Origin of the sequence: Variovorax sp. CCNWLW186, assembly GCF_037203865.1 — a bacterium.
Lineage (GTDB): Bacteria > Pseudomonadota > Gammaproteobacteria > Burkholderiales > Burkholderiaceae_C > Variovorax.
On sequence record NZ_JBBCBO010000008.1, the window covers coordinates 168,277 to 224,461 of the forward strand.

The following is a 56,185-nucleotide window of genomic DNA, read 5'->3' on the forward strand; positions in this document are numbered from 1 at the left end:
CCGAACAAGCCAGCGTGCCGCACCACCTCATCGATATTCGCGACCCGGCCGAAAGCTACAGCGCGGCGGCTTTCGTGGCCGACGCGACACGGCTGATCAACGAGATCCGCGCGCGCGGCGCATTGCCGCTGCTGGTGGGCGGCACCATGCTGTACTTCAAGGCCCTGTTCGACGGCATCGACGCCATGCCCGCTGCCGATGCAGCGGTGCGCGCACGCATCGACGCCGAAGCCGCCGCGCTCGGCTGGCCCGCCATGCACGCGCGGCTTGCCCAGGTCGATCCCGTCACGGCCGCGCGCCTTGCGCCGCAAGACAGCCAGCGCATCCAGCGCGCGCTCGAAGTATGGGAAAGCAGCGGGCAGCCGTTGTCCAGCTTTCACGCGGGTGAAAACAAGGCGGCAAAAGGGCTGGCCGGCGGCGCGCTCTTTTCGCTCGAACCCGCCGACCGCGCCTGGCTGCATGCGCGCATTGCCGATCGCTTCGACGCCATGCTCGCCGCCGGCTTTCTCGACGAGGTCGAGGCGCTGCGCGCGCGCGGCGATCTGTCGACGGAGCTTCCTTCGATGCGCTGCGTGGGCTACCGGCAAGCATGGGAAATGCTCGATGCCTGCGGCGGCGAGAGGCCCGGCACCAAGGCCATGGCCGAGCTGCGCGAACGCGGCATTGCGGCCACGCGCCAGCTGGCCAAGCGGCAGATCACCTGGCTGCGCAGCATGCCCGCGCGCACCGTCATCGCCTGCGACGCGCCCGACGCGGTGCGCACCGCCGTTCAACGCATTGCAACCGCCGCATGACACTGCGCATTTCCAACCTTGCCAAGCACTACGGCGACGTGCCCGTCTTCGAGAACGTGACGCTCACTGTCGAGCCCGGCGAGTTCGTCGCCATCGTGGGCGAATCGGGCGTGGGCAAGTCGACGCTGCTCAACTGCATGGCCGGGCTCGACAGCTGGGACGCAGGCACCGTCACGCAGGGCGGCATCGACATCGGCGCCCTCGACGGCGAGGCCTGCGCGCTCTGGCGCCGCCGCCATGTCGGCTTCGTGTTCCAGGCCTTCCACGTGCTGCCGCACCTGGACGTGGCGCAGAACGTGTCGCTGCCGCTGATGCTGCTCGGCCAGCAGCGCGATGAAGGCCGTGTCGCGCACATGCTCGATGCGGTGGGCCTGCCCGGCATGGGCGCGCGGCTGCCGCAAACGCTTTCAGGCGGGCAGCTGCAGCGCGTGGCCATTGCGCGCGCACTGGTGCACCGCCCCGCCCTGCTGCTGGCCGACGAGCCCACGGGCAATCTCGATCCGACCACCGCGGCCAAGGTGATGGAGCTGCTCATCGGCCAGACGCGTGAACACGGTGCCTCGCTGGTGCTGGTCACGCACTCCGAAAGCGCCGCGGCCCGCGCAGACCGGCTGCTGCACCTGACCGCCGAAGGAATCCGCGCCTGAGCGAGCGAGCTAGGCGAGCAAGGCCGCGTAACGCGACAGGTCGACGTTGCCGCCGCTGATCACGACGCCGACGCGCTGCCCCGCGATGGCCTCGCGCGCCGCAATGGCGCCCGCGAAGGCAAGGCAACCCGTCGGCTCCACCACCATCTTCATGCGCTCCGCAAAGAAGCGCATCGCTTCGACGAGCTGGTCGTCCGTCACGGTGAAGATATCGTCCACGTCGCGCTTGATGATGCCGAACGTGCATTCGCCCAGGTGCTGCGTCTGCGCGCCGTCGGCGATGGTCTTGGGCGTTTCGATGTGCACGATCTTTCCCGCGCGGAACGACTGCTGGCCGTCGTTGCCCGCCTCGGGCTCCACACCGTAGACCTTGCAATCGGGTGACAGCGCGCGCGCCGACAACGCCGAGCCCGACAACAACCCGCCGCCGCCCAGGCACACGAACAAGTGGTCGAGCGGACCGGTTTCTTCGATCAACTCCTTTACCGCCGTGCCCTGCCCGGTGAGCACGTCGGGATGGTCGTAGGGCGGAATCATCGTCATGCCGCGTTCCTGCGCGAGCCGCCTGGTCAGCGCCTCGCGGTCTTCGGTGAAACGGTCGTACATCACCACCTCGGCGCCATAACCCTTCGTGGCCGCTACCTTGGCGGCGGGCGCGTCCTTGGGCATGACGATGACCGCGGGCATCGACAGCAGCCGCGCCGACAGCGCAATAGCCTGCGCATGGTTGCCCGAAGAAAACGCGATGACGCCGCCCTTGCGCTGCCTAGCGTCGAATTTCGAGAGCGCATTGAAGGCGCCGCGAAACTTGAACGCGCCCATGCGCTGGAAGTTCTCGCACTTGAAGAAGAACCGGGCACCCCAGCGCTCGTCGGCGGTGGTCGAGCGCAGCACGGGCGTGCAGTGGGCGTGGCCTTGGAGCCGCGCGGCCGCGGCAATGACGTCGTCGTAGGTGGGGAGTTGCATGCGCCAAGCTTAGCGGCGGCTTACGTTTTTTTGCAGGCCCGATGGGTAAAAACCCGGAATACACCGCGCCCGCAACTTTGTACTCTGTATACAGAGTTCAGAGAAAGACGATCCATGCCCGCCCACCTCGTCAGCATCGAAGCCGCGCCCGACCTTGTCGACCAGGTCTACCGCGCCCTGCTCGGCGCCATCAGCAGCGGCTCGCTCGCGCCCGGTGAACGCATCACGCAGGAAGACATCGCGCAGCGCCTCTCGGTGTCGCGCCAGCCGGTGCTGCAGGCGCTGCGCCTGCTCAAGAAAGATGGCTTCGTGCTCGATGCGCCGGGCCGCGGCGTGCTGGTGGCGCCGCTCGATGCCGAGTGGATGCGCAAGGTCTACCAGGTGCGCGGCGCGCTCGACGTGCTGGCCGCGCGGCTGGCGGCAGGCCAGCGTTTTTGCATCGACCCCAAGCTGATGGAGCGTGGCCGCCGCGCGGCGCGCGGGCGCAATGTCGAAGCCATGATCGACGCCGACATGGCTTTTCATGAAGCCATCTACGAGGCGTCCGGCAATCCGCTCATCGGCCAGAGCGCCGGCCAGCATTGGCGCCACCTGCGCCGCGCAATGGGCGCCGTGCTGCAGGCCGAGCCGCAGCGCGAATCGCTGTGGGACGAGCACCAAGACATTGCCGACGCCATTGCCGCAGGCAACGAGCAACGTGCCGCGCAGCTGAGCGAAGAGCACGTTGCGCAGGCGAGCGAAGCGTTGGGCCGGCGGCTCGCGCAGCAACTGGCGCGCACCGCATCGACCACCCATCACACCCCCCACCGCAAAGGAGACAAGGCATGAAGTTGAGCACCGAGCAACGCGCGCAGTTCGAGCGCGACGGCTACCTGTTCTTTCCCGGCCACTTTTCACCCGAAGAGACGAAGGTGCTGACCGATGCGGTGCCCGAGCTCTACAGCCGGCGCGAGGCCTTCAACGTACGCGAGAAGGGCTCTGACGCGGTGCGCACCAACTTTGCCGCGCACCTGATCAGCGAACCCTTCGCGCGGCTGGCGCGCCATCCGCGCATGGTGGAGCCGGTGATGGATCTGTTCGAAGAACAGGTCTACATGCACCAGTTCAAGATCAACGGCAAGATGGCTTTCGAGGGCGACGTGTGGCAATGGCACCAGGATTACGGCACCTGGCTCAACGACGACCTGATGCCCACCGAGCGCGCGATGAACGTCGCCATTTTTTTGGACGATGTGAACGAGCACAACGGCCCGCTGATGTTCATTCCGGGCAGCCACCGCAAGGGCGTGGTCGATGCGAAGCACGACCTCACGACCACCAGCTACCCGCTCTGGACGGTCGACAACGACCTGATCCGCCAGCTGGTGGACCGTGCCGGCGGCAAGCAGGGCGGCATCGTTTCGCCCAAGGGGCCCGCCGGTTCGATGATCCTGTTCCACAGCTGCCTCGTGCATGCATCGGGCAGCAACCTCTCGCCTTTCAACCGCGTGGCGGTGTACCTGAGCCTGTGCGCCGTCAGCAACCATATCCGGCGCCACAAGCGGCCCGAGTACATCGCGCACCGCGACTTCACGCCCATCGAGATGCTGCCCGACGATTGCCTGCTGAAGCCCTACCCGGTCGAGGTGCCGTGGAAGAACGGCCTGCCCGAAAGCGCGCTGCAGACTTCGCTCGAAACTCTCGACGCCGTGGAGGCCTGACCTCATGAGCCTCTACACCCGCCTGCAGCAGCGCGCCGCCGAAGGCCGCCCCATCCGCATCGGCCTGATCGGCGCCGGCAAGTTCGGCTCGATGTACCTCGCGCAGATTCCGCGCACGCCCGGCGTGCAGCTGGTGGCCATTGCCGACCTCTCGCCAGCGGCCGCACGCGTCAACCTCGAACGCGTCGGCTGGCAGGCCGAGCGCACCGCCGCGGGCTCGGTGCAGCAAGCGCTGAAGACCGGAAGCACCTGGATCACAGACGACTGGCAAGCGGTGACGCGCGAGCCTTCCATCGATATCGTGGTCGAGTGCACCGGCAACCCCGTGGCCGCGGTCGACCATTGCCTGGATGCCTTTGCACACGGCAAGCACGTGGTGAACGTGACCGTAGAGGCCGACGCCTTCTGTGGCCCGCTGCTCGCGCGCAAGGCGCAGCAGGCGGGTGTGATCTATTCGCTGGCCTTCGGCGACCAGCCCGCGCTCATCTGCGACCTGGTCGACTGGGCGCGCACCTGCGGCTTTCCGGTGGTTGCGGCCGGTCGCGGCCACAAGTGGCTGCTGCACTTCACCGAATCGACGCCGGAAACCGTGTGGGGCAACTACGGCCTCACGCCCGAACAGGCGCTGCGCGGCGGGCTCAACCCGAAGATGTTCAACAGCTTTCTCGACGGCTCCAAGCCTTCGATAGAAAGCTCGGCCGTGGCCAACGCCACCGGCCTCACCGTGCCTTCGGACGGCCTGCTCTACCCGCCCGCGAGCGTGGAAGACATTCCCTTCGTCACACGGCCGCAGAGCGAAGGCGGCGTGCTCGAGCGCAAGGGCATGGTCGAAGTCATCTCCTCGCTGGAGGCAAACGGGCGAAAGATTCCCTACGACATCCGCATGGGCGTTTGGGTCACGGTCGAGGCCGAGACCGATTACATCAAGAACTGCTTCGAGGAATACAACGCCCACACCGACCCGAGCGGCCGCTACTTCACGCTCTACAAGCGCTGGCACCTGATCGGCCTGGAAGTCGGCATGTCGGTGGCCAGCGTGGCCTTGCGCGGCGAGCCCACCGGCGTGGCCACCTGCTGGAACGCCGACGTGGTTGCCACCGCCAAGCGCGATCTCGCACCCGGCGAAATGCTCGACGGCGAAGGCGGCTACACCGTCTGGGGCAAGCTGCTGCCAGCCGAGCGCTCCATGCGGCTGGGCGGCCTGCCACTCGGGCTGGCGCACAGCGTCAAGCTGGTGCGCGCGGTGAAGAAAGGCCAGAGCCTGTGCTGGGCCGACGTGGCCATGGACACATCGACCCACGCCTACCAGCTGCGCGCCGAGCTGGAGGCCATGTTTGCGCCCACCGCACAAGCCAGGGCTGCCTAGCCGGTCCGCGGACTTCATCGGCGCGCGGCCCTTGGCTTTTGCCATTGCGCCGGCGCATTTTTAGGGAAAGAATTAATTGTTCGGCATGCCATACGCATGTCGAAATGGCGGGCTGCGAGCCGTCATTGTGGTGAGCAATCTTGCTCGGCGAGCTTGTCCTCGACGGAGAACACCATGCAATTCAGCTTCTGTGCAACTGGAACTCCGGGCGCACCGTGAACGAACCGGCGGCTCCCCGAGCCGCCGAGCGGGCGGCGCGTGAATCGTATGGGCGGCTGCTCGCGATTCTTTCAGCGCGCACGCACGACATTGCCGCATCGGAAAACGCACTCGCCCAAGCCTTTGCAAGGGCCCTCGAACGCTGGCCCGCCGACGGCATTCCCGAGCAGCCGGACGCATGGCTGCTGAGCGTGGCGCGGCACCGCAAGCTCGACGCCTGGCGCCACAGCCGCATCCAGGATGCGGCCACGCAGGCGCTGCTTCTGCTGGCCGGCGAGGTCGATGTGGGCACGGTGGACGGCGCCGCCGTGCCGGACGAGCGCTTGCGGCTGCTCTTCGTTTGCGCGCATCCGGCCATCGACGCCGCCGCCCGCGCGCCGCTCATGCTCCAGGTTGTGCTCGGGCTCGATGCCGCCCGCATGGCGGGGGCGTTTCTCACCTCGCCTTCCACGCTCGGCCAGCGGCTCGTGCGGGCCAAGGCGCGCATCCGCAGCGCGGGCGTTTCTTTCGAATATCCCGAAGCACGCGAACTGCCGCATCGCTTGCAGGACGTGCTCCAAGGCATTCATGCCGCTTACGGCAACGGCTGGGACGACGTGGATGGCGCGGACACCCTGCCCCGCGGCCTTGCCGCCGAAGCCATCGAGCTCGGCCGCATCCTGTGCGCACTGATGCCGGACGAAGCCGAGCCGCTGGGCCTGCTTGCGCTGATGCTGTTCTGCCAGAGCCGGGCCGGGGCGCGGCTCAATGACGCCGGAGCCTATGTGCCGCTCGAACAGCAGGACATGGCACGGTGGGACCCGGACCTGCTTGCGCAGGCCGAACAGTATCTGCGGCAAGCATCGAGCATGAACAGCCCCGGCGCGTGCCAATTGGAAGCCGCCATCCAGTCGGTCCATTGCGAGCGCCGCGTGGGCGCACCGGTGGCGCCCGAAGCAATGGTTGCGCTGTACGACGACCTGCTGGCGCTGCGCCCCAGCCTCGGCGCCCAGGTGAGCCGCGCCTGCGCCCTAGCGAAAGCACGTGGGCATGACATCGGCCTGCAGGCACTCGATGCCATTGCGGCCGATGAGGTGGCGAACTACCAGCCCTTCTGGGCGGCCCGCGGCCACCTGCTCGCGGCAGGCGGCGCCCGTGCCGCTGCGCGCCAGGCCTTCGATCGCGCGATCGGCCTGAGCGCGAGCGCGGCGGTGCGCGCGTATCTCAACGGGATGTCCGAGCGGCTCTGACTTTTCTGCGCGCCGGCCACAATGGCGGCATGCGTGCCTTGCTCACCACCTTCTCCTGGCAGGAACTGCGCCATCACCCCTGGCGCAATGCCGCAGCGGTATTGGCCGTGATGCTGGGCGTGGCGCTTGCGTTCTCTGTGCAGCTCATCAACGCCTCGGCCCTCGACGAGTTCTCCAGCGCCGTGAGGTCGGTCAACGGCCAGCCGGACCTCGAGGTACGCGCGGTTCAAGGCAGCTTCGACGAAGCGGTGTTCGCCCAGCTTGCCCGGCATCCGCAGGTGGCCTTGGCAAGCCCGGTGCTCGAGTTCCAGGGCTTCGCGCTGGCTGGCGAGCGGCAGGTGCCGATGCGCGTGATCGGTGTCGACGCGCTGGCATTGCCGGCCATTGCACCGGCGCTGATGCCGCAGCCCCGCAAGAATGCCGACCGCTTTGCGATGCTGGTGCCGGGCCATGTGTTTCTGAACGCCGCGGCGCGCAATGTGCTGGGCGTGCCCGCACAGGCCGAAGACCGTGCCGAGACGGTGCAGCTGCGCAGCGGCGGCGCCTCCTGGCAGCGGCTCGAGGTGGCGGGCCATGTGGCCGCCACCGGCACCGCGCTAGCGGTAATGGACATAGGGGCTACGCAAGACCTCTTCGACAAAGCGGGCCAACTCAGCCGCGTCGACCTCAGGCTTGCTCCGGGCACAGACGGCGCCGCGTTCATCGCATCGCTGAAGCAGGCTCCAGGCTGGCCCGCGGGCTTGCAGTTTGCCGAGCCCGGCGATGCGGCCGAACGCGTGAGCAATCTCTCGCGCGCCTATCGCGTCAACCTGACGGTGCTGGCGCTGGTGGCGCTTTTTACCGGTGCGTTCCTGGTGTTCTCGGTGCTGGCGCTCAGCGTGGCCAAGCGCGCGCAGCAATTCGCCCTGCTCGGCGTGCTGGGCCTGACGCCGCGCGAGCGGCTGCGGCTGGTGCTGGCCGAGTCGTTCGTGCTTGGCCTGATAGGAAGCGCTGCCGGCTTGGCATTGGGCACGGCGCTCGCGGCCTTTGCGCTGCGCGTGCTCGGCGGTGACCTGGGCGGCGGTTATTTCCAGGGCGTGGCACCCACGCTGCACTGGAGCACCGGCTCGGCCTTGCTGTACGGCGGGCTCGGCGTGCTTGCGGCGCTGGTGGGCGGCTGGTGGCCCGCGCGCGCGGCACAGGCGCTACCCGAGGCGCAAACGCTCAAGGGCCTGGGCGCCGCACCGGTGCAAAGCAGAAGCCATTGGCTGGCGCTCGGCCTCATTGCGGCAAGCGCAGCCCTGGCCAACATGCCCGCTGTGGGCGGCATTCCGGTGGCGGCATATCTTTCGGTGGGTTGTCTGCTGGTGGGCGGCATCACGGCGTTGCCCTGGCTGATTGCGCTGCTGTACGACCGCATTGCACCCGCGTTCGCGCAGCGCGTGCTGCCGATGCTGGCCATCGAGCGTGCAAGGCGCATGCGCGGCACCGCAGCCGTGGCGGTCAGCGGTGTGGTCGCCAGCCTGAGCCTTGCGGTCGCGCTCACGGTCATGGTCGCGAGCTTTCGCGATTCGGTGACGCGCTGGCTCGACGTGGTGCTGCCGGCCGATCTTTATCTTCGCGCCACGTCGAGTGGCCGCTCCGCCAATTCGGGCACCCAGAGCAGCAGCGACACCGCCACCTTTTCTCCAGCCTTCGTGCAGGCGCTGGCACAACTGCCTGGCGTCGAACGCACCGGCACGCTGCGCACCCGATCGTTGCAGCTGGACCCCGCGCAGCCCGCCGTCACGCTGATTGCGCGCAGCCTCGACGGCGGTGCCGCGCAGGCACTGCCGCTGGTGGGACCCGCGCTGGCGGTGCCCGCGGGGCAGATCGGCATCTACGTGAGCGAACCGATGGTGGAGCTCTATGGCGCGAAGCCGGGCGCCCTGTTTACGCCGCTGTCGAATGCGCTGGGCACCACCAGCGGTTCTGCGCCGCATGCGTTCTTCGTGGCAGGCGTCTGGCGGGACTACGCGCGTCAGTTCGGCGCCATCACCATGGACGCGCGCGATTTCGAACTGCTGACGGGCGAGCGCGAGGTGAGCGACGTGTCGCTGTGGCTTGCACCGGGCGCATCGGAGGGTGCGGTTGGGGCCGCCGTTCGCGAGTTGGCGGCGCGCAGGCCGAGCGGAATTGACGGCTCCGATTCGAGCATCGAGATTTCATCGGTCGGGCAGATCCGCGCGACCTCGCTGCGCATCTTCGACCGCAGCTTTGCGGTGACCTACTGGCTGCAGGCCGTGGCGATTGCGATCGGGCTCTTCGGCATTGCGGCGAGCTTCAGCGCGCAGGTGCTGGCAAGGCGCAAGGAGTTCGGACTGCTCGCGCACCTGGGGTTCACGCGCCGGCAGGTGCTGGCGGTGGTGGCGGGTGAAGGCGCGGCATGGACGGCGATTGGGGCCGTGGCGGGGCTCTTGCTGGGGTTGGCGGTGTCGGTGGTGCTGGTGAAAGTGGTGAATCCGCAGAGCTTTCACTGGACCATGGATTTGCTGGTGCCTTGGGGGAGGCTGGTGGTGCTGTGCGGCGCGGTGGTGATCGCCGGCACCGTCACCGCCTGGCTGGCGGGACGGGCCGCGGCGGGCAAGGACGTGGTGCTCGCGGTGAAGGAAGACTGGTAAGGCGTCTATCTACCGCGCCGGCGTCAGTTGAATGCGCTCCACCGTCTCTTTTTCCACGGCCCCACGGCTATAGACCAGCGGCACGTATTTGCCCTCAAGCCACAGCGGCGCAAGGTCCCGATAGTTCGGACTGTCCGGATTCCCCGATTGCCCCGGCGTGTTGATCACCCGCGACGCATCCCAGTTGCCCACGTCCAGCACCATCCGGAACGAAGCCCCCGATGTCAGCCTGTAGTCGCTGGCACGGTAGCTCGCAGCCATCGGCGTGAATGCGGAACCGGACATCGGCCAGTCGCCGACCTCCAGCTTCTTGCGCGTGGCCGCATCGACCACGCCGCCGAGCGGATGCCGGAATTCCGCACGATGCAGCGCGCCCCACTTCCAGGCCGCCATGTCGGGCCCGAGCTTGGCGGTGAGCTCCTGCATCGCCGGCGGCAAGGTCTGCAGCAGCAAGGCGTTGCGCTGCGCATCGCTGACCCAGCCGGAGGGGTTCTCGAGCAACAGCACCATGCGCGTGTTGTCGCCGGGCGCGGCGAGCGATGCACCGGCATCTCCGGCGCCGGCCTTGAGCACGGCGGCACGCAGGGTCTTGCTGCTCCAAACTTCGTACAACGCAGCGGCTGCGCTGTCGCGGTGCATGGTGCCGTCCCACCCCTGCAGCAGGCGCAGGCCGGCCGCTGTCTGCGCATCGTCGCTGCGCAAGCCGGCAAGCAGTTTCAGCAACCGCTGCGCGGGCGTCGCGACGATGTCGTTCTGCATGCGTTCCGAGTCCTCGATGGTGAAGCGCGAGCCCGCCGCCGCCTTCGCCGCGAACAACTCCTTGAGGCGGCGCGCACGAGCCGCATCGCTCCATTCGTAGCCGACGCCCTTCTTTGCAGCCGGATGATCGGGCGGAATATTGTTCTCGTTCGCGGTCACCACGTAGCCGCGCGCGGGGTTGAACTCCGAAGGCAGTTCGTCGCCGTTGCGAAAGCCCGACCACTCGTAGCGGCCGTCGCCCGGCACCGGCATCAGGCCGTCCCAGTTCGGCCGGATGGGCGTCAGGCCGCCTGGCATCCAGCCAACGTTGCCGTTGCGGTCGGCATAGACCTGGTTCTCGCCTGGGGCGCCCCAGCGGTTCATGGCCGCGCGGAACTGGTCCCAGTTCTGCGCGCGCATGTAGTCCATGGAACCGAAGTACGGTGCCATGCCGGGCTCGAGCCAGGCAGCCCGCAGCGCGAAGGCACGCTGCTTGCCGGGCTCGGACAGCAGCACCGGGCCATGGCGGGTGAAGGTGTTCACCACCTCGCGCGGCGCGCTCTCGCCGCGCACCGCAATGCGCTCGGTCACGCTCGTCATCGGCTCCCAACGGCCCTGGTAGCGGTACTCGTTCGGGTTCTGCGGGTTCAGCTGGTACATGTAGAAGCGCGTGAGGCCGAAGGCAATGGTGCCGTTGTGGCCGATCGAAAGGCCGGGCAGGAAGGGCTCGCCCGCGCCGATGGCGTCCATGCCCGGCGCGCTGAGATGCGTCATGTAGCGCAGGCTCGGCGCGCCATGGGCGCGGTGCGGGTCGTTCGCGAGGATGGGCCTTCCGGTGGATGTGAGCTGGGGCGCGATGACCCAGTTGTTGCTGCCATAGCCGGCCGTGGGGTCGCCTTGCATGGCCTGCTGCTCATCTTCTTCATCGGCCCTTGCAGCCACCGAAGCAGGCGCCGCACCCGCCAGCCGCGTGTTCTCCTTGGTGAAGCGCGGCGACTCGGTGGCGCGCAGGTAGGCGGCGCGCAACTCGGCTGCTGGAATGGCGCAGGGATCGAAGCCGGGCGGCACCTGTGGCGTGACCGGCGGATCGAGTTCGCGGCGCAGCCAGTCCGCCTTGATGCCTTCGCTGCCAGCGCAGAAGGCGCGGGCACGGTCCACCTCGGACGTGAAGTTGAGCGTGAGGCCGTGATGCCGGATTCGCACCACGTCTTCGGGCGACCACGCGGCCGGCTGGTAGCCCAGCAGCGCAAACTCGGTCGGCAGCAGCGCCGGCTGCGCGCGCACCTGGGCGACATAAGCGTTGACGCCCGCGGTAAAGGCCTCGGCCACGCGCTTGGCATCGGAGCCGTAGGCCAGCCATTCCCGGTACATGTCGCCGCGATAGAGCACGGCGCGTGCGGCACGGTCGCTCTCGACCCATGCGGGGCCGAAGTCCTTCGCCATTTCGCCGAGGCCGCGCTTGCGCCACAGGTCCATCTGCCAGAGCCGGTCGCGCGCGGCGATGAAGCCCTGCGCCACGAAGGCATCGTAGAGCGTGCCGGCATACAGGTGCGGCACGCCCCAGCGGTCGACCAGCACCTCGGCGGGTTTCTCGAGACCCGGCACCGCAAAGGACGATGGCGCGCGCGGTGGCGTCTGCACACCCGGCGGCCCCGATGCGCAGCCCGCGAGCACGAGGGCCGCGAGCGCTGTGGCGCCAATGGAATGCCTTTGACCTAACGAGCGCCGCGACGTCGGGCGCAGGTGTCTTGTTCTCATGCGTCTTGTCTCCTGCCGGGTGGAATTTGGCAGCGCACAGTATCCCGATTTGCGCGTTCGCTGGGTGCTGCGAGGGATGACTTGTAGACTTCCTCCTACATGCAGCAAACACCCTCCTCCATTTCATGCGGCGGCTGGCTCGGCAGTGCCATACGCCGCATCGAAGCCGACTACCAGCGCAGCGCCGACACGCACCTGATTCCGCTGCCGCTGCCCGCGCTTGCCGCAGCCGGCATCGACCTGTACCTGAAGGACGAGTCGACGCACCCTACAGGCAGCCTCAAGCACCGGCTCGCGCGTTCGCTTTTTCTCTATGCGCTGTGCAACGGATGGGTGCGCGAAGGCACGACCATCGTCGAGGCCTCGAGCGGCTCCACGGCGGTGAGCGAAGCCTACTTCGCGCGGCTTCTGGGCCTGCCCTTCATCGCGGTGATGCCGCGCAGCACCTCGCCCGAGAAGGTGGCGCAAATTGCCTTCTATGGCGCGCGCTGCCACTTCGTCGATCATGCGGCGCAGGTCTACGAAGAGGCGCGCGCGCTCGCCGAGCAGACCGGCGGCCACTACATGGACCAGTTCACGTATGCCGAACGCGCGACCGACTGGCGCGGCAACAACAACATCGCCGAGAGCATGTTCCAGCAGATGGCGCGCGAGCGGCATCCGGTGCCGGCATGGATCGTGGTGGGCGCGGGCACCGGCGGCACCAGCGCCACCATCGGGCGCTACGTGCGCTTTCGCTGCCACGACACGCAGGTGTGCGTGCCCGACCCCGAAGGTTCGGTGTTCTCGGCCTATCACCGCACGGGCGACGCAACGCTGACGGCGGCGGGCTCGCGCATCGAAGGCATCGGCCGGCCGCGGGTGGAGCCGAGCTTCGTCCGCACCTTGGTCGACCGCATGATCGAAGTGCCCAACCTCGACTCGGTGGCGGCCATGCATGCGCTTTCGGCACTGCTGGGGCGCAAGGTCGGGCCATCGACCGGCACCAACTTTGTCGGCATGCTGGCCATTGCACGCGAGATGCGCGCGGCCGGCCAGCAAGGCTCCATTCTTTCGCTGCTGTGCGATGCGGGCGAGCGCTACCTGCCGAGCTATCACGATGCGGCGTGGGTGCAGAGCGCCTTTGGCGACGTGGGCCCAGCACAGCAGCGCATCGACGCGCTGGTTGCACAGTGATGCCTGCGCCGGCCTTCTGCAAGCTCTCGCGCCGCAGCCTGCTGCTGACGGCGCTGGCCGCAGCGCCCGCAAGCTGGGCGCTGCCCGAGCGCACCCTGCAGTTTCCGCGCGACTTCGGCAGCCACCCCGACCTGCGCACCGAATGGTGGTACATCACGGGCCATGCAAGAACTTCGGCGGGACGCGAGTTCGGTTTTCAGGTGACGTTCTTTCGTTCGCGCGTCGATGCCGCGCAGGGCATGCGCTCGGCGTTCGCGGCCAAGAACCTCGTGTTTGCGCACGCCGCGGTTACCGACCTTGAAGGCCGTGTGCTGCTGCATGACCAGCGCATTGCGCGCGCGGGCTTCGGCGTTGCGTCGGCCAGCGAAGCCGACACCGACGTGCGCCTGCGCGACTGGTCCCTCGTGCGCAAGGACGGCAGCTATTCGGCCCGCGTGCCAGCGGGCGAATTCACGCTCGACCTGCGCTTTGCGCCCACGCAGCCGGTGCTGCTGCAAGGCAAGAGCGGGCTCTCGCGCAAAGGCCCCGAAGACGCGCAGGCAAGCTACTACTACAGCGAGCCGCAGCTCAAGGCGCAGGGCCGGCTCACGCTCAAGGGCCAGGCCTTCGATGTCGACGGAACGGCCTGGCTCGACCATGAATGGAGCGAGGCGCTGATGCATCCCGAGGCTGTGGGCTGGGACTGGATCGGCATGAACCTGGACGACGGCAGCGCCCTCACCGCCTTCCGCCTGCGGCGCCGCGACGGCAGCGCGCTGTGGGCCGGCGGTTCGTTTCGCTCGCGCGACGGTGCGCTGCGTGTCTTCAGCAACGACGAGGTGCGCTTCGATGGTGCCGATGCGTGGACCAGCCCACGCACGCAGGCAAAGTACCCCACCCGGTGGCGCGTGCAGACACCATCGGGAATCTTCGGAGTGCTCGCGCTTCTCGACGACCAGGAGCTCGACAGTCGCGGCTCCACCGGCGGGGTGTACTGGGAAGGCGTGAGCGACCTGCTCGATGCGCAAGGCCGCCGGGTCGGCCGGGGCTACCTGGAGATGACCGGCTACGCCGCACCGCTGCGGCTCTGAGGCCACGCAGCGCGCGTCTGTCATCAAGCCGTCATGCCGCGGCCCTGAACTCGGCCTCCGACATTGCACGATTGAACGTGCACCAAGGCTTGAATGAACAGAAGACTCCGGCTCATCGCGCTGCTGATGGTTGTAGCGGCTGCTGCGGGCGCCGCGTGGGTGTTCGCGGCCATGCGGCCCGTATCGCCGGCAACGAACGCACTGCTTGAAATTCGCTGGCACGGCAACGGCATCGTCCTCCAGGGCGCGGTGAGGGACGCGGCCACGCAGCACGTGCTGGTGGAAGGCGCGACCGCACGGCTCGGCGGAGAAGCCAACCAGGTGGTGGACTGGCTCGACATCGCGCCCGCGGCGCTGCCCGTGGCCGATGCCGCGTCGCTCGCCAGCCTCATCCGCCTTGGGCAAGAGGGCTGGCACCTGCAGCGGCACGCCACCGATGCATGGCTGGCCGTGCAGTCGCCGAATGACGGTCGCAGCGCGCAAGCAAAGCAACTGCTGCAACGCGCCTTCGGCCCTGAGGTAACCATCCGCCTCATTCCGCTCTCTTGAGCATGCGATGTGCGGTGCGTTGCGACAGCGGTCATGGTGACGTCATCTGCCTTGTCCAGCATGCGCTGCATTCCATCAAAAAGAGGAGAGGCTCATGCCTGCATCGCTGAAACATCTCGCCATGGCGGGGGTTGTCCTGGCCACGTTGTCCGCCTGCGGCGGAAGCAACGACTCGAACGGCTTCATTCCGTTTCTCCCGCCGCCGGCACCGGCCCCCGCTCCTCCGGCACCGCCGCCTGCTCCGGCGACGCCCGGCAGCGTGGAGGTGAAGCTCATCGCCTTCAACGACCTGCACGGCAACCTCGAGCCACCCCGGCTTTCCATCACCGCCCCGGCCAACGGCGGCGGCACGGTGCCGGTGCCGGCGGGCGGCGCCGCGTATATGGCTTCGGCCATTGCGTCGCTCAAGGCCAAGAACGAAAACAACGCCGTGGTTTCTGCCGGCGACATGATCGGCGCCTCGCCGCTGGTGTCGGCGCTGTTCCTCGACGAGCCGACCATCGAAGCCGTGAACGCGATGAAGATCGACTTCAACGCGGTCGGCAACCATGAGTTCGACAAGGGCCAGACCGAACTCCTGCGCATGAAGAACGGCGGCTGCGCCAAGAACACGCCGCTGGAGCCGTGCCGGGTCAACAAGGCCTTTCCGGGTGCCAACTTCGGGTTCCTGGCCGCCAACACCGTGAAGAACGACGGCAACACGCTCTTCCCCGCCACGGGCATGAAGACCTTCACCAAGGACGGTGCCACGGTAAAGGTGGCGTTCATCGGCATGACGCTCAAGGGCACGCCGAGCATCGTGACGCCGGCCGGCGTTGCGGGCCTGAGCTTCAAGGACGAGGCGGACACCGCCAACGCGCTGATTCCGCAGCTGAAAGCCGAGGGCGCCGACGCCATCGTCGTCGTGGTGCACGAAGGCGCCACGACCACCGTCGGCTACAACGACAAGAGCTGCGCGGGGCTGAGCGGCGACATCCTGCCAATTCTCAACAAGCTCGATGCGGCCGTCGACGTGGTGATCTCGGGCCACACGCACCGCTCGTACATCTGCGACTACAGCAAGACCAACCCGGCCAAGCCCTTCCTGCTGACGAGCGCCGGCCAGTACGGCACCTTGCTGACCGACATCAACCTGACGATCGACACGCGCACGCGCAAGGTCACGGCCAAGTCGGCCGACAACGTGATCGTCCAGGGCGAGGCCTACACCAGCGGTGCCAACACGGTGGCCGTGACCGACCAGTACCCGGTGTTCGGCAAGAACCAGGAAGTGGCCGCGCTCATCAGCCAGTACCTTTCCGTTGCGGCGCCGCTGGTGCAGCGGGTGGTGGGCACCCTCTCGGCCCCGGCCACGCGCACGCAGACGGCATCGCGCGAAAGCGTGCTGGGTAACCTGATTGCCGATGCACAGCTCGATGCCACCAGCCCCAGCAACAAGGGCGGCGCGCAAATCGCCTTCATGAACCCGGGCGGCGTGCGGGCCGACCTCGTGCCGGCCAATGACGGCAGCGTGACCTATGGCCAGCTCTTCAGCGTGCAGCCCTTCGGCAACAGCCTGGTGGTGAAGACGATGACGGGCGCGCAGATCAAGGCGCTGCTCGAGCAGCAGTTCAACAGCGGCACCAACACGGTCGCGTCGCCGAGGGTGCTGCTGCCTTCGCGCAGCCTGAGCTACAGCTACAGCCTCTCGGCACCCGCGGGCTCGCGCATCAGCAACATGGCACTCAACGGCACCGCGATGACGGACGGCGCGAGCTACCGCGTGACGATGAACAGCTTTCTGGCCACAGGCGGAGACAACTTCACGGTCTTCAACCAGGGCACGGACACGCTGGGCGGCGACCAGGACGTGGATGCGCTGGAGGCCTACATCAAGGCGAACAGCCCGCTGGCGCCGCCCACTGCCAACCGCATCACTGTGCTGCCCTGAGCGGGCTTCCGCCCCAGAAATGAAAAAGGCGGACAGGGTCCGCCTTTTTTCATTTCATCGCGCCTTGCCTTTTCGGCGGTCGATGAAGGCGATGACCTCGCCCATGATGCCCTTGCGGAACGCCAGCACGCAGATCACGAAGATCAGGCCCGTGACCATGGTCACCGATTCGCCGAGCGTGTTGAACCAGTCGACGCCCGTGAGGCGCGCCATGAAGGTGCCGAAGTCGCCGACCTTGTTTTCCAGCAGCACCACCACGGCCGAACCCACCAGCGGACCCGAGAGGGTGCCGAGGCCGCCTACCAGCGTCATCAGGATGACGTGGCCCGAGGCAGTCCAGTGCACGTCGCTGAGCGAAGCGAAGCCGAGCACCAGCGTCTTGAGCGAACCGGCAAGGCCCGACAGCGCGGCCGAGATCACGAAAGCCAGCAGCTTGAAGCGGTTGACGTCGTAGCCGAGCGAGATGGCGCGCGGCTCGTTTTCCTTGATGCCCTTGAGCACCTGCCCGAAAGGCGAGTGCACGGTGCGCGCAATGAGCAGGAAAGCCGCGACGACGATGACCAGCGCGACGTAATACATCGTCAGGTCGTCGCGCAAATCGACCAGGCCGAAGAGCTTGCCGCGCGGCACGCTCTGCAGGCCGTCTTCGCCGCCGGTGAACTTGGCCTGCAGCGCGACGAAATACATCATCTGCGCCAGCGCCAGCGTGATCATCGAAAAGTAGATGCCCTGGCGGCGAATGGCCAGCCAGCCGAACACCAGGCCCAGCAGCGCACCGGCGAGCGTCCCCAGGATCAAGCCCAGCTCGGGCGTGAGATGCCAGACCTTGAGCGCCTGGCCCGTAAGGTAAGCCGAGCCGCCCAGAAATGCGGCATGGCCGAAAGACAGCATGCCGGTGTAGCCCAGCAGCAGGTTGAAGGCGCAGGCGAACAGTGCGAAGCACAGCACCTTCATCACGAACACGGGGTAGAAGCCGATGAAAGGTGCGGCAATGAGCGCCAGCAGCAGCACCCCGTAGACGACGAGCGATATTTTCTTCATGGACTTTTACTTCTCGCTGCCGAAGAGGCCGGCCGGACGAATCAGCAGCACCACGACCATGATCACGAACACCACGGTGGCCGAGGCCTCCGGATAGAACACCTTGGTCAGCCCCTCGATCACGCCGAGCCCCAGGCCCGTGAGGATGGCCCCCATGATCGAGCCCATGCCGCCAATGACGACCACCGCGAACACGATGATGATGAGGTTCTGCCCCATCAGCGGAGAAATCTGGATCACCGGCGCGGCAAGCACGCCCGCGAATGCGGCAAGCGCCACGCCGAAGCCGTAGGTCAGCGTCACCATCAGCGGCACGTTGACACCGAAGGCCTCGACCAGCCGCGGGTTCTCGGTGCCCGCGCGAAGGTAGGCGCCGAGCCGCGTCTTCTCGATGGCATACCAGGTGGCAAAGCACACCACCAGAGACGCCACCACCACCCAGGCGCGATAGTTGGGCAAGAACATGAAGCCCAGGTTGGTGCCGCCGCTCAGTGCCTCCGGCGTGTTGTAGGCCAGGCCCGAGACGCCGTACACCGAACGGAAGCCGCCTTCGATCAGCAGCGTGAGGCCCAGCGTGAGCAACAGGCCGTACAGGTGGTCGAGCTTGTAGATCCAGCGCAGCAGCAGCCGCTCGATGAGCACGCCGAACAGGCCGACGATGAGCGGCGCCACCGCCAGCATGACCCAGTAGTTGACGTTGAAGTAATTCATCGCCATCCACGACAGCACCGCCCCCATCATGAACAGCGCGCCATGCGCGAAGTTGATGACGTTGAGCAGCCCGAAGATCACCGCCAGCCCCAGGCTCAGGATCGCGTAGAACGACCCGTTGACCAGCCCCAGAAGGAGCTGGCTCAACAGGGCAGGCATAGAGATGTTCATCGTTTCGACGAGGTTCAGAAAAATAGCAATGACTTCACGTGGGGGCCGCCGCGCACGGCCGCCCGAAGCGGCCGGACCGCCCCCCGGTCAGGGGGTTGGCGCAGCGACACGCAGTGCGCGAAGACTGGGGGGCGAGCAACATTTACTTCCAGAGGGCGCAGGTGCTTTCTTCCTTGGTCGTGTAGACCTGGTCGCCCGGCACCTTCTTGACGATCTTCAGCAGGTCCCAGGGGCCCTTGGACTCCGAAGGCTTCTTGACCTCGGCCAGCAGCATGTCGTGCACCATGCGGCCGTCGGGGCGAATCACGCCCTTGGCGTAGAAGTCGTTGATCGGCGTCTTCTTGAGGTGCGCCATCACCTTGTCGGCGTCGGTGCTCTTCACGGCTTCGACGGCCTTGAGGTAGGCCATGGTGGCCGAGTAGTCGGCGGCCTGGATGTCGGTCGGCTTGTTCTTGGTCTTGGCTTCGTAGCGGGCGGCCCACTTGCGCGACTCGTCGTCGGCGTCCCAGTACCAGCTGGTCGTGTGCAGCAGGCCCTGCGTGGCCGGCAGACCCAGGCTCTTCACGTCGGTGAGGAACACCAGCAGGCCCGCGACCTTCATCGACTTGTCGATGCCGAATTCCTTCGATGCCTTCATCGAGTTGATGAAGTCGCCGCCGGCATTGGCCAGGCCGAGCACCTGGGCCTTGGAGTTCTGCGCCTGCAGCAGGAAGGACGAGAAGTCCGACGCGTTGAGCGGCGCACGCACCGTGCCCACCACCGAGCCGCCCTTGGCCTTGACGACCTTGGCGGTGTCGGCCTCGAGTGCGTGGCCGAAGGCGTAGTCGGCCGTCAGGAAGAACCAGCTCTTGCCGCCCGTGTCGACCACGGCGCCGCCGGTGCTCTTGGCCAGCGCGACGGTGTCGTAGGCGTAGTGCACGGTGTAGGGGCTGCACTGCGCGTTGGTGAGTGCCGAGGTGGCCGCGCCGTTGGTGAAGAACACACGCTTCTTTTCTTGCGCGACCTTGGCGGTGGCCAGCGCCACGCCCGAATTGGTGCCCGCGAAAATCATCGTGGCGCCGGCGGTGTCGATCCACTCGCGGGCCTTGGAGGCGGCGATATCGGGCTTGTTCTGGTGGTCGACGCTCAGCACTTCCACCGGCTGGCCGAGCACCTTGCCACCCATGTCGTCGATGGCCATCTGGATGGCGGTTGCGCCGCCCTTGCCTTCCAGGTCGGCATACAGGCCCGAGAGGTCGCTGATGTAGCCGATGACGACCTTCTCTTGCGCCTGCACGGCATGGCTCGCAAGACCCGCGGCTCCGAGCATGAGAGCAATGATTTTGAGCTTGGTTTGCATGGTGTCTCCTGGATGATTTGAGAGAGTCAACGGAAAACGATTGGCTAGTGCTCGGCTACACGCCCAGCAGCTCGCTGAGCACGGGCATCTTGGCGTCGAGCTCCTTGGCGCCGAAGGCCTCGACCATGCGGCCGTGCTCCATTACGTAGAAGCGGTCGGCCAGCGGCGCGGCAAAACGGAAGTTCTGCTCCACCATCACGATGGTGTAGCCCTTGCCGCGCAGGGTGTGGATCATTCGCGCAAGGGCCTGCACGATCACCGGCGCCAGGCCTTCGGAAATTTCGTCGAGCAGCAGCAGCTTGGCGCCGGTGCGCAGGATGCGCGCCACCGCCAGCATCTGCTGCTCGCCGCCCGACAGCCGCGTGCCCGGGCTGTTGCGGCGCTCGGCCAGGTTGGGAAACATCTCGTAGATTTCGGCCACCGACATGCCCTGCCCCGCGCCTTTGAGCGCTGGCGGCAGCAGCAGGTTTTCTTCGGCCGAGAGACTCGCGAAGATGCCGCGCTCTTCGGGGCAATAGCCGATGCCCAGGTGCGCAATGCGGTGCGTGGCCATGCCGATGGTCTGCACGCCGTTGACTTCGATGCTGCCCTTGCGCGAGCCGGTCAGGCCCATGATGGCGCGCAGCGTGCTGGTGCGCCCTGCGCCGTTGCGCCCGAGCAGCGTGACCACCTCGCCGGGCTGCACCACCATGTTGACGCCGTGCAGCACGTGCGATTCGCCGTACCAGGCGTGGAGGTCCTTGATTTCAAGCGCGGCGGTCATGTCAATGAGCCCCTTGCAGCTGTCCTTCGGTGGTGCCCATGTAGGCCTCCATCACCTGCGGATTCTTCGAGACTTCAGCGTACGGGCCTTCGGCCAGAACCGCGCCGCGCTGAAGCACGGTGATGGTGTCTGCAATGGTGGAGACCACGCTCATGTTGTGCTCGACCATGAGGATGGTGCGGCCGGCCGACACGCGCTTGATGAGTTCGGCCACGCGGTGCACGTCTTCATGGCCCATGCCCTGCGTGGGTTCGTCGAGCAGCATCAGCTCAGGGTCCATGGCCAGCGTGGTGGCAATTTCGAGCGCGCGCTTGTGGCCGTAAGGCAGGTTCACGGTCAGCTCGTCCGCCTGGTCCGCGAGGCCGACTTCGGCCAGCAGTTCGCGGGCGCGCGCGTCGAGCGGCGTGAGCGTCTTTTCGCTCTTCCAGAAATGGTACGAAGTGCCGAGCGCGCGCTGCAGGCCGAGGCGCACGTTCTCCAGCAGCGTGAGGTGCGGAAACACCGCCGAGATCTGGAACGAGCGGATGATGCCGCGCCGGGCAATTTGCGCGGGCTGCTCGCCCGTGATGTCTTGCCCGTTGAAAAGAATCGTGCCGCTGGTCGGCTCGAGAAACTTGGTGAGCAGGTTGAAGCAGGTGGTCTTGCCGGCCCCGTTGGGACCAATGAGCGCATGAATGGAGCCGCGCACCACCGACAGGTTGACCTTGCTGACCGCGGTGAACCCTTTGAATTCCTTGGTGAGCTCGCGTGTTTCGAGGATGACGTCGCTCATCTCGCGAAGTCGCCCGGGTTCAGGAAAGATATGTCGGTCATGCGGTCCATCTCATGCGCCACTACCGAGCGCGGCCTGATTGTTGGTGGGCGCCTCGCACTTGCATACTGGGGCAAATGCCTATGCTGCAGTGCAACCTGCCCGCGCCGGCGGTTCCGGCATCGGGCGACTGTCGTCACAATGACAATGACCTATCGGTTCGAACCCTTACTCGTGTACCTTCCGTGCCTTCCATGCAGAACTTCCGCTCACCCGACTTTCTTGCTGACCACATCCTGAACACGCTGGCGTTCTATGCGCCGGTCAGCCGCGATCCCTCAGGCGGCTTCTTTCATTTCTTCAAGGACGACGGCGCGGTGTACGACCGGCGCACGCGGCACCTGGTAAGCAGCACGCGCTTCGTCTTCAACCACGCCATGGCGTACCGGCGCTTCGGCAAGGCGCAGGATCTGGAGGCCGCACGCCACGGCCTTGCGTTCGTGCAGCATGCGCATGCACAGCCGGGAGGCGGCTATGCATGGCAGATCGACTGGCACGATGCGCGCGCAACCGTGCAAGACAGCACGCTCCACTGCTACGGCCTGGCCTTTGTGCTGCTTGCACACGCGCACGCGCTGATGGCGGGCATCGGCGAAGCACGCGCGGGGCTCGAGCAAACCTGGCAGCTGATGGAACAGCGTTTCTGGGAGCCGCACCATGCGCTGTATGCCGACGAGGCCACTCCTGATTGGCAGGTGGGGCCCTATCGGGGCCAGAACGCCAACATGCACGCCTGCGAGGCGATGCTTGCCGCATACGACGCCACGCAGGACGCGCGCTATCTCGATCGCGCGCTGGCGCTTGCGGAATCGGTGACGGGCAAGCTTGCCGCGCTGGCCGGCGGGCTCGTGTGGGAGCACTACCGCGAAGACTGGTCGATCGACTGGGACTACAACCGCGGCGACAAGACCAACATCTTCAGGCCCTGGGGTTTTCAGACCGGCCATCTCACCGAGTGGACCAAGCTGCTGCTGCAGCTCGAGCGAGCGCTTGTTGCCGCGGGCCGTGAAGCGGACTGGATCGTGCCTCGCGCAAAGCATTTCTTCGACACCGCCATGCTGCGCGGCTGGGACGCGGCGCATGGCGGCCTCGTCTACGGGTTCGGCCCCGACAGCGAGGTGTGCGACGGCGACAAGTACTTCTGGGTGCAGGCCGAAAGCTTCGCCGCCGCGGCGCTGCTGGCCGTGCGCACCGGCGACGAGGGCTACTGGAGCTGGTACGACCGCATCTGGGCCTACAGCTGGGAGCACTTTGTCGACCACCGGCACGGTGCGTGGTACCGCATTCTCACGCCGGACAACCGCAAGATCAGCGACGAGAAGAGCCCCGCCGGCAAGACCGACTATCACACCATGGGCGCGTGCTACGACGTGCTGCGCGCGCTGGGTACGTGACCAGCGCGCCCCTTCGCGACTTTGCCTGAAGGCCTAGTGCGCGCCTGCCGCGGCATCGCCGCCCGCACCGCCCTTTTGCGGCCGTGCCAGCCACACCAGCGGGATCAGCAGCAGAAACAAAATGGCCGACGCATAGAAGATGTCGTTCGCAGCCAGCATGAACGACTGCTGGTCGACCAGCCGGTTGATCTGGCCCAGCACCTGTTCGCTGTTCAAGCCGCTGCTTGCCAAGCCGTTCATCGCGCTGGTCGCAGCGCCATTGCCCAGGTTCACCGATTCGGCCAGTTGCGAGTGATGCAGCGCCGCGCGGTTCTCCCACAGCGTGGTGGTGATCGAAGTGCCCATGGCGCCCGCGGTAATGCGCAGGAAGTTCGACAACCCCGATGCCGCCGGAATGCGGTCGGGCGTAAGGCCCGAGAGCGTGATGGTCACCAGCGGAATGAAGAAGAACGCCATCGCAATGCCCTGGATGATGGTCGGGATGATGATCGTCACGAAGTCGGCCTGCGTGTTGAAGTTCGACCGCATCCACAGCACCAGCGCAAACACCAGGAACGAGAAGGTCGCGTAGCGGCGCGGATCGATCTTGGACACCGTGAGCCCCACCACCGGCGAGAAGAAGATGGCCAATAGCCCCACGGGCGCCATGATCATGCCGGCCTGCGTGGCGGTGTAGCCCATCCACTGCTGAAGCCATAGCGGCAGCAGCACCACATTGCCGAAGAACAGCCCGTAGGCCACCGCGGTGGCTACCGCACCCGACCAGAAGTTGCGCCGCTTGAACAGCGAAAGGTCGACCACCGGGTGCTTGTCGGTCAGCTCCCAGATCAGGAAGAACGCGAAGCCGACCACGGCCACGACGGCCATCGTGATGATCTCTGGCGAATGGAACCAGTCGAGCTCCTTGCCCTTGTCGAGCATGAGCTGCATCGCGCCGACCCACAGCACCAGCAGCGCGAGGCCGATGGCGTCGATGGGTACCTTGCGCGTGGTGCTTTCACGGTCGCGGTAAAGCGCCCACGTGATGGCCGCCGCAACAATGCCCACGGGAATGTTGATGTAGAAGATCCACGGCCATGAGATGTTGTCGGTGATCCAGCCGCCAAGGAGCGGCCCCATCACAGGCGCCACCAGCGTGGTCATCGACCACATGGCCATGGCCAGGCCGGCCTTGGCGCGCGGATAGCTCGACAGCAGCAGCGTCTGCGACAGCGGGATCATCGGGCCCGCGACGAAACCCTGCAGCGCGCGGAACGCGATCAGCATGGTCATGTTGGGCGCCAACCCGCAGAGCAGCGAGCTGATCATGAAGAGGATCACGCTCGCCATGAACAGGCGCACCTGACCGAAGCGCTGGGTCATGAAACCCGTGAGCGGCACCGCAATGGCGTTGGCCACAGCGAAGCTTGTGATGACCCAGGTGCCCTGGGTGGTGCTCACCCCCAGGTCGCCCGAGATGGCCGGCAGCGACACGTTCGCGATCGACGAATCGAGCACGTTCATGAACGTTGCCGCAGAGAGCGCGATGGTCCCCCACACGCGGGCGGAGCCCTCGAGCGGCGGCGGCGCTACGTAAGCGGGAGCGGCAGCAGTGGCCATTGGCTTTGCCTTGAAGACCGGCGCCGATCAGCCGGGGTGCGACTGCGATGCCGTGTGGCCCGCGTTGCCTGCGGTTGCGGAGGTTGCTGTGGAACGGCCCGCGGGCTGCGCGGCGGCGGCGGGAGCGCTGCGGCCGAGGTTGGCGGCCACGATGCGATCGACCTCTGCATTGGCACCGTCGTCGAGCTTGCTGTAGACCTGCGTCTGCGAAATGGCCGTGGCGCGCGGTGCATCGGCCAGCATCTTGCCGCCCTTCTGCGTGATGTCGATCTCCGCGTCCATCGAAAGGCCGATGCGCAGCGGGTTGGCCTTGAGCTGCTCGGGGTCGAGCGCAATGCGCACGGGCACGCGCTGCACCACCTTGATCCAGTTGCCGGTGGCGTTTTGCGCCGGCAGCAGCGCGAACGCACTGCCAGTGCCTACGCCCAGGCCCGCGACCTTGCCGGTGTACTCGACCTTCTTGCCGTACACGTCGGCGGTGAGCTTCACGGGCTGGTCGATGCGGATGTTGCGCAGCTGCACTTCCTTGAAGTTGGCGTCGACCCACAGCTGGTTGAGCGGCACGATCGACATCATCGGCGTGCCGGCCGCCACGCGTTGGCCGAGCTGCACCGTGCGCTTGGCAACGTAGCCGTCCACGGGCGCGGGCATGGCCACGCGCTGCGTGGCGAGGTAGGCCTCGCGCACCTTGGCGGCGGCGGCCTGCACGCTCGGGTGTTGGGCCACGCTGGTGCCTTCGGTCAGCGACTGGTTGCTGGCCAGCGCTTCGCGCGCGGCCACCACGCCGGCCTGCGCCGCCGCGAGTTGGCTCTTGGCGTTGTCGAGCGCGGTTTCGGCGTGGTTGAGTTCTTCCTTCGAGACCGCGCCGTTGCCCGACAGCGCCCGGCGGCGCTGCAGGTCGTCCTGCGCCTTGGCGATGTCGCTCTGCGCCTTGACGATGTCGGCCTGGCGCAAGCTGACCTGCGCCGCGAGCGAGCCGTTGTTGGCGTACAGCGTGCGCACCTGGCGCACCGCTTGCGCGAGCGCAGCCTCGGCCTGCTCGAGCGCCACCTTCGCATCGGCGGGGTCCAGCTGCACCAGCGGCTGGCCGGCCTTCACGAAGTCGGTGTCGTCGGCGTTGATGGCCATGACGGTGCCGCCGATCTGCGGCGTGATCTGGATCACGTTGCCCTGCACGTAGGCGTTGTCGGTGTTCTCGTAGTGGCTGGCAACCAGCCATTCGTAGAGGCCCCAGCCGCCGCCGGCGACGATGACCACCGCGGCAAGCGCGGTGAGTGCGCGGCGGCGCTTGCCGTTGCCGGCGGGGGCTTCAGGCGTTGCGGATGCTGCAGTGGCAGCGGGCGTCGGAGTGTTGTTATCGCTCATGATGAAGTTCTTTCCGAAGACGAGAAAAGTCGGTTCAGTTCAGCGCGGCGGATGAAGCCGGCGCATTGGCCGTGGTCGTGGCTGGTGCTTGCCAGCCGCCGCCGAGGGCGCGCGCCAGGCCCACCTGCGTGTCGAGGGCGCGGGCGGCAAGGTCGACGGCCAGGCGGCGTTGTGCGAGCACGGCGGTTTCCGCGGTCAGCACGTTGAGGTAGTTGCCAAGGCCCGCGCGATAGCGCTGCACGGCAATGTCGTAGGCACCTTCGGCCGCGGTCTGCGCGTCGCGTTGTTCGGCCTGCTGGCGCGCGATCGACTGTGCGCTCGACACCTGGTCGGCCGCGTCGCGCACCGCATCGATCACGGCGGCGTTGTAGCTCTCGATGGCCGCGTCGAGATCGGCCGCCTTGCCGCGCAGGTTGGCACGCAACTGGCCGCCTTCGAAGATCGGCAAGTGGATGGCGGGACCCACGCCCCACTGCTCGCTGCCCGACTTGAGCAGCTTGCCGAAACCCAGGCTCTGGAAGCCCACGAAGGCCGTGAGGTTCACGTTGGGATAGAACTGCGTCTTTGCATTGGCCACGTCGCTCGTGGCAGCCTCGACGCGCCAGCGCGCCGCCGCGATGTCGGCGCGGCGGCCGAGCAGGTCGGCCGGAATGTTGGCTTGCAGCGCGATGGGCTTGACGGCCTCGAGCATCGGCGGCTTGAGCGACGCGGACACGCTGGGCTGGCCCACGAGTGCATCGAGCGCGTGCTGCTGCAGCGCAATCTGCTCCTTGAGCGCTTCGATCTGCTGGCGTGCCTCGGGCAAGCCGCCTTCGCTCTGGCGCAGCTCAAGCCGGGTGTCGAGGCCGGCGGACACGCGGTCGCGCACGAGCTTGAGCGTTTCATCGCGCTGGGCCAGCGTGCGCTGGGCCACGCCGAGCTGCTCGTTCAACCGGGCCCATTGAAAGTAGCTGCGCGCCACGTTGCTGGCCAGCAGCACGCGGGCTGCGTCGGCATCGGCCGCGGCTGCATTGGCGGCGCCGATGGCGGCATCGAGCGCAGTGCGGTTCTTGCCGAAGAAGTCGAGCTCCCAGCTCGCGCCGAGCTGCAGCAGGCCGATGTTCTGGGTCGAGCCCCCGAGCGGTGCGGGATAGATGTAGTTGCTGTTGAACTTCTGGCGGTTCAGGTCGAGCTCACCGTTCACCTTGGGCTTCAGAGCCGACTCGGCAATGTCCGCGGAGGCCTGCGCGCGCGCAAGGCGTGCACGTGCCACCTGGAGGTTGGGATTGCCGGCCACCGCCTGGTCGACCAGCGTGTTGAGTTGCGCGTCGCCGAATGCCCGCCACCATTGGCTGTCGACACTGGGCACAACCGCGGCGCTGGTGTCCGGGGCAATGCCGAGCGACGACGTGTCGCGCAGCCTGGCGTGCGAACCGATGCCGGCCATGTCGGCACAGCCGGCCAGTGCGACCACCAGCAGTGCGGCGGCCATGACGGGGGTGCGCCGCACGGTGCGGGCAGCAAAAGAATCAGTCATTTTTTTCTCCACGGGCTGCAAGGGCCTGCGCGTTGTCGAGAATGCGGCGCAGATAGCCCTTGAGCTGCTCCCATTCCTCTTTGGTGAAACCCGCCAGGTGTTCGTTCTGCACGCGGCTGAGCACGTACGGCACTTCCTTGGCGGCGGCGCGGCCTTCTTCGGTGAGTTCGATGTTCACCACGCGCCGGTCTTCGAGCGACCGCACGCGGCGGCACAAACCCTTGGCCTCGAGCCGGTCGAGCAGGCGCGTCATGGCGCCGGTGTCGAGCTCGCAGGCGCGGGCAAGTTCGGCCACCGTGGTCGCGGCACCGATGTGCAGCTTGTACAGCGGCAGCCATTGCGGAAAAGTCGGGCTGCCGGGCTCGCACATGCGGGTTTCGACCGCCTGCGCCACCGCACTCAGGATGCGGCGCATGAGGTAGCCGATGCTCTCTTCGGCCTGGTAGGTCTCGGCGCGATAGAAGTCGGCCGGCCGGCGCTCGGCGCCGCCAGAAGCCGGCGGGACTTGCGGGGTGTCTGTATCGCTCATGCCCTGAATATTAGTTGCCTCGGCAATTATTGTCAAGGCTGCCTTTGTGAGGGCAAGGGTCGGTAGAATCCGCGCCATGGCTTCTTCCCCCCTGTCCTCACCGGCCAAGGGCTCGCCCCGATCGCTGTCGGGCCTGAGCCCTTTTCTTCGGCCCTACCGCGTGCAGATCGTCCTGGCGGGCATTTTTCTGGTGATGGCTGCCGTCACGACGCTGGTGTTTCCGCTGGCGCTCAGAAGCCTGATCGACGGCGGGCTGATCAGCTCCGACAAGGGTGCGCAGACCATGGCGCTGCGCGAACATTTCGGCGCCCTCTTCGCCGTGGCCGTGGCGCTGGGCCTGTTCTCGGCGGCACGCTTCTATACGGTGAGCTGGCTCGGCGAGCGCGTGACGGCCGATTTGCGCAACGCGGTGTACGGCCACGTGCTGCGCCAGAGCCCGGCATTTTTCGAGACGACGCAGACCGGCGAAGTGCTGTCGCGCCTGACGGCCGACACCACACTGGTACAGACGGTGGTGGGCTCGTCGCTGAGCATGGGACTGCGCAACGCCGTGATGGGCGTGGGCGCGCTGGCGGTGCTGATCTGGACCAACCCTTATGTGATGGTGCAGGTGCTGGGCATTTTGGTTTTGGTGGTGCTGCCGAGCATGTGGTTCGGCCGGCGGGTGCGCAAGCTCTCGCGCGCCAGCCAGGACCGCGTGGCCGATTCGAGCGCCATTGCGGCGGAGGTGCTCAATGCGATTCCGGTGGTGCAAAGCTACACCGCCGAAGCGCGCGAGGCCGGCCGCTTCAATGCGTCGACCGAGAACGCCTTCAGAACCGCCGTGCGGCGCACCAAGGCACGCTCGGTGCTGGTGGCATTCATCATCATCGCCACGTCGGCGGCGCTGCTCTGGGGCCTGTACCAGGGTACGCAAGCCGTGCTGCGCGGCGACATCACGGCCGGCCATCTCGGCCAGACGGTCGTCTACGTCGCCATTCTTGCAAGCGCGACGGCCGTGCTCGGCGAGGTCTACGGCGACCTGCTGCGGGCAGCGGGCGCGACCGAGCGCCTGATGGAACTGCTGCACGCGCCGGCGGCCATCGTTTCGCCGGCCAACCCGGCGGCTGCGCCTGTGCCGGTCGCGGGTAGCGCAGTCAAGTTCGAGGCGGTCACTTTCCACTACCCCTCCAGGCCCGGCACTCCGGCCCTGAAAGATTTCAGCCTGGACATTGCTCCCGGCGAAACGGTGGCGCTGGTGGGTTCGAGCGGCGCGGGCAAGAGCACGGTGTTCCAGCTGCTGCTGCGCTACTACGATCCGCAGTCGGGCCGGCTGCTGCTCGACGGAGCGCCGCTCGCTTCATTGGCCTTGCCGGACCTGCGCACACGCATTGGCCTGGTGCCGCAAGACGCGGTGATCTTCTCGGCCAGTGCGTTCGAGAACATTCGCTATGGCCGCCCGGAAGCGACGGCTGACGAGGTGCATGCGGCTGCGCGCGCAGCTTTTGCGCACGACTTTCTGCAGGCGCTGCCTGAGGGCTACGACACCTTCCTGGGCGAACGCGGGGTGCGCCTGTCGGGCGGACAGCGACAGCGCATCGCGATTGCGCGCGCCATTCTCAAGAACCCACCGCTGCTGCTGCTCGACGAAGCCACGAGTGCGCTCGATGCGGAGAGCGAGCGCATGGTACAGGCCGCACTCGAATCGGCCATGGAAGGCCGCACCACGCTTGTCATTGCGCACAGGCTCGCCACGGTGCAAAAGGCCGATCGCATCATCGTTCTCGATCATGGCGGCATCGTGGAACAAGGGACGCATGCCACGCTGGTGGCGCAAGGCGGGGTGTATGCCCGCCTGGCTGCGCTTCAGTTCACTGCTTGACCTGGTGTCGCTGCGGCAAGTCCGCAGCAGAGACGCGGCAGAAACGCGGCCTATTGCAGCGTTTCCTTGAGCGCCGCGGGAATCGGCAGCGGCATGACGGGAATGCCCTCGTCGAGCAGCGCTTCGGTCTGCTCGCGCGTTGCCTGGCCGCGGATACCCCGCTCTTCGGTTTCGCCGTAGTGCATCTTGCGCGCCTCGTCGGCGAAGCGGTCGCCGACGTCCTCGGTCTTTGCGAGAACCTCGCGGACGGCGCGCATCCAGCGCGCTTCGGGAGACGATTCGGCGGGCACCTGGGCTGACGGTGCTGCTGGTGCCGGCGATGCGGCGGTCTCTGCGGGCGCCTTGGCATTGCCCAGGTTGAGGCGCGGTGCGCTCAACAGCTTGACGATGCGCGTGTCGGCGCAGACCGGACATTCGACCAGGCCATCGGCAAGTTGACTTTCAAAAGCTTCGTTGGACGCAAACCAGCCTTCGAAGCCGTGGCCGTGCGAGCAGCGGAGATCGAGAACCTTCATGCGCGGATTATCCCGCGCCGCCTTGCGAAGCGGTACCCTGCCAATCGAGTGCCCATGCGCCCGAAAGGACGTTCTGCAGCCAGAGCGTGCAAGTGAGCGACTTGGCGTCGGTGATCTTGCCTTCGCGGCACCAGTCGGCCACTTCTTGCGGCGTGGCCGTGAACACGTCGAGGAATTCGCCGTGGTCGAGCTGGCGCGTGCCGAGCGAAAGGCCGCGCGCAAAGTAGATGTGGATGATTTCGGTGGAATACGCCACCGCCAGGTGCATGGCGCCGGCATAGGCCCATTCACGAGCGGTGTAGCCGGTTTCCTCGAGCAGTTCGCGCTGGCCGCAAACGAGCGGATCTTCGCCCGCGTCGAGCTTGCCGGCCGGAAACTCGACCATCACGTGCCCGACCGGATAGCGGTATTGCCGCTCCAGCACCACACGGCCGTCGTCCAGAAGAGGAACCACCACCACCGCGCCCGGATGAATCACGTATTCGCGCGTGGCGGTGTGGCCGTCGGGCAGCCGCACGGTGTCGCGGCAGACCTGGAGGAAATTGCCCTTGAGCAGAACCTCGCTGGCCGTGCGTTCTTCCTTCAGGTGCGAATCGATGGCGGGATCGGTCATGTCAGTGCCTATGTTTCATCAGGTAGCGCCAGGTGAAACCGGGAAAGGCCAGCACGATGAAGAGAGCACCGGTCACGGCGTAGAACTCCCAGCCCTGCGGGGCAATCTGCCCTGCCCGGCTCTCGAACAGCAGGCCGACGCCGCCGGCCACGAAGTACAGCACCACCAGTTCGGCGAGCCGCACCGCGAGCGGCTTGGGTTGCGTGGCCAGCGGCACGAAGCCGAACAACCGCTCATTGAGGAACGGCAAGTTGGCCGCCACCAGCGCCACCAGCAGAACGACCCAGACCGACGCGGTTTGCGACACCGTGGGCAACCGCGATCAGTTGGCCAGCGTGGCCACGATCGCCTTGGCGCACAGCGTCATGAGGCCGCCGGGAACGATGCCCAGCACGAGAATGAGCAAGCCATTGACGGAGAGCACGGCACGCACGTCGCGCGGCGCAGACACGGTGCTGGCGGTTACCGGCGCATCGAAGTACATGACCTTGACCACGCGCAGGTAGTAGAAGGCGCCGATCAGCGACATGATCACCGCGAACACCGCAAGACCGATGTAGATCGCCTGGCCCGACGCGATCAGCGCCTGGAGCACCGCAAGCTTGGCGTAGAACCCGACCAGCGGCGGCAGGCCCGCGAGCGAGAACATCGCAATGGCCATCACGCCGGCATACAGCGGGCTGCGCTGGTTCAGGCCGGCCAGATCGGTAATCTCTTCGCTTTCGAAGCCTTCGCGTGCCAGCAGCAGAATGATGCCGAAGCTCGCCAGCGTGGTCAGCACGTAGGTCACGATGTAGAACATCGACGCGCTGTATGCGAACTGCGCGTTGTAGGTGTTGCCGTTGACCACGCCCGCCACCAGGCCGAGCAGCATGAAGCCCATTTGCGCAATGGTCGAGTAGGCCAGCATGCGCTTGAGGTTGGTCTGCGCAATGGCGGCCAGGTTGCCCACCAGCAGCGAGGCAATAGCCAGCAAGGCCAGCATCTGCTGCCAGTCGATGGCCAGCGGCAGCAGCCCTTCCACCAGCAGGCGGATGATGATGGCGAAGGCGGCCAGCTCGGGCGCCGCGCCGATCAGCAGCGTCACCGCCGTCGGAGCGCCCTGGTACACGTCGGGCACCCACATGTGGAAAGGCGCCGCCCCCACCTTGAATGCCAGGCCCGCCACGATGAACACCAGGCCGAACACCAGCACCTGATGGTTCACCTTGCCGCTGGCGATGATCTTGAACACCTCGTTCACGTCGAGCGAGCCGGTGGCGCCGTAGAGCATCGAAAGGCCGTAGAGCAAAAAGCCGCTGGCCATGGCGCCGAGCACGAAGTACTTCATGGCCGCCTCGCTGGCGACCGCGTTGTCGCGGCGCAGCGCCACCAGGGCGTAGCTGGACAAGGTGAGCAGCTCGAGACCCAGGTAGATCAGGAGGAAGTTGCTGCCCGAGATCATCACGAACATGCCCAGCAGCGCGAACATGCTGATGGTGAACAGTTCGCCGCCGCGCAGCATGTCGCGGTCTGCCGCGTAGGGGCGGCCGTAGACCAGCGTGACCATCAGCGCAACCGTGGCAAAGCACTTGAGCCAGTTGCCCATGGGGTCGCTCACGACCATGCCGCCAAAGCCGTAGATCGTCTTGCCGTCGTTGGCGGCCATGCCGGTCAGCACGGCCACCACGGCCAGCGTGAGCAGCGTCAGGATATAGGTGCGCGTGCGGCGGGGGCTGGTGGTCGACAGGTCGACCAGCGCAATGATGCAGGCCATGACCAGCAGCACGATTTCGGGGTAGATCGCGACCCAGCTGAGTTTGTCAATCATCTCGTTCTCTTCTTCAGCGTGGAATCAGGGCAGTTTGGACGTTGCCACATGGCGCAGGAGCTCCGTCACGGAAACATCCATCACATCGGTGAACGGCTTCGGATAGATGCCCATCCACAGCACGGCAATGGCCAGCAGCGAGAGCATCAGGAACTCGCGGGCGTTGATGTCGGTGAGCTCCTTAACGTGGTCGTTGCCGACCGGGCCGAGGTACACCCGCTTGTACATCCAGAGGGTGTAGGCAGCGCCGAAGATCAACGCCGTTGCGGAACCCAGGCCGATCCAGAAGTTGTACTTGACCGCGCCCAGGATGACCATCCATTCGCCCACGAAACCGGCGGTGCCCGGCAGGCCGCAGTTGGCCATGGCGAACAGCAGCGCGAACGCGGCAAACTTGGGCATGGTGTTCACCACGCCGCCGTAGTCGGCAATCTGGCGCGAATGCACGCGGTCGTAGAGCACGCCGATGCCCAGGAACATGGCGCCCGAGACGAAACCGTGCGCAATCATCTGCACGATGCCGCCGGACACGCCCAGCTCGTTGAAGATGAAGAAGCCGAGCGTCACGAAGCCCATGTGCGCGACCGACGAATAAGCCACGAGCTTCTTCATGTCTTCCTGCACCAGCGCCACCAGGCCGACGTAGATCACCGCGATGAGCGACAGCGCGATCATGAGCCAGGCCCATTCGTGCGAGGCGTCGGGAGCAATCGGCATCGAGAAGCGCAGGAAGCCATAGGCGCCGAGCTTCAGCATGATGGCCGCCAGCACGGCCGAGCCGCCGGTCGGCGCCTCGACGTGCACGTCGGGCAGCCAGGTGTGGACCGGCCACATGGGTACCTTGACGGCAAAGGCGGCGAAGAACGCAAAGAACAGGAAGGTCTGCGCCTTCGAGTCCAGCGGCAGCTTGTGCCAGCTCAGGATGTCGAAGCTGCCGCCCGACTTGTTGTACAGGTAGATCAGCGCCACCAGCATCAGCAGCGAGCCGAGCAAGGTGTAGATGAAGAACTTGAACGCCGCGTAGATCTTGTTCGGACCGCCCCAGATGCCGATGATCAGGTACATCGGGATCAGCGTGGCTTCGAAGAACACGTAGAAAAGCACGCCGTCGAGCGCGGCGAACACGCCGATCATGAAGCCCGAAAGAATCAGGAACGCGCCCATGTACTGGTTGACGCGCTCGGTAATCACTTCCCAGGCCGAGATCACGACCACCACGGTAATGAACGAGGTCAGCAGCACCAGCCAGAGCGACAAGCCATCGACACCGAGGTGATAGTTGACGTTGAAGCGCGCAATCCAGCTCGTCTTCTCGACGAACTGCATTGCGGCAGTGCCGTTCTGGAAGCCCGTGTAAAGCGGCACCGTGACCAGGAAGCTGACGATCGCGCCGACCAGTGCGACCCAGCGCACGCCCCTGGCGTTCTCGTCACGCCCAAACGCCAGCAGCGCGGTACCGAATGCGATCGGCACCCAGATGGCAAGGCTCAACAAACCCATTTTTCTTTTTCTCCAGCGTTCGGGCTCAGCGTTTGAACCAGACGAAGTACGTCATCAGGATGAAGATGCCGAGCAGCATCGCAAAGGCGTAGTGATAGATGTAGCCCGACTGCAGCCACCGCACCACACCGGAGATGCGGCCGACGACCTTCCACGAACCATTGACCACGGCACCGTCGATCAGCGCCTGGTCGCCACCCTTCCACAGGCCGGTGCCAAGGGCACGCGCACCGCGGGCGATGATGTTCTCGTTGATCCAGTCGAGGTAGTACTTGTTGTCGAGCAGGCGATAGACCGGGCCGAAGGCGCGCTTGATCGCAGTCGGCACCGCCGGGAACTGCATGTACATGAGGTACGAAACAACCACGCCTGCCAGAGCCAGCCAGAACGGCGCCGTCTGCAAGCCGTGGATAGCCATGGCCACCGGGCCGTGGAACGCTTCGCCGAGCTCCTTCATGGCATGGTGCTTGGCGGCGTCCACGAAGATTGCGTCCTTGAAGAACTCGCCGAAAAGCATCGGCTGGATCGTCATGAAGCCGATCACCACCGACGGAATGGCCAGCAGCACCAGCGGCAGCCACACCACCACCGGCGACTCGTGCGGCTTGTGGTCGTGATGGCCATGGCCGTGGTCGTCGCCATGCGCGGCATGGTCGTCGTGGTGTGCGTCAGGGTTCTGGTCGTAGCGCTCCTTGCCGTGGAACACCAGGAAGTACATGCGGAACGAGTAGAACGCCGTGACGAACACGCCGGCCAGCACCGCGTAGTAGGCAAACTGCGCGCCCCACAGGTGGCTTTCATGCACCGCCTCGATGATGCTGTCCTTCGAGTAGAAGCCCGAGAAGAACGGCGTGCCTATCAGTGCAAGCGACCCCAGCAGCGAGGTGATCCAGGTGATGGGCATGTACTTGCGCACGCCGCCCATCCAGCGGATGTCCTGGTTGTGGTGCATGCCGATGATCACCGAGCCCGCGCCCAGGAAGAGCAGCGCCTTGAAGAAGGCGTGCGTCATCAGGTGGAACACCGCGACCGAATAGGCCGACGCGCCGAGCGCCACCGTCATGTAGCCGAGCTGCGAGAGCGTCGAGTACGCGACCACGCGCTTGATGTCGTTCTGGATGATGCCCAGGAAACCCATGAACAGCGCCGTGATGGCACCGATCACCAGGATGAACGAGAGCGCCGTGTCGCTGAGTTCGAACAGCGGCGACATGCGAGCCACCATGAAGATGCCCGCCGTCACCATGGTTGCCGCGTGGATCAGCGCGGAGATGGGCGTCGGGCCTTCCATCGAGTCGGGCAGCCATACGTGCAGCGGGAACTGCGCGCTCTTGCCCATGGCGCCGATGAACAGGCAGATGCAGATCACGGTCACCAGCATCCATTCGGTGCCGGGGAAGGTGATGCCGGCCAGCGTGCTGGCCTTGGCAAAGGCTTCGCCGTAGTTCAGCGTGCCGGCATAGGCTGCGATGAGGCCGATGCCCAGGATGAAGCCGAAGTCGCCCACGCGGTTGACCAGGAACGCCTTCATGTTCGCGAAGATGGCCGTGGGCTTGTTGAACCAGAAGCCGATCAGCAGGTACGACACCAGGCCCACCGCTTCCCAGCCGAAGAACAGCTGGAGCATGTTGTTGCTCATGACGAGCATCAGCATCGAGAAGGTGAAGAGCGAGATGTACGCGAAGAAGCGGTTGTAGCCTTCGTCTTCTTCCATGTAGCCGATGGTGTAGATGTGCACCATCAGCGAGACGAAGGTCACCACGCACATCATCATGGCCGTGAGGCCGTCGACCAGGAAGCCGACTTCCATCTTCAGGCCGCCGACCACCATCCATTCGTAGATGGTCGCGTTGAAGCGAGCGCCATCGACGACGACCGACTTCAGCGTCATGGCCGAGATGATGAAGGCGACAAGCACGCCGAGAATGGTCAGCGAATGCGTGACTTTGCGGCCGATGTGGTTGCCGCCGAACTTGGTGCCGAACAGGCCGGCAACGGCGGCGCCGACCAGGGGTGCCAGCGGCACCGCCAGCAGGGTGGATGCGGAAAGGGTTGCGCTCATACTGCTTTCAACCCTTGAGCGAGTTGAGTTCGTCTACGTTGATGTTGGATTTGTTGCGGAACAACAAGACCAGCAGCGCGAGACCGATTGCCGACTCGGCCGCAGCCACCGTCAGGATGAAGAACACGAAGATCTGGCCGTGCATGTCGCCCAGGTAGTACGAGAACGCCACGAAGTTCATGTTCACCGCGAGCAGCATCAGCTCGATCGCCATCAGCAGCACGATCAGGTTCTTGCGGTTCAGGAAGATGCCGATCACCGAAAGCGCAAAGAGCATTGCGCCAAGCGAAAGAAAGTGTCCGAGCGTGAGCGTCATGCCTTGTTTTCCTTTGCCGCCGCTGCTGCGCCTGCATCGGCGGGTGCTTCGACCACCGGCTCGGCGGCGCGCGTGACCGGCATCTGCACGATGCGCACGCGGTCGCGCGCCTTCACGCGCACCTGGTCGGACGGGTTGACGTACTTGCTGTCCTTGCGGGTACGCAGCGTGAGTGCGATGGCGGCCACGATGGCCACGAGCAAAATGACAGCCGCAATTTCGAGCGGGTACAGGTACTCGGAGTACAGGAGCTTGCCGAGCTCGAGCGTGTTCGAGCTGTTGGCCGCAACGGCAGCCCCGGCGCGCGGCGGCTCGGCCAGGCGGAAGCCGCCCATCAGCACCGCAGCCATTTCAAGCGCAATGAGCGCCCCCACGCCCGCGGCCAGCGGAAAGTGCTTCCAGAAGCCCTGCCGCAGACCGTCCACGTTGATGTCCAGCATCATCACGACAAACAGGAACAGCACCATCACCGCGCCCACGTAGACGAGCACAAGCGAAATCGCCAGGAACTCGGCGCGCAGCAGCAGCCAGATGGCGGACGCCTGGAAGAAGGCGAGCACCAGGTACAGCGCCGCGTATACGGGATTGCGGGCGGTGATGACGCGGAAGGCCGCGAACAGCAGCACCGCGGCAAACAGATAGAACAGACCGGTCTTGACGTCCATTGGAATTCGAATTGGTACGGGGTTCGGGCTGGCCGGGATCAGCGGTACTTGGCGTCGGCCGCCTTGTTCGCTGCAATTTCTTTTTCGTAGCGGTCGCCCACGGCCAGGAGCATGTCCTTGGTGAAGTACAGGTCGCCGCGCTTTTCGCCGTGGTATTCGAAGATGTGGGTCTCGACGATCGAATCGACCGGGCAGCTTTCTTCGCAGAAGCCGCAGAAGATGCACTTGGTCAGGTCGATGTCGTAGCGCGTGGTGCGGCGCGAGCCGTCGTCGCGCACATCGGATTCGATGGTGATGGCGAGTGCGGGGCACACGGCCTCGCAGAGCTTGCAGGCAATGCAGCGCTCTTCGCCGTTTTCATAGCGGCGCAGCGCATGCAGGCCGCGAAAACGCGGCGACAGCGGCGTCTTCTCTTCCGGGAACTGCACCGTGATCTTGCGGGCGAAAGCGTACTTGCCGGTGATGGCCAGGCCCTTGAACAGTTCGAACAGCATGAAGCTGCCCAGGAAGTCCTTGAGCGAGAACGGAGCGGACGTTGTTGCGGTATGCGCAGCAGACATGATGTTGGCGCTTCCAGTTATTTCCAGATATTGAACGGGGTCTGCATCCAGGCGCCGACCACGACCAGCCACACGAGCGTGACCGGAATGAAGATCTTCCAGCCCAGACGCATGATCTGGTCATAGCGGAAGCGCGGGAACGTCGAGCGAACCCACAGGAACATGGTGACCACGCAGAAGGTCTTGGCACCGAGCCAGATCCAGCCGGGAATGAAGCTCAGGAACTCGAACGGCGGCAGCCATCCACCGAGGAACAGCACCACGCACAGGATCGAGACCAGCCACATGTTGGCGTACTCGGCCAGGAAGAACATGGCAAAGCTCATGCCCGAGTACTCGATCATGTGGCCCGCGACGATTTCAGATTCGCCTTCGACCACGTCGAAGGGGTGGCGGTTGGTTTCAGCCAGGCCCGAGATGAAGTAGACGACGAAGATCGGCAACAGCGGCAGCCAGTTCCACGAGAGGAAGTTGAGGCCCATGTCAAAGAACATGCCCTTGCCCTGCACATTCACGATTTCGCTCATGTTCAGGCTGCCCGAAACCATCAGCACCACGACGAAGCAGAAGCCCATCGCGATTTCGTAGCTCACCATTTGCGCCGAGGCGCGCAGCGCGCCCAGGAAGGCGTACTTCGAGTTCGATGCCCAGCCCGCGATGATCACGCCGTAGACCTCGAGCGAGGTGATGGCCATCACGAAGAGCAGGCCGGCATTGATGTTGGCCAGCGCCATTTCAGGGCCGAACGGAATCACGGCCCATGCGACGAGCGCCGGCATGATGGTCATGATCGGGCCCAGTAGGAACAGGCCCTTGTTGGCGACCGTCGGAAGAATGATTTCCTTGGTCATCAGCTTGAGCGCGTCCGCAATGGGCTGCAGCAGGCCCAGCGGTCCGATGCGGTTCGGGCCCACGCGGATCTGCGTGAATCCGATGGCCTTGCGTTCCCACAGCGTGAGGTAGGCCACGGCGCCCATCAGCGGAAGCACGACCACGATGATCTTGATCAATGTCCAGATCACAGGCCAACCCGCCGAGGTCCACCAGCCGGCGTTGATAAGCCCCTGGCCGAAAGCATGCACTGCGTCGATCATGCCAATGCCTCCTCGGCACGGGCCGGTGCGGCCGTCATTGCGTTGCGCGCGTCGGCGGTGAGTTGCAGCGACGGTGCGCGGCGCACGATGGAGTCGAGCTGATAGATGCTCGCCACCACGGGTGCGGGAACCGCGCCGCTGGCAGCCACTGCCTTGGCGGCGGTGGCGTTGCCGAGCGCATCCGCGGGCACGGCGCCGTTGTCGCCAATGGTGCGGAGCACTTCAGCGGTCGATTCGAAAGCAAAGCCGGGCAGGCCGAGCAGGTTGGCCAGCACGCGCAGCACCTTCCAGGCCGGGCGCGTCTCGCCTTGCGGCTTGACGACGGCATGGAAGCTTTGCACACGGCCTTCGGCATTGACGAAGGTACCGGGCGTTTCGGTGAACGGCGCGATGGGCAGCAGCACATCGCTGAACTCGAGGTTGGCCTTGAAGGGGCTCAACGTGACGACCATCTGCGCATTGCCGATGACATCGGCGGCTGCGGCACCCGCGGCGGAGTCGAACACCGGTTCGGTGTTGAGCAGCACCACGGCCTTGAGGCCGGAACCGGCTGCCAGCATGCGGCCGGCATCGAGGCCGCCGTTCTTGGGGAATGCGCCGACGAGTTGCGCGCCCACGGTATTGGCGGCTTCGGTCAGGTAGCCGACGGTGGCGCCAGTTTGCGCGCCGATCCAGTTTGCAAGCGCCAGCAGGCTGCTGGCTTGCGCATGGTGGGCGGCGGCGTTGCCGAGCAGGATGGCCTTGCGCTCGCCGCTCAGCAGCGAAGCCGCAATGGCTTGCGCCGCGGCGTCGGGTGCGTTTGCCGGTGCGAGCGGCGCGGCCTGGCCAGTGGTCTGGCCCACGGCGGCGGCAATGCCGGCGAGCACTTCGACCCACTGGCCGGCATCGACGATCGACGCCTGCGCCACGCTCATGGCCCACGCTTCGCGGTCGGCCATGAGGTTGGACGAGGTCAGCACCGACAGCGCGGCGCCCTTGCGCACGGCCTGGCGGATGCGCTGCGCGAACAGCGGATGGTCCTTGCGCAGGTTCGAGCCGATCACGAATGCGCGCTGCAGCTGCGTAAGCGATGCAATCGAGGTGCCGAGCCAGCGCACGCCTTCGAACGCCGTGAATTCGGCATTGCGCAGGCGGTAGTCGATGTTGTCGCTGCCGAGCTCACGCGTGAGCATGGCGGCAAGCTGCAGCTCTTCGAGCGTGCTGTGCGGGCTGACCAGCGTGCCGATGCTCTGCACGCCGTGGTCGGCCTTGATCTGCTTGAGGCCGTTGGCCACGTATTCAAGCGCGGTCTGCCAGTCGACCTGCTGCCATTGGCCGCCCTGCTTGAGCATGGGCTGCGTGAGGCGTTCGGGGCCGTTGAGCCCTTCGTACGAAAAGCGGTCGCGGTCGGCAATCCAGCATTCGTTGACGTCTTCGTTCTCGAGCGGCACCACGCGCATCACGCGGTTGTTCTTGACCTGGACGATCAGGTTGGCACCGGTGGAGTCATGCGGGCTCACCGACTTGCGGCGCGACAGCTCCCACGTGCGGGCGCTGTAGCGGAACGGCTTGCTCGTGAGCGCGCCGACCGGGCAGATGTCGATCATGTTGCCCGAGAGTTCCGAGTCGACCGAGTCGCCGAGGAAGGTTTCGATTTCGGAGTGCTCGCCGCGCTGGGTCATGCCGAGCTCCATCACGCCGGCCACTTCCTGGCCGAAGCGGACGCAGCGCGTGCAATGGATGCAGCGGCTCATCTCTTCCATGCTGATCAGCGGGCCGACGTCCTTGTGGAACACGACGCGCTTTTCTTCTTCGTAGCGCGAAGAAGAACCACCGTAGCCCACCGCCAGGTCTTGCAGTTGGCACTCGCCGCCCTGGTCGCAAATGGGGCAATCCAGCGGGTGGTTGATCAGGAGGAACTCCATGACCGACTGCTGCGCCTTGATGGCCTTTTCGCTCTTGGTGCGAACGATCATGCCCTGCGTGACGGGCGTGGCGCAGGCCGGCATCGGCTTGGGCGCCTTTTCCACGTCGACCAGGCACATGCGGCAGTTGGCCGCAATGCTGAGCTTCTTGTGATAGCAGAAGTGCGGAATGTACGTGCCCGCCTTGTCGGCCGCATGCATCACCATGCTGCCTTCGGTCACTTCGACCTTCTTGCCGTCGAGTTCGATTTCAACCATATATGTGTTTCTCGCGCTCAGGCCTGGACAGGCGCTTTCGGGACGTAGCCCGGAATCAAGGCCTCGAACTCGTGACGGTAGTGCTTGATCATGGCGCGCACCGGCATGGCCGCCGCGTCGCCGAGCGCGCAGATCGTGCGGCCCTGAATGTTGTCTGCCACGGAGTTGAGCAGGTCCATGTCGGACGCCCTGCCCTGCCCGTTGTGGATGCGGTCCACCACGCGATACAGCCAGCCCGTGCCTTCGCGGCAAGGCGTGCACTGGCCGCAGGATTCGTGCATATAGAAATACGAGAGGCGCCGCAGCGACTCGACCATCGAACGGCTGTCGTCCATGACGATGACCGCGCCCGAACCCAGCATGGAGCCGGCCTTGGCGATGGAGTCGTAGTCCATCGTGCATTCCATCATGATCGACGCCGGCAGCACCGGCGACGACGATCCACCGGGAATCACGGCCTTGAGCGTGCGGCCCTTGCGAACACCGCCGGCCAGTTCAAGCAGCTTGGAGAACGGCGTGCCCATGGGCACTTCGTAGTTGCCGGGCAGCTCGACGTCGCCGCTCACCGAATAGATCTTGGTGCCGCCGTTGTTCGGCTTGCCGCACTCGAGGTAGGCCTGGCCGCCGTTGCGGATGATCCAGGGCACCGCCGCGAAGGTCTCGGTGTTGTTGATGGTGGTCGGCTTGCCGTACAGGCCAAAGCTGGCCGGGAACGGCGGCTTGAAGCGCGGCTGGCCCTTCTTGCCTTCGAGCGACTCGAGCAGTGCGGTTTCTTCGCCGCAGATATAGGCGCCAAAACCGTGGGCCGCGTGCAACTGGAAGTTGTACGTGCTGCCCATGATGCCGTCGCCAAGGTAGCCGGCGGCGCGCGCTTCCTCGAGGGCTTCCTCGAAGCGGTCGTAGCTCTGGAAGATCTCGCCGTGGATGTAGTTGTAGCCCACGCTGATGCCCATTGCATACGCGGCGATGGCCATGCCTTCGATCACGATGTGCGGGTTGAACTGCAGGATGTCGCGGTCCTTGCACGTGCCCGGCTCGCCTTCGTCGGAATTGCAGACCAGGTATTTCTGGCCCGGGAACTGGCGGGGCATGAAGCTCCACTTCAGGCCCGTGGGAAAGCCCGCGCCGCCGCGGCCGCGCAGGCCCGAGGCCTTGACTTCGGCAATCACCTGGTCGGGCGTGAGGCCCTCGGTGAGGATCTTGCGCAGCGCCTGGTAGCCGCCGCGCGCTTCGTAGTCGGCCAGGCGCCAGTTGGTGCCGTCGAGGCCGGCATAGATCTGCGGCTCGATGTGGCGGTCATGGAAGCAGGTCTGGACGCCCGTGGCCTGGAACTGCTGGAGCACTTGTTCGGGCGACATCATGCGGCCTCCCCTTTGGTCGAACCACGCAGCCCGTCGATGAGCTGGTCGAGCTTCTCGTTGCTCATGAAGCTGCACATGGTGCGGTCGTTGACCAGCATCACGGGCGAATCGGCGCAGGCGCCCAGGCATTCGCTCTGTTGCAGCGTGAACAGGCCGTCGGCCGTGGTCTCGCCCATCTTGATGCCGAGCTTCTTCTCGAGGTGAACGAGCGCTGTGACGCCGTCACGCAGCTGGCACGGCAGGTTGGTGCACACGTTGAGCTTGAACTTGCCCACCGGGTGCTGGTTGTACATGTTGTAGAAGGTCGTGACCTCATGCACGGCGATGGGCGCCATGCCGAGGTATTCGGCGATCTCGCGCTCGCGCTGCATGCTCACGTAGCCTTCGTCCTGCTGCACGATGGCCAGGCAGGCCATCACGGCCGATTGCTTGCCCGCTTCAGGGTACTTGGCAACCTCGCGCGCAAAGCGCTCGAGAATCGCGGGCCTCAGAGGAGCAGAAGGCGCCGTAGGCGCCGTGTCATGGTGGGTCGAGGAAGTCGTCATTCGCTCTTTCTCACCTGTCGATTTCGCCGAACACGATGTCCATCGTGCCGATCACCGCGACAGCGTCGGCGATCATGTGGCCGCGCGACATTTCGTCGAGGGCGGCGAGGTGCGGGAAACCGGGCGCACGGATCTTCAGGCGGTACGGCTTGTTGGCGCCGTCGCTCACCAGGTAGATGCCGAACTCGCCCTTCGGGTGCTCGACGGCGGCATACGCTTCGCCTTCGGGCACGTGGAAGCCTTCCGTGAAGAGCTTGAAATGGTGGATCAGCTCCTCCATGTTCGCCTTCATCGATTCGCGCGCGGGCGCGGCGACCTTGTGGTTGTCGGTGATGACCGGGCCGGGGTTGGCGCGCAGCCATGCCGAGCACTGCTGGATGATCTTGTTGGCCTGGCGCATTTCTTCCACGCGCACCAGGTAACGGTCGTAGCAGTCACCCGTCTTGCCGACCGGCACGTCGAACTGCATCTGGTCGTAGACGTCGTAGGGCTGCTTCTTGCGCAGGTCCCACTCCACGCCCGAGCCACGCAGCATGGGGCCGGTGAAGCCGAGATTCAGCGCGCGCTCCGGCGTGACCACGCCAATGCCCACGGTGCGCTGCTTCCAGATGCGGTTGTCGGTAAGCAGCGTTTCGTACTCGTCGACCATCTTGGGGAAGCGCTTGCAGAAGTCGTCGATGAAGTCGAGCAGCGAGCCCTGGCGGTTCTCGTTGAGCTTCTCGATGGCCTTCGCATTCTTGATCTTGCTGACCTTGTACTGCGGCATGGCATCCGGCAGGTCGCGGTACACGCCGCCCGGACGGAAGTACGCCGCATGCATGCGCGCGCCCGACACGGCTTCGTACATGTCGAACAGGTCTTCACGCTCGCGGAAGCAATAGATGAGCATGTTCATCGCGCCGCAGTCGAGACCGTGCGCGCCGAGCCACAGCAGGTGGTTCAGCAGGCGGGTGATCTCGGCGAACATCACGCGGATGTACTGCGCGCGAATCGGCACTTCGAGGCCCATCATCCGCTCGATGGCCAGGCAATAGGCGTGCTCGTTGCTCATCATCGACACGTAGTCGAGACGGTCCATGTACGGCAGCGACTGGATGAAGGTGCGCGATTCGGCGAGCTTTTCGGTCGCACGGTGCAACAGGCCGATGTGCGGATCGGCGCGCTGGATCACTTCGCCGTCGAGCTCGAGCACCAGGCGCAGCACGCCGTGCGCTGCAGGATGCTGGGGACCGAAGTTGAGTGTGTAGTTCTTGATTTCGGCCATATCAGTGCAAACCGCTGCCGTAGTTGTCTTCGCGAATCACGCGCGGCGTGATTTCCCGCGGCTCGATGGAGACCGGCTGGTAGATGACGCGCTTCTGCTCTTCGTCGTAGCGCATTTCGACGTGCCCCGACACCGGGAAGTCCTTGCGGAACGGATGGCCGATGAAACCGTAGTCGGTCAGGATGCGGCGCAGGTCGTCATGCCCCTCGAACACGATGCCGTAGAGGTCGAAGGCTTCGCGCTCGAACCACGTGGCGGCATTCCACACAGGCTGGAGCGAATCGACCACGGGCAGGTCTTCGTTCGGCGCAAACACCTTGAGGCGAACGCGCTGGTTGAGGCTCACCGAAAGCAGGTGCGTGACGACGCAATAGCGCTCGCCTTGCCACTCGCCTTCGCGGTAGTCGGAGTAATCCATGCCGCAAAGGTCGATCAGCTGCTCGAAGCGGCAGCCGGGCGCATCGCGCAGCAGCGTGGCGGCTTCGATGTAGTCGGCAGCGCCGACGACCACGGTCACCTCGCCCAGCGCGATCGTCACACTCTTGGCTTTGGCGCCAAGGGTCTCGGCGATGGTGGCGCGCAGCACCTCCGGCGATATTGCAAAGTCGGTCATCGTCGGCAGTCTCTCAGGCGCGGGCAATGGTGTTGGTGCGGCGAATCTTCTGCTGCAGCTGGATCACACCGTAGAGCAAGGCCTCGGCGGTGGGCGGGCAACCCGGCACATAGACGTCCACCGGCACGATGCGGTCGCAGCCGCGCACCACCGAATAGCTGTAGTGGTAGTAGCCGCCGCCGTTGGCGCAGGAGCCCATGGAAAGAACCCAGCGCGGCTCGGGCATCTGGTCGTAGACCTTGCGCAGAGCGGGCGCCATCTTGTTGCACAGCGTGCCGGCCACGATCATCAGATCGGACTGGCGGGGGCTGGGCCGAAACAGCATGCCGAAACGGTCGATGTCGTAGCGGGCCGCGCCTGCGTGCATCATTTCGACGGCACAGCAAGCCAGACCGAAAGTCATCGGCCAGAGTGATCCAGTCTTCGCCCAGTTCACCACCGAGTCGTAGGTGGTGGTGACGAAGCCTTCCTTCATGACGCCTTCAATGGCCATTTTGATGATTCCTTGTCATTCCCAGTCGAGCGCGCCTTTTTTCCACTCGTAGGCAAAGCCCACGACGAGGATGGCGAGAAAGATCATCATGGCCCAGAAGCCGACGGCGCCGATTTCCTTGAGCGCAATGGCCCACGGAAAGAGAAAGGCAATCTCGAGATCGAACAGGATGAAGAGAATGGCGACGAGGTAATAGCGCACGTCGAACTTCATGCGCGCATCCTCGAAGGCCTCGAAGCCACACTCGTAGGGAGCGTTCTTCGCTGCGTCGGGCCGATTGGGACCCAGGATGTAGCCGATGACTTGCGGTGCGACACCTACACCGACACCGACCAAAATAAACAAAAGGACGGGGAGATAGGAATCGAGGTTCATCGGGAGATTTTCACCGCTTGCCACCGGCAGAAACGCTCTGGATGAGTTTTCTGCCGGTGAGATTTGGTGCGGTCGGCGAGACTCGAACTCGCACAGCTTTCGCCACTACCCCCTCAAGATAGCGTGTCTACCAATTTCACCACGACCGCGGTTTTTTGTTCGGATGGCATGAGGTACCTGTGAAGGTGTTTGGCTTTCCGAACAGCTTTAGAGTTTACCCTGAAATGGAGCCGTTTCTCACTGGCGACTCCATGAAAACAACTTGATTATTTGTTCGGGATCTGACCCGGGCCCGAAACAGGCGCGGCAGGAGCCGAGGCAGGCGCGTTGGCCGGCGCAGCGCCCGAGGTACCCGAGGGAATCTGGCCGGGAATTTGCCCTGCGGGAGCGGAAGCAGGCGTGGCAGGTGCCCCGACGGCTGCGCGCTCCAGCAGGCTGCCGCCGCCGGCGGGCCGTGCGTGGCTGAAGTAGGCCAGCAGCAACGTGCACACAAAGAACACCGCCGCCAGCACTGCCGTGGTGCGCGAAAGGAAATTCGCGCTGCCGCTCGCGCCGAACAGGCTGCCGGCGCTGCCGCTGCCGAAGGCCGCGCCCATGTCGGCGCCCTTGCCGTGCTGGATCAGGATCAGCCCGATCATTGCAAGGGCCGACAGCATCTGCACGCCGACCAAGAGATTGAGGACCACATTCATTCGTTCTTACTCCTAATTGATGTCAGCCGCCCCTCGCGTTCAGCGAGCGGCAGCGGAAATGATCTGCAAAAAGTCTGCTGCCTTGAGCGAAGCGCCGCCGATGAGGCCGCCATCGATGTCGGGCTGCGCCAGCAACTGGGCGGCGTTGGCCGCGTTCATGCTGCCGCCGTAGAGGATGCAGATGCCGGCCGCGTGTTCGCTGGCCGCATGGTGCAGTTGCGCACGCAGCACGGCGTGCACGGCCTGCGCCTGCTCGGGCGTGGCGGTCTTGCCGGTGCCGATGGCCCAGACGGGCTCATAAGCCACGACGATCTCGCTGATGCAGTGGCCATTGACGTGGATCACCGCGGCCAGTTGGCGCTTGACGACTTCTTCGGTATGCCCGGCTTCGCGCTCGGCCAGCGTTTCGCCCACGCAGACGATCGGCGTGATGCCGTTCGCGAGCGCAGCCGCCGTCTTGGCTGCCACCGCTTCGTCGGTTTCGCCGTGGTACTGGCGACGCTCCGAATGGCCGACGATGGCATAGCGCACGCCGAATTCCTTCAGCATGGCCGCCGATTGCTCGCCGGTGAACGCACCTTGCGGGTGCGCCGAAATGTCCTGCGCACCAAGTGCAATGGCTTTCGAGTCCGCCAGCAGCGATTGCAGCTGCGCGAAATACGGAGCCGGCGCGCAAAGCGCGACATCGCAACTGGCCGGCGCAGCAGCCAGGCCTTGCAGCAGGGCCTTCACCAGCGCCTCGTTGGCAGCCAGGCTGCCGTTCATCTTCCAGTTGCCGGCGATCAACTTCTTCTTGGCTGTCATCGTGTTGTTGCCCGTCACCATGTCAGCACGATCTTGCCGATGTGCTGGTTGGATTCCATGAGTGCATGCGCCTGCGCCGCGCCGCTGGGTTCGCCGCCCGCTGCAAAGGTGCTGTGGATCACGGGCTTGACCGCGCCGCTTTCGAGCAGCGGCCAGACCTTTTCGCGCAGCGCCTTGGCAATGGCGCCCTTGAACGCCACCGGCCGGGGACGCAGCGTCGAGCCGGTGATCACCAGCCGCTTGCGCAGCACCAGGCCCGCATTGAAGTCGCTCTTGACGCCGCCCTGCACCGCGATGATCACCAGCCGGCCGTCTTCGGCCATGCATTCGATCTCGCGCGCCACGTAGTCGCCCGCGACCATGTCGAGGATCACGTCCACGCCCTTGCCGCCGGTGAGCTTCTTCGCCTCTTCGGCAAAATCGCTCGTGCGGTAGTTGATGGCGTGGTCCGCGCCCAGCTTCTTGCAGGCTTCGCACTTGTCGTCGCTGCCGGCCGTGACGATCACCGTTGCGCCCAGCGCCTTGGCAATCTGGATCGCCGTCACGCCGATGCCGCTCGAACCGCCCTGGATCAGCAGGGTTTCGCCCTTTTGCAGGCGGCCCCGGTCGAACACGTTGCTCCAGACGGTGAAGAAGGTCTCGGGCAGCGAAGCTGCCTCGCTATCGCTCCACCCCTTGGGCACCGGAAGACATTGCGCCACGGGGGCCACGCACAGCTCGGCATAGCCGCCGCCGGCGATCAGCGCGCAGACGCGGTCGCCGATCTTGAAGCCCGCCTCGGCCAGGGCCGCGGCGTCGCCCGACACGATCTCGCCGGCGACTTCGAGGCCCGGCAGGTCGGAAGCGCCCGGCGGCACCGGGTAGTGGCCTTTGCGCTGCAACACATCCGGACGGTTCACGCCGCTGGCTGCAACACGGATCAATAGTTCGCCCACGCCGGCCACCGGATCGGGGCGCTCCACGGCGCGCAGCACCTCAGGGGCGCCGTACGAAGTGATTTCAATGGCTTTCATGGTCTTTGGCCTGCAACGCCCGTGTCCGGGCGTGGTTAGCTGTTTAAAAAGTTGGCAACGGCGGCAAAGCTGCCGTTGCGCCCTTCTTACTCTTGCGATTCGCGCGGTGCGTACGGCTGCTCGCCGGCGGGGGCCTGCGACTGCTCGTTGCGCGGCTGCTGCTGCTCGTTGTTGAAACGAGGCGCACGTTCGCCGCCGCGGTCACCACCACGGTCACCGCGGTCCGAACGTTCGCGACGATCGCCGCCACGATCACCACGATCACCACGGTCGCCGCCGCGGTCTTCACGCGGTGCGCGCTCCTGGAACTCCATGCCGGCCGGACGCTCGGTCAGGGCCTTCATGGACAGCTTGACGCGGCCCTTTTCGTCCGTCTCGAGAACCTTGACCTTCACGATCTGGCCTTCGCTCAGATAGTCGGTCACCTTCTCGACGCGCTCGTGCGCGATCTGGCTGATGTGCAGCAGGCCGTCCTTGCCGGGCAGCAGGTTGATGAGCGCGCCGAAGTCCAGGATCTTGGTGACCGGGCCTTCGTAGACCTTGCCGATTTCGACTTCAGCGGTGATCTGCTCGATGCGGCGCTTGGCGAACTCCGCCTTTTCCGGATCGGTCGAGGCAATGGTGATGGTGCCGTCTTCGTCGATGTTGATCGTCGTGCCGGTTTCTTCCTGCAGGCCGCGAATGACCGCGCCACCCTTGCCGATCACGTCGCGGATCTTCTCGGGATTGATCTTGAGCGTGGTCAGGCGCGGTGCGAACTGCGACACCTCGGTCTTGGCTTCGCCCATGGCTTCCTGCATCTTGCCCAGGATGTGCATGCGCGCTTCCTTGGCCTGCGCCAGTGCGACCTGCATGATTTCCTTGGTGATGCCCTGGATCTTGATGTCCATCTGCAGCGCGGTGATGCCGTTGGTCGTGCCGGCCACCTTGAAGTCCATGTCGCCCAGGTGATCTTCGTCGCCCAGGATGTCGGTCAGCACCGCAAAGCGGTTGTCCTCCTTGATCAGGCCCATGGCAATGCCGGCCACGTGCGCCTTCATCGGCACGCCGGCGTCCATCATCGAGAGGCAGCCGCCGCAGACCGAAGCCATCGACGAGGAGCCGTTCGATTCGGTGATTTCCGACACCACGCGAATGGTGTACGGGAACTCTTCCTTGGTCGGCAGCACGGCGACGAGCGCGCGCTTGGCCAGGCGGCCATGGCCGATTTCGCGGCGCTTGGTCGAGCCCATGCGGCCCACTTCACCGGTGGCGAAGGGAGGCATGTTGTAGTGGAACAGGAAGCGGTCTTCGTACTCGCCGGCCAGCGCATCGATGCGCTGTGCGTCGCGCTCGGTGCCAAGCGTGGTCACGACTAGGCCCTGCGTCTCGCCACGCGTGAACAGCGCCGAGCCGTGGGTGCGCGGCAGCACGGAGTTGCGGATCTCGATGGGGCGCACGGTGCGCGTGTCGCGGCCGTCGATGCGGGGTTCGCCCGACAGGATCTGGCTGCGGACGATCTTCGATTCGATCGAGAACAGCAGGTCGTTGACCTTGCCGGCGTCGAAGGGCTCGCCGCTTTCCTTCAGCGTGTTCATCACGCTGGCATTGGCTTCGCGCAGGGCTTGCGTGCGGGCCTGCTTGCTGCGGATTTGATAGACGGCGCGCAGCTTTTCTTCGGCCAGGCTCTTGACCTTGGCGACGAAGGCTTCGTCTTCGGCCGGCGGCTGCCAGTCCCACACCGGCTTGCCGGCGTCGCGCACGAGTTCATGAATCGCGTTGATCGCGATGTTGGCTTGTTCGTGGCCGAATACCACGCCGCCCAGCATGATTTCTTCGCTGAGTTGCTGTGCTTCGGATTCGACCATCAGCACGGCGGCTTCGGTGCCTGCCACGACGAGGTCCATCTGCGAATCCTTGCGGGCGGTCTGGCCCGGATTCAGCACGTACTGGCCGTTGATGTAGCCCACGCGTGCAGCGCCGATCGGGCCGCTGAACGGAATGCCGGAAATCGACAGCGCGGCGCTCACGCCGATCATGGCGGCGATGTCGGCGTCGACTTCGGGGTTGAGCGACAGTGTGTGGATGACCACGTGCACTTCGTTCAGGAAGCCTTCGGGGAACAGCGGGCGGATCGGACGGTCGATCAGGCGGCTGGTCAGCGTTTCGTGTTCGCTGGGCTTGGCTTCGCGCTTGAAGAAGCTGCCGGGGATCTTGCCCGCGGCATAGGTCTTCTCGATGTAATCGACGGTCAGCGGGAAGAAGTCCTGTCCGGGCTTTGCCGACTTGGAGGCCACCACGGTCGCCAGGACCACGGTTCCGTCGATGTCGACCACCACGGCGCCGCTGGCCTGGCGGGCGATTTCACCGGTTTCCATGACGACAGTCTTGTCGCCCCATTGGAAGGACTTGGTGACTTTGTTGAAGAGGCTCATGTTTGCTCCTGTTTTGATAGCGATGGACCTGTATTCATCACAGGTTTCGCAGGGACGGAGGCTTCTCAGAACACGATGCCATTCCAGCGAAGCTCGGCGGGAACTTCATTGGAATGACACAGCTTCGCTCTGTTTTGGCACTCCGAAAGTGGATCGCGAAGTAAAAAACGCCTGAGCTAGCGGACTAACCCAGGCGTTTTTTCATGCGATTCGGTTTACTTGCGCAGACCCAGCTTGGCGATCAGCGCGGTGTAACGATCGGCGTCCTTGGACTTGAGGTAGTCCAGGAGCTTGCGGCGACGGCTCACCATGCGCAGCAGGCCGCGACGGCCGTGGTGATCCTTGGCGTGCGTCTTGAAGTGGGGGGTGAGCTCGTTGATACGGGCGGTCAGCAGTGCGACTTGCACTTCGGGGCTACCGGTATCGTTGGCGGCGCGGGCGTTGTCTTTGACGACTTCGGCCTTGATGGAGGCTGCGATCATGTTGAATTTCCTTGTTCCGGGATGTTTGACTTGCGGTGAGCGCTGGAACTGCCCTCACCGTGCGCCTTGCGGCATGCAAAGCCTCGGGATTATAGCTCGCCCGGGGCTTGCGCGTTTACTGTCTGGATAGCCAGGTTTTCAGGCGCTCCACCCCCTGCACAAGGCGCTGCGGGTCCTTCGAAGCGAAGCACCAGCGCAGCCACCCCTGGGCTTCCGGAGCAAAGGCATTGCCGGGGGCCAGGCCAAGGCCAGCCTCTACGACCAGGCGCTTGGCAAGCTCGAGAGAGTCGCCGAAGCCTTCAAGGCGGAAAAAGGCGTACATGCCGCCCTTGGCCGGGGCTACCTGCACACCGGGCAAGGCTTCCAGCAGCGGCACCAGGGTGTCGCGGCACTGTTTCAGGTGGGCGACCACGCGGGGCGTGATCTCCGCGGTGTGCTCGATGGCGGCAACGGCGGCGCGCTGGGTAAAGACGCTTGCGCAGGAGGTGTTGAACTCGATCAGCTTGCCGATGCCCTCGACCAGCGCGGGCGGCAGCACCAGCCACCCCAAGCGCCAGCCGGTCATGAGAAAGCTCTTCGAGAAGCTGTGTGTCACCACCAGCCGGTCGTCAGGCTTCGAAATGTCCAGGAAGCTCGGCGCGCAGCCGTTGGGTGTGGGCTCGAAATACAGCCGCTCATACACCTCGTCGGCCAGGATCCAGGTGCCGGTTTCGCGGCAGTGGTCGAGCACGGCCTGCTGCTCTTCGCGCGTCATGGTCCAGCCGGTCGGGTTGTTGGGCGCGTTGACGATCAGGAGCTTGGTCTTTGGCGTGATGGCCTTGCGCAAGGCTGCAAGGTCGAGCGTCCATTGGCCATCGGCAGGCACCAGCGACACCGTGCGCACCACCGCGCCAAGAATCGCGGGCTGCGCCGTGAGGTTGGGCCACACCGGCGTGACCGCGACCACTTCGTCGCCCGCATCGACCAGTGCCTGCACCGCCAGCATCAGCGCGCTCACGCCGCCGGAAGTCACGGCAATGCGCGAAGCATCGACCTTGGGGTGCAGCTTGCTGGTGTAGCCGGCAATTGCCTCGCGCAGTTCGGGCAGGCCGAGATTGTGCGCGTAAAAGGTTTCGCCGCGCTGCAGCGAGTCGATGGCCGCCTGGCGGATCACCTCGGGCGTGACTTCGTCGCTTTCGCCGAACCAGAAGGCGAGCACGTCGTCGCGGCCCAGACCGGCATTGGCAACCTCGCGGATCTTGGAGGCTTCGAGGTTGTGGATGGCTTCTCGCATGAGTTGGTTTTCCTAGCTTCTCTTCATCTTGCAGGTGGTCGGCAGTTCGGCGCGTTCGGGTGCGATGGTCTTGATCACGCGGAAGCCGTAGCCGGAGCCTTCGACATCGAACTGCACGCCCGGCCTGCCCTGCCTGTCCATCACGCCGACCACGAGTTGCTGCTGGAACTGATGGTCCGCCGCACGCATGCGTCCGCGCTGTCCGTAGAGGCTCACATCGGCCTGTTCGAGCGCCCGCGCCACGGCCGCCGCATCGACGCTGCCCGCGCGCTCGATGGCCTGCGCCAGCGACTCCACCAGCAGTTGCATGCGCATGTGCACGTAGTCGTCGGCAGGCTTGGGAAAGCGCGCGCGGAATGCGCGATAGAACGCCTCGGACTGCGCGGTCTGCACGTTGGGCAACCAGTCGGCCACCGCGATCACGCGGCCGATGCCTGCATCGCCGATGGCGGCCGGCGCACCGAGCGCGTTGCCGTAGAAGGTATAGAAGGTGCCGTTGAATCCACCCTCGCGCGCCGCCTTCACGAGCAGCGTGAGGTCGTTGCCCCAATTGCCGGTGAATACCGCCTGTGCGCCGCTTGCAATGATCTTGCCGGCGTAAGGCGCGAAGTCCTTCACCCTGCCCATCGGGTGCAGCTCGTCCCCGACGATTTCCACATCGGGCCGCTGCACGCCGAGTTGGCGTTTCGTCTCGCGCAGCACCGCCTGGCCAAAGCTGTAGTCCTGGCCGATGAGGTACGCGCGCTTGAGCGTTGCATCGTCCTTCACCACATCCATCAGCGCGGCCACGCGCATGTCGGCATGGGCATCGAAGCGAAAGTGCCAGAAGCTGCAGCGCTCGTTGGTGAGCACCGGATCGACCGCCGCGTAGTTGAGAAAGATCACGCGCCGCGACGGATCGCGTTCGTTGTTCTTTTCAATGGCATCGACCAACGCCGCGGCGGTGGCCGACGAGTTGCCCTGCAGCACGATGCGCGCACCGTCGTCCATGGCCGCGCGCAACGCCGACAGAGCTTCTTCGTTCTGCCCCTTGCTGTCGTAGCGGTCGAGCTGCAGCGGCCGCGCACCGCCGGGCACACCCGGCAGCTTGACGCCGCCGCGCGCATTCACGCGCTCCACGGCCCACAGCAGATTGCGAAACACCGCTTCTCCGGTGTTGGCGAAGGGACCGCTCATGCTCTCGATCAGCGCCAGGCGAATGGGCGCCGGCGGCGTTTGCGCCGTTGCGGCGAACGGGGCCGCGCATAGCGCCAGCGCCGCAAATTTCAAGGCCTTGCGACGCCAAATAAAGGGGGGATTCATTGTCTTGAAACGGTTGCGGCCGCGCCTAGATGTGGTGGCAAGCGGCACTCAGCATTGAATGGCCGCGCAGTGTAAGGGACACACATTCTTGTTCCCATTGTGTTCATTCAGGAGTTCTTTCATGTTTTTCGCACCCGCCCTTCATACCGCCCGCTTTGCTCCGCGTTCGTACGACCGCGCCTTCGAGCGCTTCGTCAACGAAGCCTTTGCCGGCGCACGCAAGTCGCCGCTCGTCGAACAGGACGACAAGAGCTGGACGCTTTCCATCGATGTGCCCGGCCTTTCGCGCGAAGACCTCACCATCGGCATCGAGGGCACCGTGGTCCGCATCGACAGCAAGGCCGAAGCCAAGCGCCAGTTCAAGGCCGCGTACGAGTTGCCGCAAGACATCGACGTGAGCGCGAGCGAAGCCAAGCTCGAGAACGGCGTGCTCACGCTGAAGCTGGGCAAGCAAGTGCCGGTGAGCCGCGTTTCGGAGCTGCAGATCAACTGATCTTGCAATGCCCACGAGAGGAAAGTGTCGTTAACTATTGTTTTTGACTTTGAAGACGCTCCCTAATCACAATAGGGCAGTGAATAACGTCACATCATGTGACGTATTCACATTTTTCTTCTTTTCTTCTTCGTGGGCGTCTCGCAAACGCACCGAATCGCTGACGGTGCGGATTCGGGTGCCCCTTAAGGCACGCCATGATCACGCACCTCAAGTCAGCCAATGACAATGAACGGTCCGATACGCTCCTGGTATTCCTGCCCGGTGCCTATCTCAAACCCGACGAATTCGAACGCGAAGGTTTCATCAGCGCCGTGCGAGAGCGCCATCTGGCCGCCGACTCGCTGCTGGTGGACGCCGACGTTTCCTACTACTACGACCAGACGCTCAGCGACCGCCTGCATGCGGACGTCATCGAGCCGCAGCGCGCCAAGGGCTACAAGTCGATCTGGCTCGTGGGCATTTCCATCGGCGGCTTCGGCGCGCTGATCCACGAGTTGTCCAGGCCGGGCTCGGTCGACGGCATCGTCGCGCTGGCACCCTACCTGGGGCGGCGCGTTCTGGGCGCCGAAATCCACAAGGCCGGCGGCCTGCGCACTTGGCAGGCGCCCACCGGCCCGCAGCCCGACGAGGAAGTCGACCGCAAGCTGTGGCCCTGGTTCCAGCAATACCTGGAACCCCAAAGATCCAAGAACCTGCCGCAGCTCTACCTGGGGTTCGGCCTGAGCGACCGTTTTGCGAGCAACCACAAGCTGCTGGCGGATGCGCTGCCCGAAGGCCGCGTGTTCACCACCGAAGGCGGCCACGACTGGCCGCAGTGGCGCCAGCTGTGGCGCAACATGCTCGACGTGCTGCCGGTGCCGTCGCTCGGCCGGGCGCAGCGCCCCGCTGCTACGCGGGCACCTGCGGCGCCGCCTCGGATGCCATCAGCGAAGCCATGGGCCATCGCGGCTTGACGTCGAAGGCATAGCGCGCGCTGGCCTGCGCCAGGCCCGACTGCAGCCGCATGGCGGCCGCCATTGCGATCATTGCGCCGTTGTCGGTGCACAGGTGCAGCTCGGGGTAGTGCACACGCACGCCGCGCCTGGCGCAGGCGGCGTTCAGTTGCTCCCGCAGGCTTCGATTGGCGCCCACGCCGCCTGCGACGACCAACCGCTTCAGGCCGGTCTGCCCGAGCGCGGCCAGCGACTTCTTCAGCAGCACCTCGACGATGGCCGCTTGCGTGGAAGCGGCCAGGTCGGCCTTGCTCGCCTCCAGCCCGGCGCCGAGCTTCTTGGCCTGCGTCAGCACCGCGGTCTTCAGCCCGGCGAATGAGAAATCCAGATCACCGCTGTGCAGGAGCGGCCGCGGCAGCTTGAACGCCTCGGCATTGCCCTCTTCCGCCAGCTTGGCCAGCCACGGGCCACCCGGATACGGCAGGCCCATGAGCTTGGCGCTCTTGTCGAAAGCCTCGCCTGCCGCGTCGTCGATGGTTTCGCCCAGCAGCTCGTAGCGCCCCACGCCGTCGACCCGCATCAACTGCGTGTGCCCGCCCGAAACGAGCAGCGCCACGAACGGAAACTCCGGCGGATCCGCACTCAGGAAGGGTGACAGCAGGTGCCCCTCGAGGTGATGCACCCCGAGCACCGGCTTGCCGAGCGCCGCCCCCAGGGCGCACGCCACGCCCGCGCCCACCAGCAAGGCCCCCGCAAGGCCCGGGCCGCGCGTGTAGGCGACCACGTCGATTTCGGCCAGCGAGCGCCCGGCCTCCGCCATGACGGCTTCGGTCAGCGGCAGCACGCGGCGGATGTGGTCTCGGCTGGCGAGTTCGGGCACCACGCCGCCATAGGCCTGGTGCATGGCGATCTGGCTGTGCAGTGCGTGCGAGCGCAACAGCGGCAGCG

At 65.5% G+C, this 56,185-nt stretch carries 51 protein-coding genes and 1 tRNA gene (2 of these 52 running past the window's edge); 15 read left to right on the plus strand and 37 right to left on the minus strand.

Annotation, left to right across the window (positions count from 1 at the left end; translation table 11 throughout):
• Both miaA and V9K97_RS12550 read left to right on the plus strand, forming a co-directional pair.
• Nucleotides 1-794, plus strand: partial view of a tRNA (adenosine(37)-N6)-dimethylallyltransferase MiaA gene (gene miaA / locus V9K97_RS12545; RefSeq protein WP_337318388.1) — the 3' portion only. It extends 190 nt beyond the left edge of the window; 794 of the gene's 984 nt are visible here — the last part of the coding sequence; its start codon lies beyond the left edge, outside the window; it ends in the stop codon at nt 792-794.
• Nucleotides 791-1,441, plus strand: coding sequence for an ABC transporter ATP-binding protein (locus V9K97_RS12550; protein WP_337318389.1), 651 nt, complete (start codon nt 791-793; stop codon nt 1,439-1,441). The genes miaA and V9K97_RS12550 overlap by 4 nt, the downstream gene beginning before the upstream one ends.
• Before the next feature lie 9 nt (nt 1,442-1,450).
• Here V9K97_RS12550 and V9K97_RS12555 read toward each other — a convergent pair whose 3' ends face one another.
• Complete coding sequence (locus V9K97_RS12555; RefSeq protein WP_337318391.1) at nt 1,451-2,407, minus strand: threo-3-hydroxy-L-aspartate ammonia-lyase; 957 nt, start codon at nt 2,405-2,407, stop codon at nt 1,451-1,453.
• 114 nt (nt 2,408-2,521) lie between these two features.
• On the opposite strand from V9K97_RS12555, the gene V9K97_RS12560 reads away from it, so the two are divergent.
• From V9K97_RS12560 to V9K97_RS12580, 5 genes are all read left to right on the plus strand, one after another.
• Nucleotides 2,522-3,235, plus strand: a complete 714-nt coding sequence (locus V9K97_RS12560) for a GntR family transcriptional regulator (protein ID WP_337318393.1) — start codon at nt 2,522-2,524, stop codon at nt 3,233-3,235.
• A complete protein-coding gene (locus V9K97_RS12565; RefSeq protein WP_337318395.1) occupies nt 3,232-4,107 on the plus strand; it encodes a phytanoyl-CoA dioxygenase family protein in 876 nt (291 codons plus the stop codon). The genes V9K97_RS12560 and V9K97_RS12565 overlap by 4 nt, the downstream gene beginning before the upstream one ends.
• 4 nt (nt 4,108-4,111) lie before the next feature.
• Nucleotides 4,112-5,473 carry an NAD(P)H-dependent oxidoreductase gene (locus V9K97_RS12570; protein ID WP_337318396.1) on the plus strand — a complete coding sequence of 454 codons (1,362 nt, stop codon included), beginning with the start codon at nt 4,112-4,114 and terminating at the stop codon, nt 5,471-5,473.
• A gap of 215 nt (nt 5,474-5,688) precedes the next feature.
• Nucleotides 5,689-6,921 carry an RNA polymerase sigma factor gene (locus tag V9K97_RS12575; RefSeq protein ID WP_337318397.1) on the plus strand — a complete coding sequence of 411 codons (1,233 nt, stop codon included), beginning with the start codon at nt 5,689-5,691 and terminating at the stop codon, nt 6,919-6,921.
• Nucleotides 6,922-6,950: 29 nt separating this feature from the next.
• Entirely contained in the window at nt 6,951-9,560 is a 2,610-nt protein-coding gene (locus V9K97_RS12580) for an FtsX-like permease family protein (protein WP_337318398.1), read from the plus strand.
• 9 nt (nt 9,561-9,569) lie between these two features.
• Here V9K97_RS12580 and V9K97_RS12585 read toward each other — a convergent pair whose 3' ends face one another.
• Entirely contained in the window at nt 9,570-12,056 is a 2,487-nt protein-coding gene (locus V9K97_RS12585) for a penicillin acylase family protein (RefSeq protein ID WP_337318399.1), read from the minus strand.
• Between the two features lie 99 nt (nt 12,057-12,155).
• On the opposite strand from V9K97_RS12585, the gene V9K97_RS12590 reads away from it, so the two are divergent.
• From V9K97_RS12590 to V9K97_RS12605, 4 genes are all read left to right on the plus strand, one after another.
• Nucleotides 12,156-13,232, plus strand: a complete 1,077-nt coding sequence (locus V9K97_RS12590) for a PLP-dependent cysteine synthase family protein (protein WP_337318400.1) — start codon at nt 12,156-12,158, stop codon at nt 13,230-13,232.
• The gene (locus V9K97_RS12595; RefSeq protein ID WP_337318444.1) at nt 13,232-14,302 is read left to right on the plus strand and encodes a lipocalin-like domain-containing protein; all 1,071 of its coding nucleotides are present in this window, start codon (nt 13,232-13,234) and stop codon (nt 14,300-14,302) included. The genes V9K97_RS12590 and V9K97_RS12595 overlap by 1 nt, the downstream gene beginning before the upstream one ends.
• Nucleotides 14,303-14,395: 93 nt before the next feature.
• Complete coding sequence (locus V9K97_RS12600) at nt 14,396-14,851, plus strand: hypothetical protein (RefSeq protein ID WP_258507898.1); 456 nt, start codon at nt 14,396-14,398, stop codon at nt 14,849-14,851.
• A gap of 94 nt (nt 14,852-14,945) precedes the next feature.
• Nucleotides 14,946-16,781 (plus strand): bifunctional metallophosphatase/5'-nucleotidase, encoded by a 1,836-nt coding sequence (locus V9K97_RS12605; protein WP_337318401.1) that lies wholly within the window; start codon nt 14,946-14,948, stop codon nt 16,779-16,781.
• Nucleotides 16,782-16,835: 54 nt separating this feature from the next.
• Here the strand turns inward: V9K97_RS12605 and V9K97_RS12610 are convergent, their stop codons facing one another.
• The 5 genes from V9K97_RS12610 to V9K97_RS12630 form a co-directional block, all read right to left on the minus strand.
• Nucleotides 16,836-17,822: a branched-chain amino acid ABC transporter permease gene (locus tag V9K97_RS12610; protein WP_258507900.1), complete on the minus strand. Its 987-nt coding sequence runs from the start codon at nt 17,820-17,822 to the stop codon at nt 16,836-16,838.
• 6 nt (nt 17,823-17,828) lie between these two features.
• Complete coding sequence (locus tag V9K97_RS12615) at nt 17,829-18,704, minus strand: branched-chain amino acid ABC transporter permease (RefSeq protein ID WP_021008140.1); 876 nt, start codon at nt 18,702-18,704, stop codon at nt 17,829-17,831.
• 142 nt (nt 18,705-18,846) lie between these two features.
• Nucleotides 18,847-20,043, minus strand: a complete 1,197-nt coding sequence (locus V9K97_RS12620; protein WP_157614728.1) for an ABC transporter substrate-binding protein — start codon at nt 20,041-20,043, stop codon at nt 18,847-18,849.
• A gap of 55 nt (nt 20,044-20,098) precedes the next feature.
• The gene (locus V9K97_RS12625) at nt 20,099-20,806 is read right to left on the minus strand and encodes an ABC transporter ATP-binding protein (RefSeq protein ID WP_126749713.1); all 708 of its coding nucleotides are present in this window, start codon (nt 20,804-20,806) and stop codon (nt 20,099-20,101) included.
• A 1-nt stretch (nt 20,807) separates the two neighbouring features.
• On the minus strand, nt 20,808-21,578 hold the full coding sequence (locus V9K97_RS12630; protein WP_337318402.1) for an ABC transporter ATP-binding protein: 771 nt from the start codon (nt 21,576-21,578) through the stop codon (nt 20,808-20,810).
• A 233-nt stretch (nt 21,579-21,811) separates the two neighbouring features.
• On the opposite strand from V9K97_RS12630, the gene V9K97_RS12635 reads away from it, so the two are divergent.
• The gene (locus tag V9K97_RS12635; protein ID WP_337318403.1) at nt 21,812-23,011 is read left to right on the plus strand and encodes an AGE family epimerase/isomerase; all 1,200 of its coding nucleotides are present in this window, start codon (nt 21,812-21,814) and stop codon (nt 23,009-23,011) included.
• 33 nt (nt 23,012-23,044) lie between these two features.
• On the opposite strand, the gene V9K97_RS12640 is transcribed toward V9K97_RS12635, so the two are convergent.
• The 4 genes from V9K97_RS12640 to V9K97_RS12655 are packed head-to-tail and all read right to left on the minus strand — an operon-like array spanning nt 23,045 to nt 28,020.
• Complete coding sequence (locus V9K97_RS12640; protein ID WP_337296155.1) at nt 23,045-24,610, minus strand: DHA2 family efflux MFS transporter permease subunit; 1,566 nt, start codon at nt 24,608-24,610, stop codon at nt 23,045-23,047.
• 27 nt (nt 24,611-24,637) lie between these two features.
• Nucleotides 24,638-25,975 carry an efflux RND transporter periplasmic adaptor subunit gene (locus V9K97_RS12645; RefSeq protein WP_337318404.1) on the minus strand — a complete coding sequence of 446 codons (1,338 nt, stop codon included), beginning with the start codon at nt 25,973-25,975 and terminating at the stop codon, nt 24,638-24,640.
• 34 nt (nt 25,976-26,009) lie between these two features.
• Nucleotides 26,010-27,491, minus strand: a complete 1,482-nt coding sequence (locus V9K97_RS12650; RefSeq protein ID WP_337318406.1) for an efflux transporter outer membrane subunit — start codon at nt 27,489-27,491, stop codon at nt 26,010-26,012.
• On the minus strand, nt 27,484-28,020 hold the full coding sequence (locus tag V9K97_RS12655; protein ID WP_258507912.1) for a MarR family winged helix-turn-helix transcriptional regulator: 537 nt from the start codon (nt 28,018-28,020) through the stop codon (nt 27,484-27,486). The genes V9K97_RS12650 and V9K97_RS12655 overlap by 8 nt, the downstream gene beginning before the upstream one ends.
• A gap of 76 nt (nt 28,021-28,096) precedes the next feature.
• Between V9K97_RS12655 and V9K97_RS12660 the strand changes: the two genes are divergently transcribed.
• Nucleotides 28,097-29,881, plus strand: a complete 1,785-nt coding sequence (locus tag V9K97_RS12660) for an ABC transporter transmembrane domain-containing protein (RefSeq protein ID WP_337318408.1) — start codon at nt 28,097-28,099, stop codon at nt 29,879-29,881.
• Between the two features lie 50 nt (nt 29,882-29,931).
• On the opposite strand, the gene V9K97_RS12665 is transcribed toward V9K97_RS12660, so the two are convergent.
• From V9K97_RS12665 to V9K97_RS12785, 25 genes are all read right to left on the minus strand, one after another.
• Nucleotides 29,932-30,396 (minus strand): DUF1178 family protein, encoded by a 465-nt coding sequence (locus V9K97_RS12665; RefSeq protein ID WP_337318409.1) that lies wholly within the window; start codon nt 30,394-30,396, stop codon nt 29,932-29,934.
• A gap of 7 nt (nt 30,397-30,403) precedes the next feature.
• A complete protein-coding gene (locus V9K97_RS12670) occupies nt 30,404-31,009 on the minus strand; it encodes an NUDIX domain-containing protein (RefSeq protein WP_126749721.1) in 606 nt (201 codons plus the stop codon).
• A gap of 1 nt (nt 31,010) precedes the next feature.
• The gene (locus V9K97_RS12675; protein ID WP_258507915.1) at nt 31,011-31,316 is read right to left on the minus strand and encodes a DUF2818 family protein; all 306 of its coding nucleotides are present in this window, start codon (nt 31,314-31,316) and stop codon (nt 31,011-31,013) included.
• A 15-nt stretch (nt 31,317-31,331) separates the two neighbouring features.
• Nucleotides 31,332-32,819, minus strand: a complete 1,488-nt coding sequence (gene nuoN, locus V9K97_RS12680) for an NADH-quinone oxidoreductase subunit NuoN (protein WP_258507935.1) — start codon at nt 32,817-32,819, stop codon at nt 31,332-31,334.
• A gap of 24 nt (nt 32,820-32,843) precedes the next feature.
• Complete coding sequence (locus V9K97_RS12685; protein WP_337318411.1) at nt 32,844-34,319, minus strand: NADH-quinone oxidoreductase subunit M; 1,476 nt, start codon at nt 34,317-34,319, stop codon at nt 32,844-32,846.
• A gap of 25 nt (nt 34,320-34,344) precedes the next feature.
• Complete coding sequence (nuoL, locus tag V9K97_RS12690; protein ID WP_337318413.1) at nt 34,345-36,381, minus strand: NADH-quinone oxidoreductase subunit L; 2,037 nt, start codon at nt 36,379-36,381, stop codon at nt 34,345-34,347.
• A gap of 7 nt (nt 36,382-36,388) precedes the next feature.
• Entirely contained in the window at nt 36,389-36,697 is a 309-nt protein-coding gene (gene nuoK, locus V9K97_RS12695; protein WP_012748597.1) for an NADH-quinone oxidoreductase subunit NuoK, read from the minus strand.
• Nucleotides 36,694-37,362, minus strand: coding sequence for an NADH-quinone oxidoreductase subunit J (locus V9K97_RS12700; protein ID WP_337318414.1), 669 nt, complete (start codon nt 37,360-37,362; stop codon nt 36,694-36,696). The genes nuoK and V9K97_RS12700 overlap by 4 nt, the downstream gene beginning before the upstream one ends.
• Nucleotides 37,363-37,400: 38 nt before the next feature.
• Nucleotides 37,401-37,922, minus strand: a complete 522-nt coding sequence (gene nuoI, locus V9K97_RS12705) for an NADH-quinone oxidoreductase subunit NuoI (RefSeq protein ID WP_055805171.1) — start codon at nt 37,920-37,922, stop codon at nt 37,401-37,403.
• Nucleotides 37,923-37,939: 17 nt separating this feature from the next.
• Complete coding sequence (gene nuoH / locus V9K97_RS12710) at nt 37,940-39,016, minus strand: NADH-quinone oxidoreductase subunit NuoH (protein ID WP_337318416.1); 1,077 nt, start codon at nt 39,014-39,016, stop codon at nt 37,940-37,942.
• Nucleotides 39,013-41,178: an NADH-quinone oxidoreductase subunit NuoG gene (nuoG, locus tag V9K97_RS12715; protein WP_337318418.1), complete on the minus strand. Its 2,166-nt coding sequence runs from the start codon at nt 41,176-41,178 to the stop codon at nt 39,013-39,015. The genes nuoH and nuoG overlap by 4 nt, the downstream gene beginning before the upstream one ends.
• A 17-nt stretch (nt 41,179-41,195) precedes the next feature.
• Nucleotides 41,196-42,536 (minus strand): NADH-quinone oxidoreductase subunit NuoF, encoded by a 1,341-nt coding sequence (gene nuoF, locus V9K97_RS12720; RefSeq protein ID WP_409050471.1) that lies wholly within the window; start codon nt 42,534-42,536, stop codon nt 41,196-41,198.
• Complete coding sequence (locus tag V9K97_RS12725; protein ID WP_337318420.1) at nt 42,536-43,084, minus strand: NADH-quinone oxidoreductase subunit NuoE family protein; 549 nt, start codon at nt 43,082-43,084, stop codon at nt 42,536-42,538. Before V9K97_RS12725 ends, nuoF begins: the two co-directional genes overlap by 1 nt.
• A gap of 10 nt (nt 43,085-43,094) precedes the next feature.
• Complete coding sequence (locus V9K97_RS12730; RefSeq protein ID WP_258507955.1) at nt 43,095-44,348, minus strand: NADH-quinone oxidoreductase subunit D; 1,254 nt, start codon at nt 44,346-44,348, stop codon at nt 43,095-43,097.
• A 1-nt stretch (nt 44,349) separates the two neighbouring features.
• Nucleotides 44,350-44,961 (minus strand): NADH-quinone oxidoreductase subunit C, encoded by a 612-nt coding sequence (locus V9K97_RS12735; protein ID WP_258507957.1) that lies wholly within the window; start codon nt 44,959-44,961, stop codon nt 44,350-44,352.
• A 13-nt stretch (nt 44,962-44,974) separates the two neighbouring features.
• Entirely contained in the window at nt 44,975-45,454 is a 480-nt protein-coding gene (locus V9K97_RS12740) for a NuoB/complex I 20 kDa subunit family protein (protein WP_012748606.1), read from the minus strand.
• A 15-nt stretch (nt 45,455-45,469) separates the two neighbouring features.
• A complete protein-coding gene (locus tag V9K97_RS12745) occupies nt 45,470-45,829 on the minus strand; it encodes an NADH-quinone oxidoreductase subunit A (protein WP_012748607.1) in 360 nt (119 codons plus the stop codon).
• Nucleotides 45,830-45,893: 64 nt separating this feature from the next.
• Nucleotides 45,894-45,978 (minus strand) — tRNA-Leu (locus tag V9K97_RS12750).
• 117 nt (nt 45,979-46,095) lie between these two features.
• Nucleotides 46,096-46,521, minus strand: coding sequence for a preprotein translocase subunit SecG (gene secG, locus V9K97_RS12755; protein ID WP_126749731.1), 426 nt, complete (start codon nt 46,519-46,521; stop codon nt 46,096-46,098).
• A gap of 39 nt (nt 46,522-46,560) precedes the next feature.
• Entirely contained in the window at nt 46,561-47,346 is a 786-nt protein-coding gene (gene tpiA / locus V9K97_RS12760) for a triose-phosphate isomerase (RefSeq protein WP_337318422.1), read from the minus strand.
• On the minus strand, nt 47,340-48,338 hold the full coding sequence (locus tag V9K97_RS12765; RefSeq protein WP_337318424.1) for an NAD(P)H-quinone oxidoreductase: 999 nt from the start codon (nt 48,336-48,338) through the stop codon (nt 47,340-47,342). The genes tpiA and V9K97_RS12765 overlap by 7 nt, the downstream gene beginning before the upstream one ends.
• A gap of 86 nt (nt 48,339-48,424) precedes the next feature.
• A complete protein-coding gene (gene pnp / locus V9K97_RS12770) occupies nt 48,425-50,752 on the minus strand; it encodes a polyribonucleotide nucleotidyltransferase (protein ID WP_337318426.1) in 2,328 nt (775 codons plus the stop codon).
• Between the two features lie 215 nt (nt 50,753-50,967).
• Complete coding sequence (rpsO, locus tag V9K97_RS12775; protein ID WP_007837783.1) at nt 50,968-51,234, minus strand: 30S ribosomal protein S15; 267 nt, start codon at nt 51,232-51,234, stop codon at nt 50,968-50,970.
• 115 nt (nt 51,235-51,349) lie between these two features.
• Entirely contained in the window at nt 51,350-52,507 is a 1,158-nt protein-coding gene (locus V9K97_RS12780) for a pyridoxal phosphate-dependent aminotransferase (RefSeq protein ID WP_337318428.1), read from the minus strand.
• A 12-nt stretch (nt 52,508-52,519) separates the two neighbouring features.
• On the minus strand, nt 52,520-53,809 hold the full coding sequence (locus V9K97_RS12785) for a branched-chain amino acid ABC transporter substrate-binding protein (RefSeq protein ID WP_337318430.1): 1,290 nt from the start codon (nt 53,807-53,809) through the stop codon (nt 52,520-52,522).
• Nucleotides 53,810-53,930: 121 nt separating this feature from the next.
• Between V9K97_RS12785 and V9K97_RS12790 the strand changes: the two genes are divergently transcribed.
• Nucleotides 53,931-54,302 carry an Hsp20/alpha crystallin family protein gene (locus tag V9K97_RS12790; RefSeq protein WP_258507990.1) on the plus strand — a complete coding sequence of 124 codons (372 nt, stop codon included), beginning with the start codon at nt 53,931-53,933 and terminating at the stop codon, nt 54,300-54,302.
• Nucleotides 54,303-54,499: 197 nt separating this feature from the next.
• The gene (locus V9K97_RS12795) at nt 54,500-55,258 is read left to right on the plus strand and encodes an esterase family protein (protein ID WP_258507991.1); all 759 of its coding nucleotides are present in this window, start codon (nt 54,500-54,502) and stop codon (nt 55,256-55,258) included.
• Here V9K97_RS12795 and tsaD read toward each other — a convergent pair.
• Nucleotides 55,194-56,185: the 3' portion of a tRNA (adenosine(37)-N6)-threonylcarbamoyltransferase complex transferase subunit TsaD gene (gene tsaD / locus V9K97_RS12800; RefSeq protein ID WP_337296140.1), read on the minus strand. The gene runs 70 nt beyond the window's last position; 992 of the gene's 1,062 nt are visible here — the last part of the coding sequence; its start codon lies beyond the right edge, outside the window — the gene reads right to left on this strand; it ends in the stop codon at nt 55,194-55,196. The genes V9K97_RS12795 and tsaD overlap by 65 nt on opposite strands.

Coding starts and splice junctions, on each gene's coding strand:
- V9K97_RS12740 (WP_012748606.1), bottom strand. CDS start 45,454: ATGGCCATTGAAGGCGTCATGAAGGAAGGCTTCGTCACCACCACCTAC.
- V9K97_RS12630 (WP_337318402.1), bottom strand. CDS start 21,578: ATGAGCGACGTCATCCTCGAAACACGCGAGCTCACCAAGGAATTCAAA.
- V9K97_RS12605 (WP_337318401.1), top strand. CDS start 14,946: ATGCCTGCATCGCTGAAACATCTCGCCATGGCGGGGGTTGTCCTGGCC.
- V9K97_RS12765 (WP_337318424.1), bottom strand. CDS start 48,338: ATGAAAGCCATTGAAATCACTTCGTACGGCGCCCCTGAGGTGCTGCGC.
- V9K97_RS12655 (WP_258507912.1), bottom strand. CDS start 28,020: ATGAGCGATACAGACACCCCGCAAGTCCCGCCGGCTTCTGGCGGCGCC.
- V9K97_RS12600 (WP_258507898.1), top strand. CDS start 14,396: ATGAACAGAAGACTCCGGCTCATCGCGCTGCTGATGGTTGTAGCGGCT.
- V9K97_RS12645 (WP_337318404.1), bottom strand. CDS start 25,975: ATGAGCGATAACAACACTCCGACGCCCGCTGCCACTGCAGCATCCGCA.
- V9K97_RS12785 (WP_337318430.1), bottom strand. CDS start 53,809: ATGAATCCCCCCTTTATTTGGCGTCGCAAGGCCTTGAAATTTGCGGCG.
- V9K97_RS12730 (WP_258507955.1), bottom strand. CDS start 44,348: ATGGCCGAAATCAAGAACTACACACTCAACTTCGGTCCCCAGCATCCT.
- nuoH (WP_337318416.1), bottom strand. CDS start 39,016: ATGATCGACGCAGTGCATGCTTTCGGCCAGGGGCTTATCAACGCCGGC.
- tpiA (WP_337318422.1), bottom strand. CDS start 47,346: ATGGTGACGGGCAACAACACGATGACAGCCAAGAAGAAGTTGATCGCC.
- V9K97_RS12625 (WP_126749713.1), bottom strand. CDS start 20,806: ATGACCGCCGCGCTTGAAATCAAGGACCTCCACGCCTGGTACGGCGAA.
- V9K97_RS12650 (WP_337318406.1), bottom strand. CDS start 27,491: ATGACTGATTCTTTTGCTGCCCGCACCGTGCGGCGCACCCCCGTCATG.
- V9K97_RS12685 (WP_337318411.1), bottom strand. CDS start 34,319: ATGGGTTTGTTGAGCCTTGCCATCTGGGTGCCGATCGCATTCGGTACC.
- V9K97_RS12610 (WP_258507900.1), bottom strand. CDS start 17,822: ATGAAGAAAATATCGCTCGTCGTCTACGGGGTGCTGCTGCTGGCGCTC.
- V9K97_RS12735 (WP_258507957.1), bottom strand. CDS start 44,961: ATGACCGACTTTGCAATATCGCCGGAGGTGCTGCGCGCCACCATCGCC.
- V9K97_RS12565 (WP_337318395.1), top strand. CDS start 3,232: ATGAAGTTGAGCACCGAGCAACGCGCGCAGTTCGAGCGCGACGGCTAC.
- V9K97_RS12590 (WP_337318400.1), top strand. CDS start 12,156: ATGCAGCAAACACCCTCCTCCATTTCATGCGGCGGCTGGCTCGGCAGT.
- nuoI (WP_055805171.1), bottom strand. CDS start 37,922: ATGTCTGCTGCGCATACCGCAACAACGTCCGCTCCGTTCTCGCTCAAG.
- pnp (WP_337318426.1), bottom strand. CDS start 50,752: ATGAGCCTCTTCAACAAAGTCACCAAGTCCTTCCAATGGGGCGACAAG.
- V9K97_RS12635 (WP_337318403.1), top strand. CDS start 21,812: ATGCAGAACTTCCGCTCACCCGACTTTCTTGCTGACCACATCCTGAAC.
- V9K97_RS12725 (WP_337318420.1), bottom strand. CDS start 43,084: ATGACGACTTCCTCGACCCACCATGACACGGCGCCTACGGCGCCTTCT.
- V9K97_RS12790 (WP_258507990.1), top strand. CDS start 53,931: ATGTTTTTCGCACCCGCCCTTCATACCGCCCGCTTTGCTCCGCGTTCG.
- V9K97_RS12670 (WP_126749721.1), bottom strand. CDS start 31,009: ATGACCGATCCCGCCATCGATTCGCACCTGAAGGAAGAACGCACGGCC.
- nuoL (WP_337318413.1), bottom strand. CDS start 36,381: ATGAGCGCAACCCTTTCCGCATCCACCCTGCTGGCGGTGCCGCTGGCA.
- rpsO (WP_007837783.1), bottom strand. CDS start 51,234: ATGATCGCAGCCTCCATCAAGGCCGAAGTCGTCAAAGACAACGCCCGC.
- V9K97_RS12700 (WP_337318414.1), bottom strand. CDS start 37,362: ATGGACGTCAAGACCGGTCTGTTCTATCTGTTTGCCGCGGTGCTGCTG.
- V9K97_RS12620 (WP_157614728.1), bottom strand. CDS start 20,043: ATGCAAACCAAGCTCAAAATCATTGCTCTCATGCTCGGAGCCGCGGGT.
- V9K97_RS12570 (WP_337318396.1), top strand. CDS start 4,112: ATGAGCCTCTACACCCGCCTGCAGCAGCGCGCCGCCGAAGGCCGCCCC.
- V9K97_RS12555 (WP_337318391.1), bottom strand. CDS start 2,407: ATGCAACTCCCCACCTACGACGACGTCATTGCCGCGGCCGCGCGGCTC.
- V9K97_RS12560 (WP_337318393.1), top strand. CDS start 2,522: ATGCCCGCCCACCTCGTCAGCATCGAAGCCGCGCCCGACCTTGTCGAC.
- nuoN (WP_258507935.1), bottom strand. CDS start 32,819: ATGATTGACAAACTCAGCTGGGTCGCGATCTACCCCGAAATCGTGCTG.
- V9K97_RS12580 (WP_337318398.1), top strand. CDS start 6,951: ATGCGTGCCTTGCTCACCACCTTCTCCTGGCAGGAACTGCGCCATCAC.
- V9K97_RS12780 (WP_337318428.1), bottom strand. CDS start 52,507: ATGCGAGAAGCCATCCACAACCTCGAAGCCTCCAAGATCCGCGAGGTT.
- V9K97_RS12595 (WP_337318444.1), top strand. CDS start 13,232: ATGCCTGCGCCGGCCTTCTGCAAGCTCTCGCGCCGCAGCCTGCTGCTG.
- V9K97_RS12615 (WP_021008140.1), bottom strand. CDS start 18,704: ATGAACATCTCTATGCCTGCCCTGTTGAGCCAGCTCCTTCTGGGGCTG.
- V9K97_RS12745 (WP_012748607.1), bottom strand. CDS start 45,829: ATGAACCTCGATTCCTATCTCCCCGTCCTTTTGTTTATTTTGGTCGGT.
- V9K97_RS12550 (WP_337318389.1), top strand. CDS start 791: ATGACACTGCGCATTTCCAACCTTGCCAAGCACTACGGCGACGTGCCC.
- secG (WP_126749731.1), bottom strand. CDS start 46,521: ATGAATGTGGTCCTCAATCTCTTGGTCGGCGTGCAGATGCTGTCGGCC.
- nuoF (WP_409050471.1), bottom strand. CDS start 42,536: ATGTCGCCCGAACAAGTGCTCCAGCAGTTCCAGGCCACGGGCGTCCAG.
- V9K97_RS12640 (WP_337296155.1), bottom strand. CDS start 24,610: ATGGCCACTGCTGCCGCTCCCGCTTACGTAGCGCCGCCGCCGCTCGAG.
- nuoG (WP_337318418.1), bottom strand. CDS start 41,178: ATGGTTGAAATCGAACTCGACGGCAAGAAGGTCGAAGTGACCGAAGGC.
- nuoK (WP_012748597.1), bottom strand. CDS start 36,697: ATGACGCTCACGCTCGGACACTTTCTTTCGCTTGGCGCAATGCTCTTT.
- V9K97_RS12665 (WP_337318409.1), bottom strand. CDS start 30,396: ATGAAGGTTCTCGATCTCCGCTGCTCGCACGGCCACGGCTTCGAAGGC.
- V9K97_RS12585 (WP_337318399.1), bottom strand. CDS start 12,056: ATGAGAACAAGACACCTGCGCCCGACGTCGCGGCGCTCGTTAGGTCAA.
- V9K97_RS12660 (WP_337318408.1), top strand. CDS start 28,097: ATGGCTTCTTCCCCCCTGTCCTCACCGGCCAAGGGCTCGCCCCGATCG.
- V9K97_RS12795 (WP_258507991.1), top strand. CDS start 54,500: ATGATCACGCACCTCAAGTCAGCCAATGACAATGAACGGTCCGATACG.